The sequence below is a fragment of the Microbacterium lacus genome (assembly GCF_002812805.1).
Taxonomy (GTDB): domain Bacteria; phylum Actinomycetota; class Actinomycetes; order Actinomycetales; family Microbacteriaceae; genus Microbacterium; species Microbacterium lacus_A.
Genome location: NZ_NMUM01000005.1, coordinates 223,651 through 280,732, shown reverse-complemented (window position 1 = coordinate 280,732; position 57,082 = coordinate 223,651). Strand labels below are relative to the sequence as shown.

Below are 57,082 nucleotides of genomic sequence, written 5' to 3'. Positions count from 1 at the left end.
CATCACCGACGCCCTGCCCGTCTTCGAAGCAGGCAAGGATGTCTCGACTCGCGCCGCATCCGGAACGGTCATCAACGCCCTCGCGGCAGAGCTGCCCGAATTCTGGGGCGGTTCCGCAGACCTCGCCGAGTCGAACCTCACCACGATCAAGGATGCGAAGTCCTTCATCCCCGAGGAGTGGTCGACGCACGAGTGGAGCGGCAACCCGTACGGCCGGGTCATGCACTTCGGCATCCGCGAGCACGCGATGGGCTCGATCATCAACGGCATCGTGCTGCACGGACCCACGCGTCCGTTCGGCGGCACGTTCCTGATCTTCAGCGACTACATGCGCCCGCCGGTCCGCCTGGCGGCGCTCATGAACATCCCGAGCCTGTTCGTGTGGACGCACGACTCGATCGCCCTCGGCGAAGACGGTCCGACGCACCAGCCGATCGAGCAGCTCGCAACCCTGCGTGCCGTGCCGAACTTCACGCTCGTTCGTCCCGCAGACGCCAACGAGACTGCCGCGGCGTGGCTCGAACTGCTGCGTCGCCACGGCGGCCCGGCCGGTATCGCCCTGACCCGCCAGAACGTTCCGACGTTCGAGCGCGGCGATGGCGAGGCATCGGGTGACACGTTCGCCTCGACCGACGGTGTGGCGCGGGGCGCCTACATCCTCGCCGAGGCACCGAACGGCACGCCCGACGTGATCCTGATCGCGACGGGATCCGAGGTTCAGATCGCCGTCGCCGCCCGCGAGGCGCTCGCGACCGAGGGCATCAACGCCCGCGTCGTGTCGGCACCCTCGCTGGAGTGGTTCGACGAACAGGATGCGGCGTACCGTGCGCACGTCCTCCCGCCCGAGGTCACGGCACGTGTTTCGGTCGAGGCCGGTATCGCGCTGCCCTGGCGCAGCATCGTCGGCGACCGCGGTCGCTCGGTCTCGATCGAGCACTACGGCGCATCCGCCGATTACAAGACGTTGTACAAGAAGTTCGGCTTCACGGCCGAGGCTGTCATCCAGGCGGCACGCGAGACCATCGAGGAGAACTCATGACAACCCCCACCGCAGACCTCTCGGCAGCGGGCGTCAGCATCTGGCTCGACGACCTGTCGCGTCAGCGCATCACGACCGGCAACCTGCAGGAACTCATCGATACGCGGAACGTCGTCGGCGTGACGACGAACCCGACGATCTTCCAGGGTGCGATCTCGGCAGGCATCGGCTACGAAGAGGCGATCGACGCCCAGCGCGCGGCCGGCGCCACCGCCGATGAGACGATCTTCTCGCTCACGACGACCGACGTGCGCGACGCGTGCGACATCTTCCGCCCGATCTTCGACGCCACCAACGGCGTCGACGGCCGCGTGTCGATCGAGGTCTCGCCCGATCTCGCGCACGACACCGACGCGACCATCGCGCAGGCGAAAGAGCTGTCGGCCGCCGTCGACCGCCCGAACGCCCTCATCAAGATCCCGGCGACGAAGGCGGGCCTGCCCGCCATCACCGAGGTCATCGGATCGGGCATTTCGGTCAACGTCACGCTGATCTTCAGCCTCGAGCGGTACGCCGATGTCATCGACGCATACCTCGCAGGGCTCGAGAAGGCCCAGGCCGCCGGGATCGACCTCGCATCGATCGAGTCCGTCGCATCGTTCTTCGTCTCTCGCGTGGACACCGAGGTCGACAAGCGCCTCGGCGTCATCGGCACGGACGAGGCTCTCGCGCTCAAGTCGAAGGCCGGCATCGCCAACGCCCGTCTCGCGTTCGAGCTATACGAGAAGAAGTTCGCATCGGATCGCGCCGCGGCGCTGCTCGAGGCGGGCGCTCACGCCCAGCGTCCGCTCTGGGCATCGACCGGTGTCAAGGATCCGAACCTGCCCGACACGCTCTACGTGACCGAGCTTGTCGCTCCCGGCACCGTCAACACGATGCCCGAGAAGACGCTTCAGGCGACCTTCGACCACGGCGCCGTGACCGGCGACACCATCACGACCAACTACGCCGACGCACACGACGTCATCGACGGGCTCGCTGCGGTCGGCATCGACATCGACGACGTGACCCAGGTGCTCGAGGATGAGGGCGTCGAGAAGTTCATCGCCTCGTGGCACGACCTGCAAGAGACCGTCACGAAAGCCCTCGCCGGGGCACCGGAGTCGGCACGATGAGCTTCGAGATCCACGTCTCGGGGGCCCCGAAAGAGGCCGTCGAGCGGGTCGTCCCGACCCTCATCGCCGACCTCGTGGCATCGGGGATCACGAGCGGTGACGCGAGCCTCTGGGGCCCCACCGCCGAGGCCGAGGCATCCAAGCGTCTCGGATGGGTGCAGGCCGTGACGGTCTCGCGTCCGCTCGTCGCCGAGATCGAGGCGCTCCGAGAAGACATGCTCGCCCGTGGTGTCGACCGCTTCGTTCTCGCCGGCATGGGCGGATCGTCGCTCGCCCCTGAGGTCATCACGCAGACGTCGGGCGTCCCGCTCGTCATCCTCGACTCCACCGCCCCGGGTCAGGTGCTCGCGGCGCTCGACGGCGATTCCGAGACTGGAGGGCTCGACCGCACGGCGCTGATCGTGTCGTCGAAGTCGGGCGGCACCGTCGAGACGGACTCCGCGCGTCGCACCTTCGAGGCCGCCTTCCGCGACCTGGGAATCGACCCGGTCGAGCGCATCGTCGTCGTGACCGACCCCGGCTCCCCTCTCGATGTCTCTGCGCGCGCGGCGGGGTACCGCGTCTTCAACGCCGATCCCACGGTCGGAGGCCGCTACTCGGCCCTGACGGCGTTCGGGCTCGTGCCCTCGGGTCTGGCCGGTGTCGACATCGGCGAGCTGCTCGACGAGGCCGACGCCACACTCCTCGAGGTCGCGATCGACAGCCCCGAGAACCCCGCCCTCGTGCTTGCCGCCGCCATCGCGGGAACCAACCCGCGCCGCGACAAGATGGGCCTGATCAGCGACGGAACCCACATCGTGGGTCTGCCCGACTGGATCGAGCAGCTCGTCGCCGAGTCGACCGGCAAGCAGGGAACGGGCATCCTCCCCGTCGTGCTGTTGCCCGTGTCGCCCGAGCTCGACGAAGACCTGCCCGACCTGCAGATCGTCCGCCTGGTCGACGACGCGGAGCACTTCCACCTGTTCGAGCGTCACCCGGGAGAGGTCCTCGTCAGCGGTTCGCTCGGCGCGCAGTTCGTCGTGTGGGAGTACGCGACGGCGATCGCCGGCCGCCTGCTCGGCATCGACCCGTTCGACCAGCCTGACGTGGAGTCGGCAAAGATCGCCACGCGCGGTCTGCTCGAGGCACGTCCCGAGCCCACTCCCCCGGCGTTCGTCGTGGACGGCGTCGAGGTGCGCGTCAGCGACCCCGAGCTCGCCGCCTCCGGCACGATCGCCGGAGTCCTCGACGCACTGTGGTCGCGCTTGCCCGCGGACGGTTACGTCGCGGTTCAGGCCTACGTCGACCGCCTCGCGATCCCGCAGCTCTCAGGTCTGCGCGAACTCGTCGCGGCCGACTCCGGTCGTCCGACGACGTTCGGGTGGGGACCGCGATTCCTGCACTCCACGGGGCAGTTCCACAAGGGCGGGCCCGCCGTCGGCGTCTTCCTGCAGATCACCGAGCGCACGGATGTCGACCTCGAGATCCCGGGACTCCCGTTCACCTTCGGCCAGCTGATCGAGGCTCAGGCCTCGGGCGACGCATCCGTACTCGCAGACCACCAACGTCCCGTCGTGACGCTTACGCTCACCGATCCCACGGTCGAGGTCCTGGCGCTCTTCGAAGCCGCCCAGTAGAACCAGAGAGGCACACCCGTATGCCCATCGAGATCTCGCGCGGGCACAATCCGCTGCGCGACCCGGACGATCGTCGCCTCAACCGCATCGCGGGCCCGAGCGCGCTCGTCATCTTCGGAGTGACAGGCGACCTGTCGCGCAAGAAGCTCATGCCGGCGGTTTACGACCTTGCGAACCGCGGCCTCCTGCCCCCGGGGTTCGCGCTGGTCGGATTCGCGCGCCGGGACTGGGAGGACCAGGACTTCGCAAAGGTCGTCTACGACGCGGTCAAGCAGTACGCGCGCACACCTTTCCGCGAAGAGACCTGGCGCCAGCTTCTGCAGGGAATCCGATTCGTCTCGGGCGAGTTCGACGACGCAGAGGCCTTCAGCCGTCTGCGGGAGACGGTCGAACGCCTCGATGTCGAACGCGGCACGATGGGAAACCACGCCTACTACCTCTCGATCCCGCCGAAGGACTTCGCCATGGTGGCGAAGCAGCTCCGGGATTCGGGTCTTGTCAACGAGAACGCGGACGCGGACGACGCGTGGCGGCGTGTGGTGATCGAGAAGCCGTTCGGGCACGACCTCGCGTCGGCTCGGGCTCTGAACGCCGCGCTGGAAGTCGCCTTCCCGGCGGATTCGATCTTCCGCATCGACCACTACCTGGGTAAGGAGACGGTTCAGAACATCCTGGCGCTGCGTTTTGCGAACGAGCTGTTCGAGCCGCTCTGGAACAGCAACTACGTCGACCACGTTCAGATCACGATGGCTGAGGACATCGGCGTCGGGGGCCGCGCGGGCTACTACGACGGAATCGGTGCGGCACGCGACGTCATCCAGAACCATCTGCTGCAGCTGCTCGCGCTGACCGCCATGGAAGAGCCCATCTCTCTTTCGGCACACGACCTTCGCGCCGAGAAGGAGAAGGTCCTGGCCGCGGTGCAGCTTCCCGCGAACCTCGCCGAAGCGACGGCCCGAGGGCAGTACGCCGGCGGCTGGCAGGGTGGCGAGAAGGTCGCCGGGTTCCTCGAAGAGGATGGGATGGATGCGGCGTCGACGACCGAGACGTTCGCCGCCCTCAAACTCGAGATCGCCACGCGCCGGTGGTCGGGAGTCCCGTTCTACCTACGCACGGGGAAGCGGCTCGGCCGCCGCGTCACCGAGATCGCCGTCGTGTTCAAGAGGGCACCCCAGCACCTGTTCCTGCGCAGCCAGACCCTCGAGCTCGGACAGAATGCCCTCGTCATCCGCATTCAGCCGGACGAGGGCGTCACGATCCGCTTCGGCTCAAAGGTTCCGGGCGCCGGCACGCAGGTGCGCGACGTCACGATGGACTTCGGTTACGGACACGCCTTCACCGAGGCGAGCCCCGAAGCGTACGAACGTCTGATCCTCGATGTCCTTCTCGGCGAACCCCCGCTGTTCCCGAGGCACGAAGAAGTCGAACTCTCGTGGCGGATCCTCGACCCGGTCGAGGAATTCTGGGCCGCACAGGGCGGACCGCTCGAGCAGTACAGTCCCGGATCGTGGGGCCCGGCCTCTGCCGAGAAGCTGCTCGCCCGCGACGGACGAGTCTGGAGACGCCCATGATCATCGAAATGCCCGACACCACTGTCAGCCAGATCGCGAAGGCCCTCGTCAACGCGCGCGAGGAAGGCGGAGTGGTCGCGCTCGGCCGCGTGCTGACGCTCATCATCGCGACCCGGCACGGGCTCGAAGAAGATGCGATCGAGGCGGCGAACGACGCGTCGCGCGAGCACCCGATGCGCGTGATCGTCCTCCTGACGGACGACTCCGGAGAGCCGCGGGTGGACGCTCAGATCCGGGTCGGCGGCGACGCCGGCGCGAGCGAGGTCATCGTGCTGCGCGCCACCGGCGACGCGGCGTCGAACGAAGAGAGTCTCGTCACAGGTCTCTTGCTCCCCGACGCCCCTCTCGTGGTCTGGTGGCCCGATCAGCCGCCGCGAACCCCCTCCGAGTCGCCTTTGGGGCGAATGGCGCAACGCCGGATCACGGATGCATCGACCAGCCCCCGCGCCGCCGACCGCCTGTCCAACCTCGGTGAGAACCATGCGCCGGGCGACACGGATCTCGCGTGGACGCGCCTGACGCATTGGCGCGAGCAGCTCGCGGCCGTGCTGGACCAGCCGCCGTACACGCCGGTCACCTCGGCCATCGTCCGCGGTGCGAGCAGCTCGCCGTCGACGGCGCTCCTCGCCGCCTGGCTGCGTCTGAAGCTCGATGTCCCCGTGATGTGGGAGTACATGCCTCCCGAGGAATGGCAGGAGGGCATCAAGTCGGTGGCGCTCCAGCGCGAGAGCGGAGACATCCTGCTCGAGCGGTCCTCCCCTGCCATCGCGTGCCTGACGCAGGAAGGCCAGCCGCAGCACGACCTGGTGCTTCCGCGACGTACCCTGCGCGAATGCCTCGCGGAAGAGCTCCGTCGCCTCGATCCCGACCTGCTGTATGGTCGTGTGATCACCGAGGGCTGGGAGCTGTTGGACCCGCCCGTCAGCCGGGAGCCGCATGTCGACTGAGAACCTCACCGATCGTCGCGTCGTCGTCAGCGCTGACAGGGACACGGTAATGTCGGTCGTCGCGCGACGCATGGTCGAGAAGCTCACCGTCCTGAGTGTCGAGCGTCCCATCGTGCACGTGTCGCTCACGGGTGGACGTGCCGGTGTCGCCGTTCTTGCCGCGATCGCCGAGCAACCGGGCATGCGACTCGTGGACTGGTCGCGCGTGCATTTCTGGTGGAGCGACGAACGCTACGTACCCGAGTCCGACCCGGATCGGAACGCCCTGCAAGCACGTCAGGCGTTGCTCGGCCAGCTCGATGCGCCTGCCGAGAACATGCATGAGATTCTCGCGTCCGACCGCTCGGACTCCCCCGAGGCCGCCGCCGAAGCCTACGCGACAGAGCTTGCTCGCTTCTCGGCGTCGGATGACGCAGAAGCCGGCGCGTGGCCGAGCTTCGACATCTGTCTTCTCGGCGTCGGGCCGGACGCCCACATCGCGTCCCTTTTCCCCGACCGCCCGGAAATCGGAGTCACCGATCGGGCCGCCGTTGCCGTGCACGACTCACCCAAAGCGCCGCCGGTGCGGGTGACGCTGACGCGCCCCGTCCTCAACGCTTCGCAGCGCGTCTGGCTCGTCCTGACCGGGTCTGAGAAGGCCTCGGCGCTCGGACTGGCTCTCGCCGGCGCAAGCTACACGAGTGTGCCCGCCGCGGGGGCGAAGGGTCGGCACCGCACGCTGTTCTTCGTCGACGCCGATGCCGCCGCGGAAGTTCCCGCGGAACTCATCGACCCCGACTGAGAGATCTGAAGGGGTTCAGTCCAGGCCGCGACGCTCGCGCAGGGCACGAAGCGCATCGTCGAGAAGCGCGGCCGCCTCTTCGTCCGTACGACGCTCCTTCACATAGGCGAGGTGCGTCTTGTACGGCTCGGTCTTGGCCAGAGCCGGTGGGTTGGCCTTGTCACGGCCGGCCGGAAGACCAGAGTGCGGGCTGTCGATGGTGTCCGGAATCTCGTCCTCGGGCACTCCGGCGGCAAAGTAGCGAACCGTCTCATTTCCCAGGGCGTCCCAGTACGGAACGGCGACCCGCTCGGCGTGGTACCCGTGGTCCTGCTCACCCATGGGGCCAGCGCCCACTCGGGTGCCCCGGATCGCGTTGCCGCCTGTAGCCATGTCAGATCCCCTGGAACTTGGTGATGAGGCCGAGTGCGACGATCGCAACGAACCACGTCAAGGCGAGAACGATGGTGAATCGGTTGAGGTTCCGCTCCGCGAGGCCCGACGAGCCCAGGGACGATGTCATACCGCCGCCGAACATGTCGGACAGCCCGCCACCGCGCCCCTTGTGCAGAAGGATCAACAGCGTGAGCAAGAGGCTCGTGATGCCGAGGATCACCTGCATCACGAATTCGATTATCTCCACCGGAAAAGCCTTTCAGAGCACCCGTCGGGAGGGCGCAAGTTCGTAAAACAGCCAGTCGTCAAACAACGGCGTGCTCAAGTATAGGCGCGAGCCTAGACACCTACATGCTTCTGATAACGGATGATGGCCGCGAAGTCGTCGACCTTCAGGCTCGCGCCTCCGACGAGAGCCCCGTCGACATCGGGCTCACGCATGAAACCCGCGATGTTGCCGGCCGCGACCGAACCGCCATACAGAATGCGTGTTGCCGCTGCCGGGTCGGCTCCGAGAGTCTCGGCGACCACGGCGCGAAGCTTCTCGCAGACCTGCTGAGCCTGCTCGGGAGTAGCGGCCTGGCCCGAACCGATGGCCCACACCGGCTCGTACGCCACGACGACCTCGGAGCCGGTCGCGACATCCGTGAGGGCCGTCTTCAACTGCGCTACCGGGACGGCGCTCGCACCATGGGTCTCGAGATCCTCGGCGGTCTCGCCGACACAGATCACGGGGACAAGGCCGTGCTTGATGGCGGCTTTGACCTTGGCTGCGACCACGTCATCGCCCTCATCGTGGTACTGACGACGCTCGGAATGCCCGATCAGGACGTACTCGCAGTCGAGCTTCTTCAGGAACTGGCCCGAGATCTCACCGGTGTAGGCGCCCGAATCGTGGACCGAGAGGTCCTGCGCGCCGAGCGAGAACTCGATCTTGTCGGCCGAGATCAGCGTCTGCACACTTCGCAGGTCGGTGAAGGGCGGGAACACGGCGACCTCGACGGAGCTCGCGTCGTGCTTGGCGTCCTTCAGAGCCCAATCGAGCTTCTGCACCAGCGCAATGGCCTGCTGGTAGTCGAGGTTCATCTTCCAGTTGCCCGCGATCAGCGGCGTACGCCCCTGGCGCGAGCCGCCTTGTGTCACTGTTCCCATCCGAGGACCTCCAGTCCGGGGAGCTTTTTACCCTCGAGGAATTCCAGGCTGGCTCCGCCGCCCGTCGAGATGTGGCCGAACTGATCGTCCGAGAATCCGAGCTGACGCACGGCAGCAGCGGAATCCCCGCCACCGACCACGCTCAGACCGTCGACCTCGGTGAGGGCTTTGGCCACGGCCTTCGTTCCGGCGGCGAACGCCGGGATCTCGAAGACACCCATCGGGCCGTTCCAGAACACCGTCTTGCTCCCCCGAATGAGCTCGGCGAAACGAGCCGCGCTCTGAGGACCGATGTCGAGCCCCAGTCCGGAAGCACCGAACGCCGTGTCTTCGATCGCATCGGCAGCGGTCACGACGTGCTCGGCGTCCGCACCGAACTTCGACGCGACGACGATGTCCGTGGGGAGCACCAGCTCGACGCCCGTGTCCTTCGCGGTCTGCACGTAGTCGCGAACGGTGTCGAGTTGGTCCGCTTCGAGCAGACTCGAACCGACCTTCAATCCCTCCGCCGCGAGGAAGGTGAAGAGCATGCCGCCACCGACCAGAATGCGATCGACGCGCGGAAGAAGGTGCGAGATGACGCCGAGCTTGTCGCTGACCTTCGATCCGCCGAGCACCACCGTGTAGGGACGGTCGGGCTTCTCCGTCAACCGGTCGAGGACATCCAGTTCCGTCTGGATGAGCAGACCTGCTGCGGATGGCACGAGCTCGGCGAGTTCGTAGACGCTCGCCTGCTTGCGGTGGACGACACCGAACCCGTCCGAGACGAGGGCGTCGCCAAGTGCTGCCAGGCGTTCCGCGAACGCGCGACGCTCCGCCGCATCCTTCGCCGTCTCGCCCGGCTCGAAGCGCAGGTTCTCGAGAACCGCGACATCGCCGTCTTCCAGGGCCGCAACGGCCTCCCGCGCAGACTCCCCCACCGTGTCACGCGCGAACGCGACCGGCTTGGCGAGGAGTTCCGACAGGCGTTGCGCGACCGGCTCCAGGCTGTACTTCGGATCGGGCGTACCGTCGGGTCGACCGAGGTGCGAGCAGACGACGACGCGAGCGCCGCGCTGGATGAGGGCGTTCAGGGTCGGCAGCGACGCGCGCACGCGGCCATCGTCCGTGATCTTCCCGTCCCGCAGGGGGACGTTCAGATCACAGCGGACGATGACACGCGTGCCGGCGAGCGACCCCAGCGAATCGAGGGTGCGCAGGGGCATCGACAGACCTACAGACGCTCGCCGACGTACTCGGTGAGGTCGACGAGGCGGTTGGAGTAGCCCCACTCGTTGTCGTACCAGCTGGAGACCTTGACCAGGTTGCCGCTGACGTTGGTGAGCTCGGCGTCGAAGATCGACGAGTGCGGGTTGCCCTGGATGTCGCTGGAGACGATCGGGTCCTCGGTGTACTCGAGAATGCCCTTGAGACGGCCTTCGGCCGCGGCGGTCTTGTAAACCGCGTTGATCTGGTCGACCGTCAGTCCCTCCGTGGGCGTGACGATCGTCAGGTCGACGATCGATCCGGTGGGAACCGGAACGCGGTACGACGAGCCGCTCAGCTTGCCCTGAAGTTCCGGCAGGACGAGGCCGATGGCCTTGGCCGCACCGGTCGACGCGGGGACGATGTTGATCGCGGCGCCGCGCGCACGGCGCAGGTCGCTGTGGGGGCCGTCCTGCAGGTTCTGGTCAGCGGTGTAAGCGTGGGCCGTCATCATGAACCCGCGCTCAATACCGAAGGCGTCGTTGAACACCTTGGCGAGGGGCGCGAGGCAGTTGGTCGTGCACGACGCGTTCGAGATGATGACGTCGGTCTCGGGGTTGTAGGTCTCTTCGTTGACGCCCATGACGATGGTTGCGTCGTCACCCGTGGCGGGCGCCGAGATCAGAACCTTCTTCGCGCCGCCGGCGATGTGCTTCTTGGCGTCTTCGGCCTTCGTGAAGCGCCCCGTCGATTCGATGACGATGTCCACGCCGAGCTCGCCCCAGGGCAGGTTCGCGGGGTCGCGCTCTTCGAAGACACGGATCTTCTTGCCGCCGACGGTGATGGAGTCCGCGTCGTACGTGACGTCTTCGGTCAGAACTCCGCCGACCGAGTCGTACTTGAGCAGGTGAGCGAGGCTCTTGTTGTCGGTGAGGTCGTTCACCGCCACGATTTCCAGGTCAGCGCCCTGCGCGAGTGCCGCGCGAAGGTAGTTGCGTCCGATACGGCCGAAGCCGTTGATGCCGATCTTGACAGACACGGTGTCTCCCGATTCTCATGGCGCGGGGCGGCGCCTTTAGGTGCGCGGATACGCGCGTTTTCGGATGAAAGGAGGACGCCGGACCCTCGACTCAGCGAGGGCTCAGCGGCGTCCTCGCCTTCGTCACGACATTACCAGCAGACCCGCAGTCTTCTCACGGGCGGTCTCAAAGCGCGTCTGAACGTCTGCCCAATTGGCGATGTTCCAGAAAGCCTTCACGTAGTCGGCGCGGACGTTCTTGTAGTCCAGGTAGTACGCGTGCTCCCAGACGTCCAGGAGGAGAAGCGGAACCGTGCCCGCGGCGAACTGCGACTGCTGGTCGAAGAACTGCTGGATGATCAGGTTCTGACCGATCGAATCCCAGAACAGTCCGGCCCAGCCGGAGCCCTGCACGCCGAGCGCGGCGGCGGTGAAATGAGCCGTGAACTTGTCGAACGAACCGAAGTGGTCATCCATGGCGGCCGCGAGTTCGCCGGTGGGCTTGTCGCCACCGTTCGGCGAGAGGTTGGTCCAGAAGATCGAGTGGTTCGTGTGCCCGCCGAGGTTGAACGCGAGGTCCTTCTCGAGCTTGTTGACGAACGCGAAGTCGCCCTTGTCGCGGGCCTCGGCCAGTTGCTCGAGCGCCGTGTTGGCGCCCGTCACATAGGCCTGGTGATGCTTGTCGTGGTGCAGCTGCATGATCGAGGCACTGATGTGCGGCTCGAGTGCGGCGTAGTCGTAGGGAAGTTCGGGCAGCGTGTAAGTCGCCATAGTCGTATTTCCTCCTGTCGGTGCCACGCTTCGCGCGGCGCGGATGACGTTCTCATCCTAACGAGGGGCAACACAGAGGCCAGGGACTTGCTTCCCGATCCGGAACATGGATCGGATCGCTGTCGCGTCGCCTCTGCGTTCGATCAGGCGTCGACGTCGACGGGGATCCCCGCCTCGGTCCCGGGGATGCCCTCGTCCTCGGCACGCTTGTCGGCCATCGCGAGCAGGCGACGGATGCGGCCCGCGACAGCGTCCTTCGTGAGTGGCGGATCGGCATGGTGCCCAAGTTCGTCGAGACTCGCCTCGCGGTGTGCGAGGCGCAGCTCGCCGGCCTCCCGCAGGTGGTCGGGAATTCCGGGTCCGAGAATCTCAAGAGCTCGCTCGACGCGCGCGCACGCAGCCACGGCAGCTTGGGCCGAACGTCGCAGGTTGGCATCGTCGAAGTTCACGAGGCGGTTCACTCCCGCGCGAACCTCACGCCGCTGGCGCAACTGCTCCCACTCCGCCGCCGCGCGCACGGCACCCATGGCCTGCAGGATGGCACGAATGGCCTCTCCGTCACGCACGACGACGCGGTGCACACCCCGCACCTCGCGGGCCTTCGCCGCCACGCTCAGACGATGTGCGGCGCCGACGAGCGCCATCGCGGCTTCGGATGAGGGGCAGGTGACTTCCAGCGCCGCCGAGCGGCCGGGATCGGTCAGGGTGCCAGCGGCGAGGAAAGCTCCGCGCCAGATCGCGGCGAGGTCTTCGCGGGATCCCGTCGTGAGCTTGTTGGGCAGACCGCGTACGGGACGACGACGCTGATCGAGCAGGCCCGTCTGACGCGCGAGTGTCTCGCCGCCCTCGATGACCCGAACCACGAAATGGCCCTCCTGACGAGAGGAGGATGCTTGGACATGCCCGAGCTCGGGACGAACACCATAGAGCTCGACCAGGTCACGCGCTGTACGACGCGCGAGCACCTCGGAGTCCAGCTCCGCTTCGATCGCGATCCGGTTCGCGATGGAGTGCAGTCCGCCCGAGAAACGCAGCAAAGACGTCACTTCGGCGACGCGCGCCGTTGCCCGCGACTCACGGATGGTCACCAGTTCGGCCTTGACATCGGCGGTGAGTGGCAACCTGCGCTCCTCGGATCGGGTCGAACGTGAACCCGCCTAGCCTACTCGCGACCGAGATCCCGATGCTTCACTCGCACGGCGACCCCGGGCACGGAGGAGAGCCGAGCGGCCAACTGCTCCGCCATGGCGACCGAGCGGTGTTTGCCCCCGGTGCACCCCACGGCGACCGTGGAATGGCGCTTGTTCTCGCGCTGGTACCCGGCCAATACGGGCGCCAGGGACAACGCGTAGGCATCCAAGAATTCGGTCGCCCCCTCTTGTGCGAGCACGAAGTCTCTCACCCGTTCGTCCTGACCGGTGAGGTGGCGAAGATCTTCGTTCCAAAAGGGGTTGGGGAGAAATCTCATGTCCGCCACGAGGTCCGCGTCCGGCGGAACCCCGTACTTGAAGCCGAAGCTCTGCACGGTGATCGCGTGGCGCGCGGAACTCTCCTCCAGGAACAGCTCCGACACCGTGGTCGCGAGCTGGTGGATGTTGTAGGCGCTCGTGTCGATGATCAGATCCGCGCTCTCGCGGATGGGAGCGAGACGGCGACGCTCCCGATGGATCCCGTCGAGGATCGTGCCTTCGCCCTGCAACGGATGCGGCCGACGGACCGCTTCGAAACGGCGCACGAGAACTTCGTCGGACGCATCCAAGAACACGAGCCGGACCTGGCGGCCCTTGCGGAGTGCGCTCATCACGTCGGGGAGGTCCTCGAAGAGCCCTCTTCCGCGCACGTCCACAACCGCGGCGACACGGGGAAGCGCTCCGGCGGCGAGGCCCGTGATGTCGAGCAACGGCCGCAACATCTGCGGCGGCAGGTTATCGACCACGTACCAGTCGAGGTCTTCGAGCGCGTTGGCGACTGTCGACCTGCCCGCCCCCGACATGCCGGTGACCACCAGGACTTCCCCCGCGCTGCCGTCCGTATCCGTCATCGCTCCGCCCCGATTCGCCCTTCTTCTAGCCTACTGACTCGGCGAGGGGCGGGACGCTCGCGCCCTCGACGGCTGCTGACACCTCCGCGGCATCCTGCAGCCGCGACTGAATGGTCGCGGCGAGCTTCGGCCCGATGCCCTTCACTTCGGTGATCTCATCCGCACTGGCGCGCTTCAGAGCCGCGACGGAACCGAAGTGCCTCAACAGGACCCGAATACGTTCGGCGCCGAGTCCGGGGATCTCGGCGAGGACGCTCTGGATGTCTTTGCGGCGACGGGAACGCTGATGTGTGATCGCGAACCGGTGAGCTTCGTCTCGCAGCCGCTGCAACAGGTAGAGCGCCTCGCTCGTGCGCGGCAGGATGACCGGATACTCGTCGCCGGGAAGCCAGACCTCTTCCAACCGCTTCGCGATGCCGCACAGGGCGATCTCTTCATGCCCCGAGTCCGCGAGGGCTCGCGCCGCGGCCTCGACCTGTGGCCGACCGCCGTCTACCACGAGGAGCTGCGGCGGGTACGCGAAGCGGGGGCGTTTGCGCGGCGCGCCCTCCACCTCGGGCTCTTCGGGCCGGTCGAGGTAGGCCAGTCGACGCGTCAGAACCTGGTGGATGGAGTCCGTGTCATCCGTCGTCTCGGCGATCGAAAACGACCGGTACTGGTCTTTACGCGGCAGCCCATCCTCGAAAACGACCATCGACGCCACGACGTTGGACCCGCTGAGGTGCGACACGTCGAAGCACTCGATCCGCAGGGGCGCCACGGCGAGGCCCAGCGCCTCTTGCAGGTCTGTGAGCGCCTGGCTGCGGGCGATGTAATCGCTCGTGCGGCGCGTCTTGTGCAGCATGAGCGACTGTTGGGCGTTGAGGTTCGCCGTGCGCTGCAAGTCCGCCTTGCGTCCCCGCTGCGCGGTCTGCACCGTAACGGGTCGCCCGCGCTTGTCGCGCAGCCACTCCTCGAGCTCTGTCGCATCCGAGGGGAGCGTCGGCACGAAGACGCGGCGCGGGATGTCTGCTGCCGGGGCGTCGCCGTAGGCGCGCTGCAGGACCTGATCGACCAGATCGCCGCCCTCGATGTCGAGTTCTTTCTCGATCGTCGACGCACGCACGCCACGGATGCGTCCACCTCGGATGACGAAGTGCTGCACGGTCGCGGCAAGTTCGTCCTCGGCGATGCCGAACAGGTCCGCATCGACGTCCTCACCCAGCACGAGCGCGCTACGCGAGAGCACCGCGTCCACGGCCGCGAGCTTGTCTCGATAGCTCGCCGCGCTCTCGTAGTCCATCGCGGCCGACGCCTCGCGCATACGGGCAGACAGCTGCGTCCGGAACCTCTGATCGCCGCCGGACATGAACGCGACGAAGTCATCCACAATCGCCCGATGCTCGTCGATCGTCACCTTCATCGAGCACGGCCCGCCGCACTTGCCGATCTGACCGGGGAAGCAGGGACGCCCCGTCTGCATCGCTTTGCGATAACTCGAGTCGCTGCACGTGCGGATAGGGAAGACCTTGATCATCAGGTCGATCGTGTCGTGCACCGCCCAGATCTTCGGATACGGTCCGAAATACTTCGCCCCGGAGATCCGCCGGTTGCGGGTGACGACAACGCGCGGAGCCTCGTCTCCCAGCGTGATCGCCATGAAGGGGTAGGACTTGTCATCGCGGTAGCGCACGTTGAAGGGCGGATCGAATTCCTTGATCCACATGTACTCCAGCTGCAACGCTTCGACATCGCTTCCGACGACGGTCCACTCGACGGACGTCGCGGTCGTGACCATGCGGCGGGTTCGCTCGTGAAGGGTGTGCAACGGCGCGAAGTAGTTGCTCAGCCGCGACCGAAGATTCTTCGCCTTGCCGACATAGAGTACGCGCCCGGAAGCATCCCGAAACCGGTAAACGCCCGGATTGGTGGGGATCTCGCCCGCCCGGGGACGATACGGGAGCTGCGGGCGGGACGACGCGGCGGCCACGGCTACCCCGCCTTGCGCTGCTCGCGCTGTCCCAGCACCTCCGCCAAGAAGGCGCCGGTGAAGCTGTTCTCGTTGCGGGCCACCTGCTCGGGCGTGCCCGTCGCGACGATCTGACCGCCGCCGGAGCCACCCTCGGGCCCGAGGTCGATGACCCAGTCCGCGGATTTGATGACATCCAGGTTGTGCTCGATGACGATGACCGTGTTGCCCTTGTCCACGAGACCGCCCAGTACCTCGAGCAGGCGCCGGACATCCTCGAAGTGCAGGCCGGTGGTCGGCTCGTCGAGAACGTAGATGCTGCGTCCATTGCTGCGGCGCTGCAGTTCGGTGGCGAGCTTGACGCGCTGCGCCTCTCCCCCACTGAGTGTCGTGGCGGACTGGCCGAGACGGACGTATCCGAGCCCGACATCGACCAGTGTCTTGAGGTAGCGGTGGATCGCCTGGATCGGCTCGAAGAAGTCGGCCGCCTCTTCGATCGACATCTCCAGGACTTCGGCGATGTTCTTGCCCTTGTAATGCACGGCGAGGGTGTCGCGGTTGTAGCGCTTGCCGTGGCACACCTCGCAGTCCACATACACGTCGGGCAGGAAGTTCATCTCGATCTTGATCGTGCCGTCACCGGAGCACGCGTCGCAGCGTCCGCCCTTGACGTTGAAGCTGAAGCGACCGGGCTGGTATCCGCGCACCTTCGCCTCGGGGGTCTCGCTGAACAGCGTGCGAACGCGGTCGAAGACGCCCGTGTATGTCGCCGGGTTGGAGCGCGGCGTGCGGCCGATCGGGTTCTGGTCGACGTGCACGACCTTGTCGAGATCGTCCAAGCCCGTGACGCGTGTGTGCTTGCCGGGAACCGTGCGGGCGCCGTTCAGGCGTGACGCCAGCACCTGATACAGGATGTCGTTGACGAGCGACGACTTACCCGAGCCGCTCACGCCGGTGACGGCGGTGAGTACCCCGAGCGGGAAGTCCGCGCTCACGTTCCGCAGATTGTTCTCGCGCGCACCGACGACCGTGATCTTGCGATTCTTGTCGATCTTGCGGCGCTTGCGGGGCGTCGGGATCTCACGGCGCCCGGCGAGGTAATCGCCGGTGAGCGAATTCTCGTCGGTCAGGAGCGCCTCATACGGGCCGGAGTGGACAACCGTTCCGCCGTGCACGCCGGCCAGCGGCCCGATGTCGACGACCCAGTCCGCGGCCTGGATGGTCTCTTCGTCGTGTTCGACGACGATCAGCGTGTTGCCGAGGTCGCGCAGGGTCTCGAGCGTTCGAACCAGACGACGATTGTCGCGCTGGTGTAGCCCGATCGACGGCTCGTCGAGGACGTAAAGCACGCCGGTCAGGCCCGAGCCGATCTGCGTCGCGAGTCGGATGCGCTGAGCCTCACCACCGGAGAGCGAACCGGCCGAGCGACCGAGGTTCAGGTAGGTGAGTCCGACCTGCAAGAGGAAGTCCAAGCGCACACGGATCTCGCGCAGGACCTGCGCCGCGATCTTCGCTTCACGATTCGTGAGCTGCAGCGTCTGCATGAACTCGTAGGCATCGGACAGGCTCAGCCGTGTGACATCCGCGATCGAATGGCCGTGCACCTGTACGGCCAGCACCTCGGGCTTCAGGCGGGCGCCGTCACACACGGGGCACGGGACTTCGCGCAGGAACTCTCCCCAGCGGCCACGCTGCGTGTCGGACTCCGCCTGCAACCACTGGCGCTCGATGTAGGGCACGACGCCCTCGAACCCAGAGGCGTAGCGCATCTCGCGCCCGTAGCGGTTCTTCCACTTGACGGTGACCTTGTAGTCCTCGCCGCGCAGGACCGCCTCGCGGACCTCTTCCGGGAGCTTCCGCCATGGCGTATCGAGCGAGAAGTCCAGGTCGCGGGCGAGACCCTCGAGAAGGCGCTCGTAGTACTGGAAGAGTCCCTTGCCCTGAGTGGTCCAGGGGACGATGACACCTTCTCGGATCGACGCGGACTCGTCGCCGAGCAGCAGATCCACGTCCACCGCCATCCGGGTGCCGAGCCCCGAGCACTCTGGGCACGCGCCGAACGGCGCATTGAACGAAAACGTCCTCGGCTCGATCTCGGTGAGTTGCAAGGGGTGACCGTTGGGGCACGAGAGCTTTTCGGAGAAGCTCTGCCAGGCTTCGTCGCCCTCTTCGTCAACGAAGTTGACCTGCATCACTCCGCCCGCGAGCCCCAGCGCGGTCTCGACGGAATCCGTCACACGCCCGAGGATGTCGGGACCCGCCACCAAGCGGTCGACGACGACCGCGATGTCGTGCTTGTAGCTCTTCTTCAGCGCCGGCGGCTCGGACAGTTGGATCAAGTCACCGTCGACGATCGCGCGAGAGTACCCCTTCGCCCCAAGCTCGCGGAACAGGTCGACGAACTCGCCCTTCTTCTGGGTCACGATGGGAGCGACGATCTGGTAGCGCGTACCTTCGGGCAACTCGACGAGCTGGTCGGCAACCTGCTGAACCGTCTGTCGTTGGATGACCTCGCCGCACACCGGGCAATGCGGTACGCCGATGCGCGCCCAGAGGAGGCGCAGGTAGTCGTAGATCTCGGTGATCGTGCCGACCGTCGACCGCGGGTTGCGGTTGGTCGACTTCTGGTCGATGCTGACGGCCGGGCTGAGGCCCTCGATGAAGTCGACGTCGGGACGATCGACCTGACCCAGGAACTGGCGCGCGTAGGCGCTCAGCGACTCGACGTAACGACGCTGCCCCTCGGCGAAGATCGTGTCGAACGCGAGGCTCGACTTACCCGATCCGCTCAACCCCGTGAAGACCACCAGCGAATCACGCGGAATCTCGAGGTCGACGTTCTTGAGGTTATGAACCCGAGCGCCTCTGACGCTCAGTTTCGACGACGTAGCAACGGGGACGATAGGCACTCGTCAAGTGTAGGAGCGGCCACCGACACCGGCTTCGCGGTTCGCGGTGAGCGGATGTCTGAGCCCGAACGCGTGCGCACACCCGTCACTGAATTCAGGGCCTTCCGCCGCGGCCGGCGAACGGGCCGAGCGCGTCCCGCAACGCCGCAAGACGTTCCGCGTCGAGCCCAACGGACGCCATTACCTGCGTCGGCACCTCGAGGGCGCGCGTGCGGAGCGCCGTGCCCGCCGGGGTGAGCGCTATCCGCAGCATCCGCTCGTCGTCCGGTGATCGATCCCTGCTGACCAGGCCCTGCGACTGCAGGCGCTTGATCAGAGGCGACAGGCTCGCGGGCTCGAGGGCGAGTTCTTCGGCCAGCTCGCCGAGCGATCGAGGCGCGCTCTCCCACAGGGCGAGCATGACGAGATACTGCGGATGCGTCAGCCCGAGCGGCTCCAGGATGGGCCGGTAGATCGACACCACGTTGCGCGCCGCCGTGACGATCGCGAAGCACACCTGGTTGTCGAGGCGCAGCAGATCGTCGGGAGTTGGCATGCACCCAGTCTAGCGATTACTTAGTACACTAATTGTTATGACCCACAAGACCCCGCTCCGGCAACGCATTCGCGAAGCGGGCGGGCTGTACCAATGGTTCAACGCATCGCTCATCCGCGTCGCGGGCCCCGCGGCAGTCGGACCCTACGACGACGTCGCGCCCGAGCCGTCCGGTCCCGCCCCGTGCCCGATCTGCCACGCACCGATGGACAGTCACACCATCGATCGCTCCGGCCCGAAGCCGCTGCTGCACTGCCCGTAGCTGCGGGTCAGGCCGTAGCCGCGGCTCAGGCCATAACCGCGGGTCTGGCCGTAGCCGCGGGTCAGGCCGTAGCCGCGGGTCAGGCCGCGACCGCGGATCAGGCGTGCCCGGCGCGCTCCATCGCCCGCAGCTCGCGCTTGAGGTCTTGGACCTCGTCGCGCAGACGCGCCGCGAGTTCGAACTTCAGCTCCGACGCGGCTGCGAGCATCTGCGCGCTGAGGTCGCCGATCGTCGCCTCGAGCTGATCCGCGCCCTCGGCCGCGATCCCCTGGTGGCCCTTCGTGCTGAGCGATCGGGGGGTCGGCGCCTTGCCTTTCCCCCGCCCGGCCTCGCGCTTCGAGAGCATCTCGGCGGTGTCGGCACCTTCGCGCGCCAGCACCTCGGTGATGTCCGCGATGCGCTTGCGCAACGGGGTCGGATCGATTCCGTGCTCGAGGTTGTACGCGACCTGCTTCTCGCGGCGGCGGTCCGTCTCGTCGATCGCCTTGCGCATCGAGTCGGTGATCCGGTCGGCGTACATGTGCACCTCGCCGGACACGTTTCGAGCCGCGCGACCGATGGTCTGGATCAGGGATGTCCCGGACCGCAGGAACCCCTCTTTGTCGGCGTCGAGGATCGCCACGAGCGAGACCTCGGGCAAGTCGAGCCCCTCACGGAGCAGGTTGATGCCGACCAGGACGTCGTAGACACCGGCTCGCAACTCGGTCAACAACTCCACGCGACGGAGCGTGTCGACATCGGAGTGCAGGTAACGCACGCGCACGCCGTGCTCACCCAGGAAGTCCGTTAGCTCTTCCGACATCTTCTTCGTGAGGGTCGTCACCAGCACGCGCTCGTCGCGCTCGACGCGCAGCCGGATCTGCTCGAGCAGGTCATCGATCTGTCCCTTGGCGGGTTTGACGATGATCTGCGGATCGACGAGCCCCGTCGGACGGATGATCTGCTCGACGATGCCGTCCGCGATGCCCATCTCGTACCGACCCGGCGTCGCCGACAGGTACACCGTCTGGCCGACGCGGTTCTTGAACTCGTCCCACCGCAGGGGGCGATTGTCCATCGCGCTCGGGAGGCGGAAGCCATGGTCGACGAGGGTGCGCTTGCGTGAGGCATCCCCCTCGTACATCGCCCCGATCTGGGGAACGGTGACATGGGACTCGTCGATCACGACGAGAAAATCATCGGGGAAGAAGTCGAGCAGGCAGTGCGGTGCCTCTCCTGGCCCGCGGACGTCGATGTGCCGGGAGTAGTTCTCGATCCCGGAGCAGAAGCCGAGCTGCTGCATCATCTCGAGGTCGAACGTCGTGCGCATGCGCAACCGCTGGGCCTCCAGCAACTTGCCCTGACCCTCGAGCTCTTTCAGACGCTCCTCGAGCTCGGTCTCGATCGTGCCGATCGCGCGCTGCATGACGTCCGTTCCCGCGACATAGTGCGAAGCGGGAAAGATCGGGACGGCGTCCAGCTTCTCGAGGACATCGCCGGTCAGCGGATGCAGGCGGTACAGCGCCTCGATCTCGTCACCGAACAATTCGATGCGGATCGCATACTCCTCGTAGACCGGAATGATCTCGATCGTGTCACCCCGCACGCGGAAGTTGCCGCGCGAGAAGTCGACGTCATTGCGGTTGTACTGCATCGAGATGAACTTGCGGATCAGGGCATCGCGGTCGTAGCGCTCCCCCACCTGAAGCGCGACCATCGCGCGCAGATACTCCTCCGGGGCACCCAGACCATAGATGCAGGAGACCGTGGACACCACGACCACATCGCGCCGCGACAGCAGCGAGTTGGTCGTCGAGTGACGGAGCCGCTCGACCTCGGAGTTGATCGAGCTGTCTTTCTCGATGAACGTATCGGTCTGCGGAACGTACGCCTCGGGCTGGTAGTAGTCGTAGTACGAGACGAAATACTCGACGGCGTTGTTGGGCATGAGTTCGCGGAACTCGTTCGCCAACTGCGCGGCCAGGGTCTTGTTGTGCGCCAGGATCAGAGTCGGCCGCTGCACCTGCTCGATCAGCCACGCCGTTGTCGCCGACTTGCCCGTACCCGTTGCGCCGAGCAGCACGACGTCGGTCTCGCCCGCATTGATGCGCTGAGCGAGATCCGCGATGGCTGTGGGCTGGTCACCCGAGGGCTGGTACTCGCTGACGACCTCGAACGGCCGCACGCTGCGCGTGGTCTGCATGCTTCGAGCCTAAGCGGGGGCTCCGACACCGGCTCTGCTGTTCGCGCTCCGCGCACGCCGGAGAGGAGCGGCGGAATCAGGATGCGACGCTCAGCCGCTCCCAGAGGGCGTCCGTCTGCTCGAGTGTGTGCTCGATCGTGCCGGCCGTATCGATGACAACGTCGGCGATGGCGAGCCGCTCGTCGTCGGAGACCTGCGATGCGATGCGACGCGCGGCTTCGTCTGCTGTGAGGCCGCGCTCCGTGACCAAACGGGCGGCACGCACGTCCGCCGGTGCGTGCGCAACCACGACAAGGTCCCAGGGGTCGCCCGCCCGGGCTTCAGCAAGCAGTGGAACGTCGTAGACCACCACGCCGTCGGGATCCGCCTCGCGCGCCTCGGCGAAGCGTTCCTGGGATCGGATACGGACGGCGGGATGGACGATGCGGTTGAGTCGAGCGACAGCGGCATCGTCGCCGAACACGATGGCACCGAGCGCCGCGCGATCCAAAGATCCGTCAGACCGGATGACGTCGGTGCCGAACGTTTGTGCAATGTGCTCGAGCACTACGGATCCAGGAGCCTGAACCTCGCGCACGATGGCGTCGGCATCGACGATGACGGCACCGTGTTCGGCAAGACGACGGGCGATCGTCGACTTGCCCGCCGCGATGCCTCCCGTGAGTGCGATAAGGGGCATGGATCGAGCATGCCATGCCCGAAAGCGACGCGAGCACGCGACCCCGCAAACCTCAGGATCGGCTCAAGACGCGACCTGAAGACGACCCTGAGCGCGGACTGAGCCGCCCTTGAGACTCACCCCCTAACGTCATATCTGTCGCACCGAGCGGGTCGAAGATGAGGACCGCGAGCCGCGACAACGTACGAATAAACAGCACGAGAAAACGACGCGGGGGGCGTTGGATTCTCGGGCAGCAGTAAAGAGAAGAGCGAGAGCCGGGGGGATCTCGCTATTCGATACATCGGTGCCGGCGCCAGCCGTCCGACCACGTCGCTCGCGACCGCATGCCTCTGAGTCCTGACGGGTTCAGCACGCCATGCAACGACACACGTCTGGGGAGACGTCGAGCACAGGGACTGGACGGCGGCGGGCCCGTATGTACCAACTCGTCGCGCGCGAGACCACCCGAATCGGTCTCAGCCCGCGGCATCCACCCCTCGACAGTTAGGACACGAATGCCTGGGGAAGCATTCAGAAGAGTCTTCTGGGATATCATCACCGAAGTCAGCGCACCTTCCGTCACGCGTGCCTGGCCAGGAGGGGTGTTGGTGTCGAACTCGGGCGTCGCGGTGGTCATCGAGGACGACACGGACATACGCGTGCTGATCTCGCAGGTCCTCGAGCAGGCCGGATTTGTGGTGCACGCGGCATCCTCTGGCATGGACGGGATCGAGCTGGTTCGAGAGCACCAACCGGTCGTGACGACCCTCGATGTCAGCATGCCCGGAATCGACGGCTTCGAGACGGCCAAGCGGATTCGCGAGGTCAGCGACACCTACATCGTCATGCTCACCGCCCGTGCCGACGAGATCGACACGTTGCAGGGACTCCAGGCCGGGGCTGATGACTACGTCACGAAGCCTTTCCGCCCGCGAGAGCTCCGAGCCCGCATCGAGGCCATGATGCGGCGACCGCGCACCGCGGCACCGGCCACGGTCACCCCCATCGAGTCAGCGCCCTCCGCGGTGGCCGCGGCAGCAGCGGCGAACAGCACACCGACCGCTGCGTCGCAACAGGATGACTCCGACGGATGGTACGAGCACCGCGGTCTTCGCCTTCATCCCGAGATGCGCATCGCCATGGTCGACGGTGCAGAAGTCGAATTGACGCGCAGCGAGTTCGACATCATGGCGGACCTCCTCTCGGCCGGCCGCCGTGTCGTCGGCAAGGACGACCTCGCACTCATGCTCCGTGGCGAACGATACGCGGGCGGGAGCGGCTTCGTGAGCGAACACGATGTGCGCGCGATCGAGGTACACGTCGCGAACCTCCGGCGCAAGCTCGGCGAATCTGCGGCGAAGCCGCGCTGGATCGAGACGATCCGCGGCGTCGGCTACCGCCTGACATCTGCCTGATCACTATCGGCGCCTGAACTTGTTCGGCGCCTGAACTCGTTCGGCGTCTGAACTCGTTCCGTGCGGGCTCGGACTCAGACGGCGCCGGCGATCATCACGGAAGCATCCGGACTCGAAGCCGAGCGCACGGCCGCGTCGTTCGCCGCTGTCAACAGCGCCTCCGAGTCGTAGCCCGCGATGTCGCTGACAGCGATGCCCACACCGAGAACGGGAACCACCGACGTTCCGATCGACCCGAAGTCGTCCAGCAGACGACGGTGTATCCGGCTTGCGACGCGGCGCGCGTCCCCAATCGAGGACGGTTGCAGAGCGATGACGATGCCCGTCGATCCCGCGTGGCCGACGATCGCCGAGGTGGGCGCGTAGCGACGCGTACCGACCCGCCACGCGTGCGCGATGTCCTGCGCCTCGACGGTGCCGAAGGCGGTCGCGATCTGGGGCAGATCAACGAGTCGGACCGAGATCACAGCGATCCGCTCGCTGAATGCCGCGGCCCGGTGTGTCAGGTCGCCGAACAGCTTGGCGAACGACTCGTCGTCGTACAGCCCGTCGGAATCCAGGAGCAGGGTCGTGCTGTCGCCGCGCCCGCGCAGGCGTGCCTGCCCGGACCGAAGCACCGACATCGACACGACGGCCACGATCGTCAGGATGATGGTGAGGAACGACGTCGTGATCGATCCGAACCACGTCAGGAAGAATTCATCCGTCGGGCCTAGCAGCGCGAAGACGATGGAGCGTGCGACGTAGTACAGGCTCTGCGCGCCGAGCACGAGCGTCAGCGCGACCGTGGAGGCACTGCGCCCCATCGCCGCACGACGCGACTCGACCGCACCCAAGCCCGCCAGGACGGCGAGAGCGATGAACATCACGAGCGCTCCCGCCCAGTCCCCGCCGTCCGGTCCTGCGACGAGGGTCGCGATGAACGCCGCAGCGGCAGACCCCGCGACGATCCATGCGGAGACTTTCAACGAGCGACCGTTGTAACTGCGGGACCCCACCCATAGGCAGCCTGTTCCCACGACGAACGACGCGTTACCGATCGCGATGGCGAGTCCCGCCTCGCCCGAGGCGACCCAAGCCAGGTAGCAGAGGGTCGTCAGGATGGCCGCGATGAAGGCGAGCGACCAGATCCGACCGGCGCCCGTGTCGCGTCGCAGCACGGTGTCGAGGACGAACTGCACCCCCGCGACGACCACGACGACCGCCGTGCAGATCGAGATCGAGAACATGTCGAAGACCATCAGGCTTCTCCCCGCGGGTCGGTGGCGGGCAGTCGGACGATGAACGTCGCTCCCTCGCCGGCTCGTGTCTGGACGGTGATCTCGCCGCCGGAGGCGCGCACGATGTCTCGCGTGATGGCGAGCCCCAGCCCGCTTCCGTGCGTCGTCGTCTTGCGGACGGCATCCGCGCGGAAGAAGCGCTCGAACAGACGCGGCAGCTCCTGCTCGCTGATACCCGGGCCGTCGTCGCGGACGATGATCCAGGCGTGCAGGCCGTCGGAAGTGAGACCCACCTCGATGTGACCACCGTCGTCGTTGTACTTCACCGCGTTCGAGAGCAGATTGTCCATCACCTGACGGATACGGTGCGGATCCGCATACGCCATCGCGGGTTCGACGCCGGAAGCATCGATCGTGATGCGTCGCTCCCCCGCCGGAGGAATGACCGCCTCGATCGACGCCATCACCACCTCCGCCAGATCCGACATCTGCGGTGTGACGGTGAGGTCCACGCCCTGTCGGGACGCTGCGGACACGGTGAGGATGTCGGACACCAGTTCGAGCAGACGGGTCGCGTTGCGCTCGGCGACCTCGAGGCTTCGTCGTGCCGTCGGCGCGAGGGAATCTTCGTCCAGGGCGAGGTCGAGGTATCCGATGATGGACGTCAACGGCGTGCGCAGCTCGTGCGATACGGATGCCACGAGGTCTTCGCGCGCACGAAGGGCGAGCTCTTCCGTCGTCACGTCGCGAGAGATCACGATGGTGCCGGCATCCTGACCGTTGACGTCCTGGATGCGACGAGCGGTCATGCTCAGCGCGCGACGGGAGTCGTCACCCGGTTCGCCGTACCAGACCAGCTCGTTCTCGAAGAGCTCGCCTGCGCGAGCGCGGGCCAGGGGCATCTCGTCGGCGAGCATCCGGGTGACGCCATCCGCGCCGAAAGCGGCGGCTTCTGCACCCTTGGACCTCGCGCGTTGAAGCCGAGCGTGCGCCTCGTTCGTGACGGCGAGCGAACCGTCCGGTGAGATACGGATCACACCGAAGTCGACCGCGTCCAGAGCATCCGTGACGATGTCTTCCTGGCGCCGCGCTCGCTCGACCGAACGCTCCAGGTTGCGGGTCTGTTTGTCGAGCAGCTCGCGCTGAGCCCACGAGCGACGTGATGCCAGGTACGCGATGGTTGCGACAGCTGCGACCGAGACCGGCAACAACAGAGTCGTCGCGGTCAGCACATTGCTCGGGCTGATCGCGAGCAGGACCCAGAAGAGTGCCGAGACGCTGGTCACCGCGAGCACGGTTCCGATGAGTCCGTACATGTAGGCGATCCACATCGCCGGGAACGCCCACAGCAGCCCCAGTCCGGACTCGGGCGAGGCGTAACGCAGGATCGCGATCGCGACGATGTCCGCTGCGGGGATGACCGCGGCCACTATCGGGGGGAACCGGTTCCAGGGCACGACGAGAGCGGCGCCGGTCGCGGCGAACACGACGACCATACCCAGCACCAAGGCATCGATATCGCCAGCTTGGCCAAAGGCGATGATCACCAGCGCACCGAGCAGAACGATGCTGGCGAGCAGAACCTGATTCTGCAGCACCGTGCGTTCGCGAACACTGTCGTGTATACGCGACCGACGCGCTAGTGCGGCGTCGGAGGTCATTGCTGAAACTTACCGCGCCGGGGGCCGCCGAAGTGCGAGCCACGCAGACCGCTACCCCCGCTTCGGCGCAACGAAATCCCTCGAATCTGGCGTGACCGACGCGTCCTGCATTTCGTACTGGGCCACCAGCTCGCGTTCCCGGGCATGCGGGGGAAGGAAGAACGCCACCAGGCACGCGCCGAGTGCGATCGCGATGGCGCCGACGAGGTAGGCCGCGAGAGCGCCCGAGACCAGGCTGTGACTCGCCGCGGCGAGAATCTCCGTCTTGTACTGCGGGTACTGATCGGCGACGTGCAGCGCCGAGGCGAAGGATGCCTGGAGCGCCCGCGTGACGCTGTCGCTGATCTGCGAGGCCTCGGAACTCGCGGCGATCGAACGCGCGAAAGCAGCCGCGAAGCCGCTCGCCAGAATCGCGCCGAGCAGGGCCTGCATGATGGAGCCGCCGAGGTCGCGTTGCAGATCGGAGGTCGCAGAGGCCATGCCCACGCGACGGACGGGCGTGCTCTCGGTCAGAGCGCGTGAGGCGGGCGTCATCGCGAACGCCGCTCCCGCACCGATCACGAGGAATCCGAAGCCGATCAGCGGGTACGGCGTCTGTTCACGCCAGAAGAGCATGGTCACAAATCCGACGAACACGAGCGCGTAACCGACGAGCATCGTCACCCGAGAGCCGTGCGAGGTGACCAGGCGCGCCGAGATCGGGGCGATCGCCAGCAGTCCGAGGGCCGCGGGAACGACCGCGAGCCCGGCCGCGAGGGTGTTGTATCCGAGGATGTTCTGCAGAAACTGCTGACCGACGAACATCGCCCCCATGAGCGAGCCGAACACGATGGTCCCGGCGGCGGCCGGCACCCAGAAGAGGCGCCGCCGCGCGACGCGCAGATCGTAGAGCGGATGCTTCGTCACGGCCTGACGCCACCCGAACAGCACCAGCAGAACCAGTGCCGCGACGAGCAGGACCGCGCCGGTGAGCACCTGACCGGGCGCGAAGACCATGCTGATGCCGAGCACCAGCGCGGCGATGGCGAGAGTTGCGAGCACCCCGCCGCGATGGTCGACCGGGTCGCTGGATTCCTTCACGTGAGCGGGCACGAGGATGACGACGAGTACGAGCGCCACGGCCGCGAACGGCAGAGCGAGCAGGAAAGCCGACCCCCACCAGAAGATCTGCAGGAGAAGACCCGCGAGCACCGAGCCGACGACCGTGGCCATGGCGCTGACGCTCGACCAGAGGGCGATGGCGCCGGTGCGTTTCGGACCGTTGGCCCACAGCGCCGTGATGAGCGAAAGTGTCGTCGGGTACGCCATCCCCGCGGCGATCCCCGTGAAGATGCGGGCGACGATCAGGAGCTCGACAGAGGGCGCGAAGGCCGAGAAGAGACTCGCCACGAGCGTGAGCGCAAGCCCCAGCATCAGCAGCTGTTTCCGGCCGTAGCGGTCCGCCAAGGCCCCCAGGTAGAGCACGGACATCGCGAGCCCGAGCGAACACCCGAGCGCCACGAGATTCAGGGATGTCTGACCGGCACCGAACGCGTCACCGATGTCCGGCAGCGCGATGTTCGCTGCCGCGAGGTTGATGTTGCATACCAGCGCCGCCAGAATCAGCGCGGCGAGCACCAACGGTGCGCGCCGGGGGGTGTCCGCATCCGGAGAAGCGGGGGCGGACGGCGGTACGGCATCGGTCATGGCATCACGTTATCGCCCGCCCGCTCCCGTCATTGCGCAGACCGGTCGCGTATACAGGTTGCATGAGTGCACAATCAGCCCCCGCATCCGATTCCCGTCCTCTCGCTCTTGTGACGGGCGCCTCGGGCGGCATCGGCGGTGCGATCGTGCGGGACCTCACACGCACGCACCGTGTGATCGCCGTCGGACGGGACGTCGATGCGCTGACGCGGCTGGCCTCCGAGACCGGAACCGAAACACAGGTCGTGGAATTGACCGATGCCGCGGCGGTCGAGCGGCTGGCGGCCCGACTGGATCGTCTCGATGTTCTCGTGCACGCCGCCGCAATCGCCGACGTTCGGTCGGTCGAACAGGCGACGGAGGACGACTGGGAACGACAGCTGCGTATCAACGTCATATCGCCCGCGCTGCTCACTCGGGCGACGCTGCCGCTCATTCGTCGCGCCCAGGGCACGGTCATCTTCATCGGGTCGGGATCGGGCACGCGACCATCGGCCGGCAGCGCGATCTACACCGCCTCGAAGTTCGCCCTCCGCGCGATCGCCGATGTGCTGCGCCTGGACGAGCAAGAGCACCGCGTCCGCGTCGTGACGGTCGCGCCGGGACCGACGGATACCGCCATGCAGCGCACCATGGTGGCAGAGGCCGGCGGCACGTACGACCCCGAGGTTTACATCCGGCCGGAGTCTGTCGCCCGCGAAGTGCGGCACGTCGTGGACGCACCGGCCGATGTGCAGATCACGGATGTCGCGGTGCGGCCCCGCGTCGAGGTGCGCCGGGGCTGAAGCGAACGCCGCAGGCGTTTCGACTCGGCCCTTGGGGCCTCGCTCAACGACCACAGGGGCCGAGGCCCGAAGGCCCCGACCCCTGTCGGTTGTTGCGAAATCGCGGCTTAGCGGCCGGCGAGCTTCTCGCGAAGAGCCGCGAGCGACTCGTCGTCAGCAAGCGTACCTGCTCCGGCCGACTCGCTCGAGAACGACGACGACGCGGATGCCTCGGGCGCCGCAGCCTCGGCCTCGGCGGCCTTGGCGACGAGAGCCTTGTGGTGCTCCCAGCGAGCCTGGGCAGCGGCGTACTCCTGCTCCCATGCTTCGCGGGCGGCGTCGAAGCCTTCCTTCCACGCCTGCGTCTCGACGTCGAAGCCCTCGGGGTACTTGTACTCGCCGTTCTCGTCGTACTCGGTCGCCATACCGTACAGAGCCGGGTCGAACTCGGTACCGAACGGGTCGATCGAGTCGTTGGCCTGCTTGAGCGAGAGCGAGATGCGGCGACGCTCGAGGTCGATGTCGATGACCTTGACGAATACCTCTTCGCCGACCGAGACAACCTGCTCGGCGAGCTCGACGTGCTTGCCCGACAGCTCAGAGATGTGCACGAGGCCCTCGATGCCGTCCGCGACGCGAACGAACGCACCGAACGGAACGAGCTTGGTGACCTTACCCGGCGCGACCTGACCGATCGCGTGGGTGCGGGCGAATACCTGCCACGGGTCTTCCTGCGTCGCCTTGAGCGACAGAGAGACGCGCTCACGGTCGAGATCGACCTCGAGGATCTCTACGGTGACCTCCTGGCCGACCTCGACAACCTCGCTGGCGTGCTCGATGTGCTTCCACGACAGCTCCGAGACGTGCACGAGGCCGTCCACGCCACCGAGGTCGACGAACGCACCGAAGTTGACGATCGACGAGACGACGCCCTTGCGGACCTGACCCTTGTGCAGCGCGTTGAGGAAGTTCGTGCGCGACTCCGATTGCGTCTGCTCGAGCAGCGCGCGGCGGCTCAGAACGACGTTGTTGCGGTTCTTGTCGAGCTCGAGGATCTTCGCTTCGATCTCCTGGCCGAGGAACGGCGTGAGGTCACGGACGCGACGCAGGTCGATGAGCGAGGCGGGCAGGAAGCCGCGGAGTCCGATGTCGACGATCAGACCGCCCTTGACGACCTCGATCACCTGACCGGTGACGACACCGTCGTTCTCCTTGATCTTCTCAACGTCGCCCCAGGCACGCTCGTACTGAGCGCGCTTCTTGGACAGGATGAGGCGTCCCTCTTTGTCCTCTTTCTGGAGAACAAGAGCCTCGACAGCGTCGCCGAGCTTGACGACCTCATTGGGGTCGACGTCGTGCTTGATGGAAAGTTCGCGCGAGGGGATGACACCCTCGGTCTTGTACCCGACGTCGAGGAGGACCTCGTCGCGGTCGATCTTCACGACGGTGCCTTCGATGAGGTCTCCGTCGTTGAAGAACTTGAGGGTCTTCTCGACCGCGGCCAGGAAGTCTTCAGCAGATCCGATGTCGTTGATCGCGACCTGCTTGGGAGCCGTGGCGGTCGTTGCGGTAGTCATGTAGTGGGTTGTCCTTGTTGGTTGTATGGTCGGGCTCCGACCCTGATCCCAACGCCATATGGACGAACGGATGCCCGGGGCCGGGCGAAGCGGATTTCTTGTTGCCGCGCATGCGCGGCGAGAACGTCACAGAAGTGACAGTCAAGGGTATCAGAACGCCGCCGTCGCCCGCAGTGTGCCCGCTCTTCGTCTAGAGACGTATCCCGGGCCAGCCGAGATTGCCGGTGCCGAGCAGCAGCACGAAGACTCCCACGAGCAGGAGGACCACCGACATCACGGCTCCGGAATCGCGCTCGATCCAATCCTGGAATCGTTCCATCCGGGCGCGCACACCTCCGCGCGCAACGGAGAACAGCACCGTGATGCCCGCGACGGTGGACACGGAGGCGGCCACGAAGACCGCCAACATGATCACCAGGACCCAGAGGGGCGGGTCCTCGTGGCGGACGCGTGTTGCCGCGGCGGCGGTGAGCAGAAGCGCCTCGGGATGGATGGCGAAGCTGGCCCCGAGCGCGACGGTCAGCGTCGGCGTGAGGTTGCGTACACCGCGCACCAGAGGCGACGAGCGCGGCGGCGAGGTGCGACGCCGCACGATCTGGATGATTCCGAGCACCACCATGAGCACACCGGCGACGATCTCGAGCCAGCCGATCAACGTCTCGTCGCCGAACTTCGGCAGGCGCACGGCGTGCAGCACACCCGCGAACAGTCCGACGATCACGAGCAGAGCGGCCGCGTAACCGATCGTGATGAGCCATCCCGGACGTGAAGCACCGGCGGAGAGGACGACGATGATCGTTGTGACGATCGGAATCGTCGTGAAGGCCACGGTCAAACCGAGCGCGATGAGCACCAGCCATTCGGCCACCGTCGCGCTCCTTCCCGGGTCTCAGGGTCACGTCGAGAGACAGGCCCTCGGCAAGTGTGCCAGGACGACGGCGGATCAGGCGCGCTCGACGTCCACCCAGGCCATCATGTCCTGACGCACGCGCCTCGGATCGACACCTGCACGGGGGGCCAACTCGGCGATGTACTCGGCGACGAGCGCCGTGGCTGCAGCTCGCGTGATGCGCGCCGTTCCGGCGTATCGAGTCCGCAGCACCGAAACGACCCAGGCGACGTGCTCGGGCCGGATCGTCACGCCGCGTCCCAATGCGCCCGCCACAGCGGCTCGTGCTCGTTCGTCGAGGCTACGGCGTGTGAATCCCGCAAGCACCTGTGGATCGAGGCGCCCCGTCGCCAAGAGCGCCGTGATCGTGTCGCTCAGTTCAGACCAGGTCACGAGCGGGAGGGCGGGATCGACCGCGCGCAGTGCTCGAATGGATGCGGGGGCACGTGCGTCTTCGACGCGCTCCGCGTGTCGGGGATGGTTCACGGCACGGAGTCGAACGGGGCGAATCAGGTCGTCGCCGACTTCCTCATCCACCGCTTCCTCATCCACCGCTTCCTCATCCACGGTGTCGATCACGTCTTCGTCGTGAGGAGCATCCGCCTCGTCCTCTTGAGCAGCGGCAGCAGACTCGTCCGGCGCGGGCGACTCGTCCTCCGACGCAGCATCGTCCGCCACGTACTCGGCGAGCACGCGTGCGGCGAAGAGAGCGAGGGGGACGGTGGCGAGTTCGCGAACGATCGATGCCTCGTCATCGGCCCCGACGGTCTGCAGCAGGCGCGCGGCTGTGTCCAGGGCGCGGTACGTCTCTGCCGCATCGAACGGACGGATGCGCGCCCAGGCATCCCACACCGCCTGCAGCTCGCGTGCGTAGCCGGCGAGGGCGTTCGCCGTCGCTTCTTCACCGGAGAAAGCCGGCGCTCCAGCGAGCACGCCGAGCATGCTCACCAGGTCACGATCGACGATAGGTCCGGCGTCGATGCCGCGCGCGCTGGCGTGATCGGCGAGCATGCGATCGAGGTAAGGCCCCACGCCCACCACGACGAGCTCGAGGGCATCGCCCACCAACGCTCTGTTCTCAGTCCCCACTGCGGTCCCTGCCTTCGGCGGCCCCGGTCTCCGCCCCGCGGCGAAAGTCTCCGACGAGGTGGCTTTGGGTGTGAGTGTAGCGAGGCTCAGCGCGACGCGCCGAGACATGGCACGCACATCTTTGCCGCCGGCACTCGCCGCAGACGTCCCTCGACGATCTGCTCGCCGCAGCGTGCGCACCGACCGTAGGTTCCCGCTTCGAGTCGTTCTCGCGCGTGCTCCAGCTCGATGAGCTCGGCCAGGTACTCACCGCGCAGTCCCTCGGCCCGCGACCACTCCGTGATCAGCGTCGACCCTTCCGGGTCGTGCTCGTCGTCCGTCCACTCTGCGCGTGCACCACGGATGCCGATCAGTTGCGAGTCGACGAGGTTCAGCCGCGCGGTGATCTCGTCGCGTCGAGCGCTGATGAAGGCGGCGTAGTCGGGTCGCTCACCCTCGGCCGGTGCCGCGGCCCCCGTTGTCATCCCTCCACGATAGGTCGGTGGACGACGACGAGGGCCGCCGGTCGCAGCTGGGCGACGTATCAGCCGCGGAGCGCGCGGAGCCCGTCGATGAGCGGCGTGGTCGGGCGACCGATCAGCCGCGCCAGCGTTCCGTCCGTGCCCGAGAGCACGCCACCGGCGATCGCCTGGTCGAGCCCGACGACGAAGCCCACCGTTCCCGAGTCCGCGCCTGCGGCCTCGAGCCCCGCTGCAAGCTGCTCGCTCGTCAGGCGCTGGTACGTGACCTCGCGACCGAGAACGACCGATGCCGCCGCGGCCAGGTCGTCGAAGGTCCATGCGACATCGCCGGCGAACTCGTAGACGTTTCCGACATGTCCCTCTTCGACGAGCGCCACGGCGGCGCCCGCCGCGTAGTCGACCCGACTCGCGCTCGCGATGCGCGCATCCCCCACGGAGGACGCGATCACCCCGGACTCGGCCGCACGCTCCAGGTCGCCCGCGTAGTTCTCGGTGTACCAGTTGTTGCGGACGATCACGGCGGGGAGCCCCGACGCCGTGATGGCCTCTTCCGTGGCGCGGTGGTCGGCTCCCAGCGCCCAGTCGAACGTCGTGGCCTGCGGGGCGCTCGTGTAGACGATTCGCTCCACCCCTGCCGCGGTCGCCGCTTCGATGACGTTGAGGTGACCCGCAACTCTCGCGCCAGGAGCGGAACCCGAGATGAGCAGGATCCGATCGATCCCCTCGAGGGCCGCCGCGACGGTGCCGGGCCGGTCGTAATCGAGTTCGACCGTACGGACGCCTCGCGCCGCAAGATCCTGGATCCGCTCCGGATTACGGGCTCCCGCGACGATCTCCGCGGAGTCCACTCCGCGAGTGAGCAAGGACTCGACGGCGAGTCGGCCGAGATGTCCGCTGGCGGCGGTGACGAGATAGGTCATGTGATTCCCTTTCATGCGACGGATGTCTCCTGTGCCAACATCTCCCATCGCAGCGCGCATTCCATTCATGGGGTACCCACCTTTCGGTAAGGTACCTACATGAGCGTAAGTCTTGCGGACATCCGCACTTCAAGCGGCGACGCCGTATTCACGGACGGGTGCCCCACGCGCACCGTGCTTGACCATGTGATGAGCAAATGGGGCGTCCTCGTGCTGCTCGCACTGAGCGAGGGGACCCGGCGGTGGGGAGTCCTGCGGCGCGAGGTCGAGGGGATCAGCGAGAAGATGCTCGCCTCGACCCTGCGCACGCTGGAGGCCGACGGACTCGTGAACCGGCAGTCCTACCCCGAGGTCCCACCGCGCGTCGAGTACGCGCTCACGGATCTCGGCCGAGACATGATGGAGCGCATGCTGCCGCTCATGGACTGGATCGCCGTCCACGCGCCCGCGATGCTGTCGCGAGCCGAGTGAGTCGGATCAGCCCTTGACGGCGTCGGCGATCGGGGTAGAACCCGCGTTGAACTCGATCGTCTGACCGACCGTTGACGGGTCCGCGAGGACGGCGGCGATGACCGCCGCGACGTCCGCTCGCGCGACCGTCCGCGACTCGCCGCCGACGTCGATGCGTCCCGTCGGCGGGTCGAGCGTCAAACCGCTCGGGCCGAGGATGGTCCAATCCAGCCCCGTCTGCTGCAGATGTTCGTCGGCGGCGGCCTTCGCCTCGGCGTAGGCGAAGAACGAGTTGTCCGCGGGTACCCCGTGATCGGGCCCGGCACCGAAGTACGACACCATGACGTAGCGCTTCGCCCCGGCTGCGTCCGCCGCATCCATCGAACGGATGGCGGCGTCGCGATCGATCGCGTACGTCCGCTCGGGGTCTCCCCCGCCGGCGCCCGCCGCCCAGACGATACCGTCGTGGCCGGCGAACAGCGCGGCGAGTTCTGCGCGGTCGAGGCTCTCGACATCGGCGACGACGGCGGTCGCGCCATCCCCCTCGACATCGGCTGTGTGCTCAGCGTTGCGGATGACGGCCGAAACCCCATCTCCGCGTGCGGCCAACAGCGGGGTGAGCAGGCGGGCCACCTTGCCGTGACCGCCGATGATCAGAATCCGGGACATGCGAGCCTCCTCGATCGTTCGGAACGATCCAGCCTATGCGCGCCCCGCACCCAGGGGGCCGGTACCGGCATACCGTGGGGGGATGCGCGTGTCATCCGCCATCCGTGCCCCGCACCGAGCACCCGTTCTGCAGGTCGCCAAGTCAGCTGTTGCAACGGTCTCGGCGTGGCTGATCGCGGACTGGATCGTTCAGGGTCCGCCCCCCGTCTTCGCCGCGATCGCCGCCCTGCTGGTGGTGCAGCCGAGCCTGAACCAGTCGTTCAGCAAGGCCATCGAGCGGAGCGTCGGGGTGATCGTCGGCGTCGTCATCGCGTCGGCGCTCGGGATCGCCTTCGGCGAGTACACCTGGGTCATCCTCGTTTCGATCGTCGTCGCGCTGATCGTCGCCTGGCTGGCCCGCGCGACCTCGGGAACCGCAAACCAGGTGGCGATCAGCGCGCTCCTCGTCCTCTCTCTCGGCGCCGCGACTCCGGGATACGCGCTGGACCGCGTGCTCGAGACGATCATCGGTGCCGCGATCGGAATCATCGTCAACGTCATCCTGGTCCCGCCCGTCGCGGTCGCTCCCGCCCATCGCGCCGTGGATGCGCTTGGCGAAGAAGTGGCCGCATCCCTCGAGCGTCTGGCATCGGCCCTTGAACATCCGCGTTCACGAGCGGATCTCGAAGAGCTCCTGCTGACCGCCCGGCTGATGCGGCCGATGCGCGACGCGGCCGAGAACGCGATCGCGGCGGGGCGCGAATCCCTGACCCTGAACCCCCGGGCGCGCCGTCACCGCGAAGAGCTGGCGAGCCTCGGTTCGGTGCTCGATCGCCTCGGACCCATGGTCACTCAGGTCATCGGGATGACCCGCGCCTTCTATGACCACTATGACCCGACGATCGCCGACGAGCCCACCGTCCGGGCGATAGCCGACCAGTTGCGGCGGGCCGCACATGACGTCCGCCTCGACCTCAGGGGTGTTGACACCGCCCCGACGGAAACGATCGATACGGGCGACGCCACGGGCCCGGCGCTCACCGCTCCTTTGGCGATCCCCACCCCGTCGCCGGATCACTGGATACTGATCGGTTCGCTGCTCGAGGATCTGCAGCGCATACACGCGACGCTCTCACGCGCCGTGTAGCGCCCCGGCGGAATCTTCGAGGTGGGCATCCATCTCGGAGACGATCTTTGCGACGGCGACGCGACCGGCACGGTTGGCGCCGATCGTCGAGGCCGAGGGGCCGTACCCGATCATGAACAGGCGCGGTTCGTCGGTCGCGCGACTGTCGGCAACGCGGATGCCGCCGCCCGGAACGCGGATCCGCAGCGGTGCGAGGTGGTCGAGAGCGGCACGAAAGCCGGTCGCCCACAGGATCGCGTCGGCCGCGACGAACGACCCGTCCGGCATGCGCACCCCGTGCTCTTCCATCGACACGAACATCGGATGCCGCACCAGCACACCGCGCGCCTCGGCCGCCCGCGCCCAGGGTGTCCAATGCATCCCGGTCACAGAGATCACACTCCCCGGCGCGAGCCCCTGGCGCACGCGTTCGTCGACACCGGCGATCGCCGCGACGCGCGCGGGGATGTCGAAGTCGTCGTCGATCCATTCCGGCTCGCGGCGCGTGACCCAGAACGTGTCGGCGACGTGTGAGAGCTCGTCGAGCAGTTGGATCGCAGACACCCCTGCCCCGACGATCACGACCCGTTGACCTGCGAACTCATCAGCCGACACGTAGTCGGCAACGTGGAGCTGGCGTCCGCGGAAGCGCTCCTGGCCGGGGTAGTGCGGCCAGAACGGTTTGGTCCATGTGCCCGTGGCGTTGATCACGTAGCGCGCAGAATAGGTCGCCCGTTCCGTCCGCACCCGCAACCGCCCGTGCGGATCGTCGTCTTCGCGCTCGATCGCCCGAACGGGCTCGGGGCGATGCACGCGCAGGTCGAAGCGCCGCTCGTACTCGGCGAAATAGTCGGGCAGGATGTGTCGGCTCGCGGCCGTCGGATCCGCGGGCGGCACGGCAAACCCGGGCAACTCGTGGATCCCGTTGACCGTCCCCATTCGGAGCGACTGCCAGCGATGCTGCCAAGCACCCCCGGGTCCGTCGTTCGCATCGAGGACGACGAACGTACGCGCGTCCGGTGACGCATCCGACGCGGAGGTGTCGAGCGGGACGAATCCGCGGCGCCTCAGGTGGTAAGCAGCCGACAAACCGGCCTGACCCGCACCGATCACGACGACGTCGACGGCCAGCGCTTCCACGCCCATGCGAACCTCGGCCGGCCGCGCGCTATTCCAGCGTCAGTTGAGGGCGCGCGTCGACGACGGGATGAGCCCGTCGGCGTAGAGGTCGATCGCAACGTCCTGCAGGGCCGTCAGGGCGACCCGCTGCGTCATCGGACCGTACGAGATTCGCGCCACCCCGAGCGCCTCGTACTCGGCGGCCGAGAGTGAGCCCGGCAGCCCGATCACGCTCAGCTTGCCCGTGCCGAGGCCTGCCACGAGCTCGCGGGTCGTCTCGGCATCGAGGATTCCGGGTACGAAGACGAGGCTCGCGCCCGCGTCCAGGTAGGCCCGCCCACGCTCGATCGCGTCGGCGATCGATGCTTCACGGGGACGATCTCCCGCGCGGACGAAGGCGTCGGTGCGCGCGTTCAGGACGAAGGGAACACCCTCGGACTCGCCCGCGGCGATGATGGCGCGCACGTTCGCGACGGACTCGTCGAGCGGACGCAGCCGGTCTTCGACGTTCGCGCCGACGACACCCACGCCGATGGCGCGTCGCGTGGTTTCGCCCGCGTTGCCGTAGCCCGCGTCAAGGTCAGAACTGACGGGCAGATCCGTCGCGGCGACGATGCGCCCCACCATGTCGAGCATGACGTCCAGGGGGATGTTCTCGCCGTCCTCGTAACCGAAGGTCGCCGCGATCGAGTGCCCCGCAGTGGCGAGGGCCTTCGTCTCGGGCAACGCCGCGACCGCCCGCGCCGATACGACATCCCACACGTTCACGACCCGGAGGATCTCCGGTGCGGTGTGCAACTGCTCGAGGGACTGGGCCTTTTCTACCTGGTTACTCATGCTTCCACGCTAACGCGGGCCCGCGGGTGACGGGCCGAGCACCCCGCGGTCGCTGAGCCTCACGCGCGGTGGCTGAGCCTCACGCGCGGTCGCTGAGCCTGTCGAAGCGACCAGCCGGGCCTACCACCCGTTCGAGCCCGGCACACCCTTGAAAGGACCGGCTATGGCCGCCGTGATCCATCCGCCGTAGAAGCCTCCCGGTTGCGGGACGACGCGCTCGCCCGCAACGGTGCAGGCATCCATCTCACCCGCATACAGTGCGACGCGGTCGGACAGAACCTCGAACCCGGCCGAGGGATTCGGGTAGTTCCAGGCCGCACGGGGCACGACGCGTTCGCCGCCACACACATCCAGGTATCGCGCCGCTCCCTTCCATTCACAGAACGACGATCCCGCGGCCGGTACGAGGGCCCCCTCGGTGAAGTCCACGATCGGCACGTAATAGACGGGCGGATGACTCGTCTCGAGCACGCGCACGACATCGCTGGTGTCGAGAATCCGGACACCGCCGAGGACGATCGTCACCGCCGCGTCGACCCGCTCGACTCGGGGTGGGCGCGGGTAGTCCCACACCGATTCCTGTCCGGGGGCAACGGGGTCGGGTGTGGGACGGCGCATCCGTCAACGCTAACGGCCCCCGCACATGCGAGGGCGCTTAGTGTGGCGACCATGCCTGTCGACTTCACCGCCACGACCGTCCTGATCACGGGCGCGAGCTCGGGCATCGGTGCCGCGTTCGCCGACGCTCTCGCCGCGCGCGGTGCGAACCTCGTCCTCGTGGCCCGCCGCGAGGACCGCTTGAACGAACTTGCGGCCGAGCTCGGCGCGCGGCATGGGATCACGGCGACGCCGATCGCGATGAACCTTGCTCGTGACGAAGCGGCCGCCGAGTTGCACGACGAACTGGAACGCCGCGGCATCCTGGTCGACAGTCTGATCAACAACGCCGGTTTCGGGATGCGCGGTGACTTCGTGGACGCCGATCACTCGCGGGTCGCCGAGATGATCCAGCTGAACGTCTCGACCCTCGTCGCCCTCACACACGCCTTCCTCCCGCGGCTCGTCGCCGCCGGGCGCGGCGTGCTCGTCAATATCTCGAGCGTCGTCGCCTATCAGCCGACCCCGCATATGGCGGCGTATGGGGCCTCGAAGGCTTTCGTGCTGAGCTTCACCGAGGCGATCGCGTACGAGACCCGCGCCTCGGGCCTGCGCGTCCTCGCCGTGAGCCCGGGCGCCACGGCAACCGAGTTCTTCGAGATTGCGGACGCTGAAGACATGGCGAAGGGCCGCGTGCAATCCCCCGCGCAGGTCGTCACGACCGCGCTGCGCGCACTCGATCGTCGCCGCACGCCGCCGAGCATCGTCTCGGGCGGCACGAACGCGGTCGCCGCGACGCTTGCGGGCGTGTTGCCTCGTGGTCTCGTCCTCGACGCCAGCGGACGCCTGCTCGCCTGAGCTCAACAAGCGGGTCAGGTCAGCAGCGGCGCCAGGCGCTCCGCGGTCGGCGCGAGCAAACGGATGACCCCGGATGGCTCCTCCACTCGATGGGCGGGGCCCGAGAAGCCCAACGCGCCGGCGAGCGCCCCAGCGGCATCGCGGATGGGCAGCGCGAGACATCCGAATCCCGGCACCAGCTCGCCGATCTGGCGCGTGACTCCGAACCTGCGGATGTCAGCTGCCGCGGCAACAAGGTCCGCCGATTCTGCGCGCGCCGCCGCGACCCCACCCTCGGCCAGCAGCAGACGTCCGAGCGCGAACCGGCCGGGATCGCGAGCGAGTCGCACGGGATCTCTGAACGGGAAGTCCGGGTCCGGATCGACCAGACTCACCCGCCCCTCGGGGTACAGCACGACGTGCACTCCCCCGCGAACGTGGTCGCGGGCGGCGGTGAGCAGATCCCGCGCCGCCGACGGCAGCCGCACGGGCGCCGCCACAGAAGCGAGATGAACGACCTTGGCGCCGAGCGCGAAGCCGGAGAGATCGGGGGTGCGCACGAGAAAGCCGTCCTGAACGAGCAGATTCACGAGGCGGTACGTCGTTGCTTTGGGCAGTCCCAGCGCGTCCGAGATCTCGCGGGCCGTCGCCCCCGCACCGAGCTCGGCGACCGCCTCGAGCAACGTCAACGCACTGTGGATCGCGCGGGGTTGGCGGGCCGACAGATCGTCCGTCGGGTGGGGGTCCGAGCGAATGCGCGATTCAGGCATCCGTCGGTCTCCGCGCGACCCCGCCCAGTACTTCCGAGGCGACCGGTTCGTCGTAGGCGCCGATTCCGGCGAGGGATGCCTCGCCCCGACGTCTGCGCCAGGCCACGACGAGAGTCGCGACTGCCGCCACCATAAGCGCCAGCGGTGCGCCGGGGTTTCCGCGTACACCCTCGAAGACCAGATACGCGACGAGCCCCGCCGCGAGGAGGAGGGCCGAGGCGAAAGCGGCCAATCCGGCCCGGAAGGTCAGCTCTCCGATTCTGCGCAAGAAGACGGGGGCCGCGACGCACACGAGGACGTAGGCGCCGATGTAGCCCGCCGCAGAGACGGCGATGACCGCTTCCATCGCGTCCCAGAGCCCGACGCCCGCGAGCACGGCCGCTATCGGAGCGATCGCGACAACCGGCACCGCGACGGCGATCGCTCCGATCGGCGTACGAAAACGCCGGTGCACGCCGCCGAGAGCACGCGGTGCGATCCCGTCTCGCCCGAGCGCGAACAATACGCGGGTCAGCGCGGTCGTCGAGGCGATCGCGCACGCGAGGAAGGATGCGGCGATGCCCAGGTCGATCAGCACACCCAGCTGCGCGACCCCGTAGGCGCTGGCGAGGGCGTTGACCGGCGAATCACTGCCCGCCAATTCCCGGCCGAGAGCATGGAACCCGGCGACCTGCGTGTACGCGGCCAGCAGGTACAACCCTCCCGCCAGCAGCACCGTCGTCACGATCGCCCGCGGGATGTTGCGCAGCGGCGCGCGCGCCTCGACGCCGAGTGTCGCAGCGCTCTCGAAGCCGACGAAGGCGGTCAACGCGAGCACCGCGCCCGCGGCGAAGCCCGCGATCGAAAAGCCCTCGGTCGGAACCAGGGCCGAGACATCCAGGGGTCCGATCTGCACCAGGAGCACGACGAGGAGCACCAGGATGATGACGACCGAAACGAGTTCGACGACGAGGGCGACCCGCGACGAGACGCGGATGCCCCGCACGAGAACGAGAGCCAGCACCGTGGCCTCCGCCGCGAGCACGGCCGCGACGTCCCACATTCCACCGAAACCCGGCCACAGCCCCCGGAGCAGCATCGTCAGGTAGTGCGCGCCGCCCAGCAGGGCAAAAACGGAGATGAACGCGTAGCCGATGACAATGGCGGCGCCCGCGGCGAGCGCCGCCCCCGAGCCGAGCCCTTTCGAGACGAAGGTGTACAGCGACCCGGCCGCGGCCATCCGCTTCGTGAACTGGTTGATCGTCGAGGCGACCATCAGGGCGACAAGACCCGCCGCGAGCATCGCGGGGACGGTGGCGACGCCGGCCACCCCCGCGACCAGCACCACCACCGTCGTCGCGGCCGCGGACGGTGCAACGGCGGCAACCGACTGCGCCAACACATCGGCGAACGAGACACTTCGCCGGTCGAGGCCGTCGAGAGGAGACCGCGCACCGAAGTCGCGGACGGGAGCGGGACGCGCAATCGCCCGATCGAGTGCCGTCACGTCATCTCCTTCCCGCTGCGGCTCACGGTACGCACGGCCGGTTGCCACAGCGCGTCCCGCGTGTTTCGACCGTGTGTCACCGAATGAGACGCCGCCGGGCGGGCGTCCCACACCGCAACGGAGAGGTTTCACACGGTCGAGACGGCCAGGCAATCGGCCGCCGCCAAGCTCGGGTCAATCCGCGCACCTCACGACAGATCCCCCCACAGATCGGACACCCCATGACCAAACTCGAGTCCCCCGGAGTCGAGGCATCCGCCAAGCGCACCCTGAAGGGTTCGCTCGGCGTGACCGCCATCGTCTTCATGGTCGTCGCAGCGGCCTCTCCGTTGACCGTCATCGGCGGCGCGGCTCCGCTCGGCATCCTGATCGGCAACGGAGTCGGATTCCCGGCCCTCTACGCGATCAGTGCCGTCGTACTCGTGCTGTTCTCGGTCGGCCTCGCAGCGATGACGCGGCACGTGCCCAAGCCCGGTGCCTTCTTCACGTACGTCGGGTACGGCCTCGGTCGCTCCACGGGCCTGGCGAGCGCCTGGATCGCGATGCTGACGTACACGACCATCCAGGTGTCGGTGTACGGATACATCGGGTACATCCTCTCCGTCACGATCCAGTCCCTCGGCGGGCCGCTGCTGCCCTGGTGGCTGTTCTCGCTCGGTGTCATCGCGCTCGTCGGAATCCTCGGGTACCGTCACATCGACCTCTCGAGCAAGGTTCTCGGCGTCCTGCTCATCGCCGAGGTCGGCATCGTGCTGATCCTGGTCGCGGCCGTCATGTTCACCGGTGGTGAAGACGGCCTGAGCCTCGCGCCCTTCGAGCCCGCCAACGTCGTCAGCGGCTCGCCCGGAGTCGGCCTGATGTTCGCGATCGCCGCCTTCATCGGCTTCGAGGCCACGGCGATCTTCCGCGACGAAGCGAAAGACCCGAACAAGACGATCCCCCGGGCCACCTACGCGGCTGTCATCGGTATCGGCGTCTTCTACACACTCGCGTCGTGGGCACTCATCATGGCGTGGGGACCGGATGGCGTCGTCGACGTCGTCGCCGAAGACCCGGGCACCTTCATCATCACCACGATGGCGCGCTACCTCGGCGTCGCGGGCGAGATCGGCGTGAACATCCTGCTGATCACGGCGATGTTCGCCTGCGTCCTGTCCTTCCACAACGTCGTCACGCGCTACCAGCACTCCATGGCGAACGCCGGCGTGCTGCCCGACCGCCTCGGCTCGGTGCACGCCAAGCACCTCTCGCCCCACGTGTCCTCGCTCGTGCAGACTGTCACCGCGGTCGTGCTGATCGCGGTCTTCGCGGCGCTGAACCTCGACCCGGTCCTGCAGGTATTCACCTGGTTCGCCGGCGTCGCCACCCTCGCGATCGCGATCCTGATGGCGCTCACCTCGGTCGCGGTGATCGCGTACTTCGCGAAGACCCGCAAGGACCGTCGCCCGTGGAACACGATCATCGCCCCCGCGCTCGGGCTGCTGGGGCTCATCGCCTCAGCCATCTTGATCGCCGCGTACTTCCCGATCATGGTCGGCGACGTGGATGCCGAGGGCACCCCGGTATTCGGGGCCGTGAGCTGGTTCCTGCTCGCCCTGATCGTGATCTTCCCGGTCCTCGGCTACGTGCAGGCGTGGTGGATCAAGAAGAGCCGCCCGGCCGCCTACGCCAAGCTGACCGACTCGATCGCCGGCTGACCCCCGACCACAACCCCGGTCGTTGAGCTTGTCGAAGCGACCCGCCCCACCCAGGAGACACTCATGAGCATCACCGACATCCAGACATCCGCCGCCTACGTCGCACCCGAGGCCCCCGCCCACCCGCTGTCGTCGCTCTCTGTCGTCGAGATCGAGGCCGTCCGCACGGTCGTGCTGGGATGGCCGGACTTCACGACCACGATGCGCTTCGCCTACGTCGGGCTCGAAGAGCCCACCAAGGGCGAGGTGCTGGGCTGGGACGCCGGCGACGCGCCGCTGCCCGACCGTCGCGCGCGGGTACAGCTGCTCGACATGGCGACGGGACGCTCGACCGACTCGATCGTGTCGATCACGACGGGCGAGACGCTCTCGAGCACGGTCCTGGACGGCTCGAAGGGACAGCTGCCGATCCTCGACGCCGAATTCGAGGACGTCGGACTGATCCTCGCCGAGGACGAGGGATGGCTCGCCGCCCTCGCCGCGCGCGGGCTCTCGATCGACCAGGTCGTCGCCGTCCCGCTCTCGGCCGGCCACTACGGGTACGTCGCGGAAGAGGGACGCCGCATCGTCCGGTCTTTCGTCTTCCGTATGGACCACCCGTCCGACCACCCCTGGGCGCACCCGGTCGACGGTCTCACCGCCTACATCGACACGGCCGACCGCCGCGTGATCGAGATCATCGACACCCCCGGCCTCGCGGTGCCCGAGACGCACGGCAACTTCGACGACCCCGAGCTGCAGGGGCCGCCGCTCGAGGGTCTGAAACCGATCGTCATCACGCAGCCCGAGGGGCCGAGCTTCTCGGTCGACGGCGAACACGTCTCGTGGGGCAACTGGAAGCTGCGGATCGGCTTCGACATGCGCGAGGGCCTGATCCTGCGCGAACTCTCGTTCGCCGACAAGGGCGTGGACCGTCCGGTCATGTACCGCGGATCGATCAACGAGATGCTCGTGCCGTACGCCGACCCGCACCCGAACCGTTTCTGGCAGAACTACTTCGACACCGGCGAGTACATGTTCGGCCGCTACACGAACTCGCTCGCGCTCGGCTGCGACTGCGTCGGCGAGATCCAGTACTTCGACGCCGTGCTGCCCGACGAGCTCGGGATGCCCCGAACGATCGACAACGGCATCTGCATGCACGAGGAGGACTTCGGCACCCTCTGGAAGCACACCGACATCTTCACCGGATCGCACGAGGTACGCCGCTCTCGGCGCCTCGTGATCTCGTTCTTCACGACGGTCGGCAACTACGACTACGGCTTCTACTGGTACCTCTACCTCGACGGCACGATCGAGTGCGAGGCCAAGCTCACCGGCATCCTGTTCACGTCGTCGTTCCCGGGTGATGCAGAGGACGGCACGGCCTACCCGTTCGCGTCGCAGGTCGCTCCGGGGCTCGGTGCCCCCTACCACCAGCACCTGTTCTCGGCGCGCCTCGATATGACGGTCGACGGCCTGTCGAACGTCGTCAACGAGATCGACGCCGTGCGCCTGCCCGTGTCGGAGACCAACCCGGCGGGCAATGCCTTCACCAAGAAGGTCACGCCCATCATGTCCGAGGCCGTTTCGGGCCGCGTCGCCGACGGTGCCGTGAACCGGGTGTGGCAGATCGCGTCCACCGAGAAGACGACCGAACTCGGCCAACCGACGTCGTACGTGCTCTTCCCGACCGAGACGCCGACGCTGATGGCGGATGGCTCGTCCTCGATCGCCCGGCGCGCCGAATTCGCCACGAAGAACCTGTTCGTGACGAAGTACGACCCGGCCGAACGGTACGCGGCCGGCGACTTCGTCAACCAGAACCCCGGCGGCGACGGAGTGACGGCCTACATCGCGGGCGACGAGCCGCTCGTCGGCGAGGACGTCGTGCTGTGGCACACGTTCGGGCTCACGCACTTCCCGCGCAACGAGGACTGGCCCGTCATGCCGATGGACTACGCCAAGTTCACGCTCAAGCCGTACAACTTCTTCGAGCGGAACCCGACTCTGAACGTCCCGGCGCCCGCCATGTCGGATCACTGCTCGGCGGGAACGGGTCACGCGCACGAGTCCCACTCGGCGCACGACGCGGGTCACGCGCACGAGTCTGCCGCCCACGGCGCGCACGACGACCACGCGTCGCACGGCCACTCGTCGCACGGCCACTGAACCCCGCGCGTGGGTGAGATCCTGCACCTCGGCGCACTCGCGCCGGCGGCGATCGGGGCGTGCTGCATCGCCGCCGATCGCCGCCGGGCACGGGCGCCCGAGCTCGCCGCATCCGTCCTCATGCTCGTCGCGATGCTCGACGTCGTGCTGTGGGGCGTCGTAGCGCCAGCCGCGTGGGCGGCGGTCCTGATCGTCGCGGCGATCGGGTTGGCCGCCCTCCGCGGCCGGGCAGCGCGTGTCCGAGCTGGCGCGAGTGTGCCCGTTCCCGCCGCGAGAGTGCCCGTTCCCGCCGCGAGAGTGCCCGTTCCCGCCGCGAGAGTGCCCTCCACGATCATGACGGTGCACGCAACGCTCGGCCTGGTCGTGATGGCCACGCTCGTGCTCGCGATGATTCCGGATGCCTCGGCCCCGGTCGCAGCGGCCGCGCACCACTCGACGGGGGCCCCGTTCGGACTGGTGGCCGCGGCATCCGCTCTGCTTTTCGGTCTCGTTTCGGTGATCGCCGCCGGGACGCCACATGATGGCGAGGCCCGCGCCTCCGTGCTCGAACGCGGCCAGCTCATCGCGATGGGAGCCTCCACGGCGGCGATGGGCGTGGCACTCCTCGCCTGAGCGCGTCTCCCCGCGAGACAAAAGATCCCAGCTGGCGCATGATCGACGCATGACGCGCAACTGGACACCCCTCGCCATCGCCTACCTCGCGCTCGCGATCGCGGGGTTGATCGGCACCTGGATCTTCAATGCGCTCGCGATCATCCAGCTGCGCGACTTCATCGGCGACCTCGTCTCGAGCGGGCCGGCGGTCTCGTCGATCACCGTCGACCTGCTCGTCGTGGCCGTCGCCGGGTCCGTCTTCATCATCATGGAGGCGCGCAGGCTCGGGATGCGTCGCGCCTGGCTGTACATCGTCCTGTCCGGGGTGACCGCGTTCGCGTTTACCTTCCCGCTGTTCCTCGCGATGAGACAGCGGCGTCTGACCGCCCGAGTGCTCGAGGCCTGATCGGCGCAGCGGATGCGAATCGTTAGGCTCGTGTGGTGACCGACAATTCCGCCGACTCTGGCAAATCCGCCGAATCCGGCAAGCCCGCCAAGAAACCCCGCACTCCCCCGACGACGTCCCGGATGATCCTCTGGGTGGTCGGTGGAGCGGTCGGCATCTACTGGCTCGGTTCCGGAATCATCGGCCTGATGTCCGGCGGCAGCTGAGGCCCCTAGAAGGCGACCGTTGTCGGATCCAACGCCACGACGCGGTCATCCCCGTCCGCCGGGTCACCCCGTCCGTCGGTGTTGTTCGTGACGATCCAGAGTTCGCCGTTGGGGCCCTCCAGCACCGAGCGCAGACGCCCGTACGTCCCCGCGAGATGCACGGTCGACGCGCTCAGGTCGTCGAGCGGCACGACCCGCAGCGAACGGCCGCGCAGGTTCGCGATGTAGATCGAGTCGTCGATCACCGCGAGTCCGCTGGGACTCGCGGCATCCGTAGGCCACTCCTGAACAGGATCCACGAAGCCCCGATCCGCGCCGCCCGCTCCCTCGACGTCCGGCCATCCGTAGTTCGCCCCCGGCTCGATCAGGTTCAGCTCATCGACGGTGTCCTGCCCGAACTCGCTGGCGAACATCCGCCCGTCGGCCGCCCATCCCAGTCCTTGAACGTTGCGGTGTCCGAGACTGTAGACCGGCGACCCGGCGAACGGGTTGTCGGTGGGAACTCCCCCGTCGGGATCGAGGCGCAGGATCTTGCCCGCGAGGCTGTCCGGGTCTTGTGCCGATCGGGGCACTCCGGCATCCCCGGTCGTGATGTAGAGAGCGCCGTCCGGTCCGAAGGCGATCCGGCCGCCGTTGTGGACCCCGGCCTTCGGGAGCCCGTCGATGACGACATCTGGGGTGCCGAGGCTCAGCGAACCGGGCTCGCCCTGCAGCGCAAACCGCTGTACGCGGTTCCCGTCCTCCGCGGTCGAGTACGCGTACAGCGCGCTCTCGTCGGGAGCCATGGCGAGACCCAACAGGCCGCCCTCGCCTCCGCTCACGACGCCTTCGATCACGCCGATTTCCCGGATGTCTCCGCCGGGAGTGAACTCGAGAATCCGAGCCGAATCTCGTTCCGAAACGAGCGCAGAGTCGCCGATGAGCGCGACCGACCAGGGCGCCGCAAGCCCCGTGACGACGTCTCGTGGGCCCGCCGGCTCGGCGGCGGTAGCACTCGGCGTAGCCGCGACCGAGGGGGTCGACCGTGCGGGCGGTCCGGCAACACATCCGGCGAGCGCAAGTGTGCTCATCGTGACGAAAGCAACAGCGATCATCCCGCGACGCAGAGGCCGCATCGATCGCGTATCGGTGATCGTGGTCACGGGCTTCGGCACCTCCGGTCGCATTCCTCCACGCTAACCCGGGAGTACGCCCGCGCGGCCTGACTGCCAGACTGAGGACGTGACCCAGCGCCTGATGTTGCTCGACACCGCCTCGCTGTATTTTCGCGCCTTCTACGGCGTGCCCGATACGGTCAAGGCGCCCGACGGAACGCCCGTAAACGCCGTCCGCGGGCTGCTCGACATGATCGGCAAGCTCGTCACGACGTATCGGCCGACGCATCTGATCGCGTGCTGGGATGATGACTGGCGTCCGCAGTGGCGAGTTGATCTCATCCCGAGCTACAAAGCGCATCGCGTCGTTCAGATCGTCCCGGGCGGCGCCGATGTCGAAGAAGTGCCCGACCCGCTCGAGGCTCAGATACCACTCATCCGCCGCGCACTCGGAGCCCTCAACATCCCGATCGTCGGCCGCGCCGACCACGAGGCCGACGACATCATCGGTTCCCTCGCGACCCAGGCGACCATGCCCGTAGACATCGTGACCGGTGACCGCGACCTCTTCCAGCTCGTCGACGATGCATCCGACGTCCGGGTGATCTATACCGCACGCGGCATGAGCAACCTCGAGGTCGTGACCGACGCCATCGTCGTCAAAAAGTACGGCGTTCTTCCGGAGCAGTACGCCGATTTCGCGGTCATGAAAGGGGATGCCTCGGATGGGTTGCCCGGGGTCCCCGGCGTCGGCGAGAAGACAGCGGCGACGCTGATCGCCGCGCACGGCGACCTCGCGGGAATCCTCGCCGCGGCGGAAGCGGGTGAGGGAATGTCGGCCGGTGTCCGGGCCAAGCTCCTCGCAGCGCTTCCCTACCTGGCCGTGGCTCCGCAGGTCGTCGGAGTGGTGCGCGACCTCGATCTGGACGACGATCTGCCCGAATCAGGCGGCGAACTGACGTCCCCGACCGAGGAGCAACGCACCGAGACACTCGCGCTCGCCGAAAAATGGGCACTGGGAACCGCGATGGACCGCGCGCTCGCGGCGATCACCGCGATCACCGATTCAGGAAGCGCGCCCACTCGGTAGCCGCGACATCGCGGCGAGCATCAGAACCCCGTACGCGATCGACAACACGAGAAGCAGCACGAGCGCGCCCGTCCACCCGTCATTGACCTCGTGCAGAGCACCCATGACCGGCGCCGCAAGAGCCGCGACGGTGTAGCCCGCGCCCTGAACGAAAGCGGACATCCCGGCTGCCTCGGCATCCGAGCGCGCGACCGCGACGAGTGTCGAGAAGATCACGACGAAACCTCCGGCATGCGCGATCGCGCCGAGGGACGCCCACAGGATGAACTGCGCGGGCGCGACCGGCATCCCGACGGTCAGAGCCAGCCAGCAGGCGCAGATCACGAGCGCGGGCACGATCGGCGCGAAGCGTCGCGCCAACAGGGGAACGACGAACGCGCCGGCGATTGCCACGCCCTGGAACACGGATGCCAGAGTGCCGGCCGTCGTCCGATCAACCCCGAGTTCGTCGCCCAGAATCGTCGGCAGCCACGTCGTCAGGCCGTAGTAGATGGCTGCCTGGCAGGCGAACGTGAAGGCCAGCAGCCACACGATCGGACGACGGAGGATGCCGCTTCGGCGCCCTCCTGGCACGGGGAGTGGTCCCGTCAACGTCTCGATATCGGAAGCGCGACCCTGGGTCCGATTGGCGGCGCCAGCCCAAGGTTCTCCCGAATAGCCGGCGTCCGCGCCGCGAGCCCGCCGCAGGTGCACCGCCCAGAGCAGGATTCCGGAGACGGTCACCACGATCCAAGCGAGGAGCGCCAGCGGCCAGCCGAGCACGCCCGCCAGCGGCGCCGTCGCCAGAGCAGTCAGCAGCGATCCGGCGTTCAACATCGCGACGTACGCCGCCGTTACAGCACTCACCTGCGTGGGCGGCACATCGCGACGGATGATGACGGGCACCACGACGTTTCCGACCGTAATCGCGGCGCCGATGACGAGCGACCCGGCCAGCATCCACCCGAAACCCGGAATCGCACGCACGAGCGTCCCCAGCATCACTCCGACGAGGGTCAGCAGTAGGGCGAGTTCCGCGCCCGCCCGGCGGATGACGAGGGCCGCGACGGGTGTCAACAGGGCGAACATCAGGACAGGCACCGTCGTGAGCAGCCCCGCGCTCGCCGCGCCGATCCCGAGATCGTCCTGGATGTCGCGCAGCACAGGTGTCGGGGCGATGATCGGCCCCCGCAGGCTCAGCGCCGCGACCAGGATTCCGACGACGACGAGCCACGGAAAAGCGCGCCGGGCAGATGAGGCGGCGGGCCCCGTCATCGAATCAGACCTGTCACCGACTCAGTCTAGGCAGCGCGGCCCGGGCATCTAACGTGCCCGTCCCGTCCACTCGCGGAGGCGCGCGAGGGGCCACGTCGTGACGATGCGCTCGGCCGGAACCCCCGCCGCCTCGGCACGTGCGGCACCGTAATCGAGCAGCGACAGTTGACCGGGCGCATGAGCGTCCGAGTCGATCGAGAACAGGCATCCGATTTCCAGCGCGAGTGCCAACAGGTCATCGGGCGGATCCTGGCGCTCAGGACGGGAGTTGATCTCGACGGCAACGCCGCTCGCGGCGCACGCCTCGAACACCGCACGGGCATCGAATGTCGAGGGCGGTCGGGTTCCTCGTGCGCCCTCGACGAGCCGCCCGGTGACGTGGCCAAGCACGTCGACGCGAGGATCGGATGCCGCCGCCACCAGTCGTCGAGTCATCGCCGGCGACTCCATCCGCAGCTTCGAATGAGCCGAAGCGACCACGATGTCGAGCTCGTCGAGCAGCGCGGGCTCTTGGTCGAGTGCGCCATCGTCGAAGATGTCGACTTCGATGCCCGACAAGAGCGTGAACCCCTCGCCCGACATCCCGGCGACAACTGCCAGCTGTTCGCGCAGTCGTCCGGGTGAGAGGCCGTTCGCCACACGCAGTCGGGGTGAGTGATCGGTCAACGCCAGGTACTCGTGCCCCAGGTCGCGCGCGGCCTGCACCATCAGATCGATCGAAGCCAAACCATCCGACCAGTCGCTGTGCGCATGCAGATCACCCTTCAGCGCGGCGCGCACCTCTCCCACGGTGGGGACGTCGTAGCGGGAGCGCAACTCGAGAAGATAGTCCGGGACCTGGCCAGCCATGGCCTGACCGATGACGGCGAGAGACGAATCGCCGATGCCCGCGATCCGCCGCAGACGCGTCGGATCCCGCAGGATCTCATCCGAAAGATCCGCCGCAGCCTCCGCGGCAGAACGAAAAGCCTTGGAGCGGTATCGCGATGCTCGCTCTCGCTCGAGCAGCGTCGCGATCTCGTTGAGGGCGGCTACGGGATCCACGCGATCACCCTACGCCGAGCCCCCGACACCCCCGAAGGCCTCAGCTGAGTTCGCGCGAAACCTCGCCCCAGCGCGCGAGCAGATCCCGGGCCGCACCCGAATCGATAGCGGATGCCGCGCGTTCCCGCTCCTCGGCGAGTCTCTCGACGATCGGGCGCTGAACCTGAGCCGAGTCGTGCGATAGGCGGTACGACACCAGACCGGCTGCCGCGTTGAGGAGGACGATGTCGCGAACGGGGCCCTCCTCCCCCGCAAGGACTCGGTGCACGACCTCCGCGTTGTGCGCAGGGTCGCCACCTTTCAAGTCCGCGATCGCCGCACGCGGGATGCCGAGATCGCGCGGATCGAGATCGTGTTCGTGGATATCTCCCCGGCTGACCTCCCAGATGCGGCTGTGGCCCGTCGTGGTGAGTTCGTCCAGCCCGTCATCGCCGCGGAAGACGAGAGCAGTCGCTCCGCGGGTCTGGAACACACCCGTGATGAGGGGCACGCGATCCAACTGCGCGACGCCGACGGCGTTCGCCTCGGCCCGCGCCGGGTTGCAGAGCGGACCCAAGATGTTGAACACGGTCGGCACGCCGAGTTCGGCTCGCGTCGGTCCCGCGTGCCGAAAGCCGGGGTGGAATGCCGAGGCGAAGACGAAGGTGATCCCGGCTCGCCGCAGGGTTTCGGCGACGGCCTCGGGCGCGAGGGTCAGCGACACACCCAGCGCGCCGAGCACATCCGACGAACCGGAGGAAGAGCTCGCGGCGCGGTTGCCGTGCTTGATGACCGGGACTCCGGATGCGGCAGCCACGATCGATGCCATCGTCGAAACGTTAACGGTTCCGAAACGATCTCCACCCGTGCCCACGATGTCGAGGGCGTCCGAATTGATCTCGAGAGGCATCGCCGCGTCGAGAACCGCGTCGCGGAACCCGACGACCTCGTCGACCGTCTCGCCCTTTGCTCGGAGGGCGACGAGAAACCCCGCGAGCTGCGAGGGGCTCGCCTCGCCCGCCATCACCCGTCCCATGGCCCAGGTGGCCTCCGACACACTGAGGTCACGTCCGGCCAGCAGCGCCGAGATGAGGTCGGGCCAAGTCGTCGCATCCGTCATGACTGCGATCCTAACGATGGGCCGCGCTGACCATTCACACAGCCCGCGCCACGTGCTTTCTTAGGAGATCCTAAGTCTCGATCGGGGCTATCGAAAGGGTGCGCGTGCGATCCTTCGCCCTCACGATCGGACATAATGGACCTGTGACCACCTCTGCGACATATGCCCCGGCAGTGAGGACGATCAAACGTCCGGATCCTGTCGCCGTTGGCACGATCGTGTGGCTCGGTAGCGAGGTCATGTTCTTCGCCGGGCTCTTCGCGATCTACTTCACCCTTCGGAACACCTCTCCCGAGCTGTGGGCCGAAGAGTCCTCATTGCTGAACGTGCCGTTCGCGCTCGGCAACACGATCATCCTGGTGCTGTCCTCCGTGACATGCCAGATGGGTGTGTTCGCCGCTGAGCGCAACCAGCCGTACACGGTGGAGAAGAACACGTTCTGGCAGCGCTGGGGAATGGTCGAGTGGTTCTTCCTCACCTTCGCCCTCGGCGCCATCTTCGTGTCGGGCCAGGTGTGGGAATACGCGCAGCTCGTCGCGGAGGGGATGCCGATCGAGGCGAACTCTTACGCGTCGGCGTTCTACCTCACCACCGGCTTCCACGCCCTGCACGTGACGGGTGGGCTCGTCGCCTTCCTGCTCGTGATCGGCCGCGCCTACGCGGTCAAAAATTTCGGCCACAAAGAGGCCACGAGCGCGATCGTCGTGTCGTACTACTGGCACTTCGTCGACGTCGTGTGGGTCGCCCTGTTCCTCGTGATCTACTTCCTGAAATAGAGCGGAGCCACACCCGAATGCCTCGTGAGAAGAAGCGTCGTTCCGGTCGGCGCAGCCCGCTGGCCGCTGCCGGCCTGATCGGACTGGGTCTCGTTCTGACCGGCGGGCTGTACGCCGGTGCATCCGCCGCCATGGCGTCGACGACCGATACGGCCGCCACACAAACGCTCACCGTCGAAGACGGCAAGAAGCTGTTCCAAGCCAACTGCGCCACCTGCCACGGTCTTGACCTGCAGGGTACGGAAAACGGACCGAGCCTGTATGGCGTCGGCGCCATGGCCGTCGACTTCCAGGTCGCCACGGGTCGTATGCCGCTGCAGATGCAGGGACCGCAGGCCCCGCAGAAGCCGGTTCAGTTCACCGAAGACCAGATCGCCGCAATGTCCGCGTACGTCCAGTCGGTTGCCCCCGGGCCCGAGATCGCTACCGGGCGTGTCCTGGATGGCGAGGGCGATGTCGCACACGGCGCCGAGCTTTTCCGCGTCAACTGCGCCATGTGCCACAACGTTGCCGCAGCCGGTGGCGCGCTGACCGAGGGCAAGTACGCGCCCTCGCTCGACGGTGTCGACCCGCGCCACATCTACGCGGCCATGGTCACCGGCCCCCAGAACATGCCGGTGTTCAACGACATGAACCTCTCGCCCGATGACAAGCGCGACATCATCTCGGCTCTGCTGTGGATGGAAGACAACGCGGGTGCCGGCGGACTGACGCTCGGCTCGCTGGGTCCGGTTTCTGAGGGCCTGTTCATCTGGATCTTCGGGATCGGCGGACTCGTCGCGCTGACCGTGTGGATCACCGCGAAGTCCAACTGACTCGCGCACGCATCGAGAACTTTTAGCACGAGGAGCAGCATGGCAAACGAGATCGAGGCAGCGGAGCACGATCGGGGGCCCCAACCTCCGGCGGGGCTCGCGGTTGCCGTGAGCGATCCCGTACGCAACCCGGGCCTCCCGCCGCACCGCGCGCGCGTGACGGACCAGGATCCCGCGAAGATGCGGCAAGCCGTACGCACCGTCTACTCGCTGTTCTATCTGTCGATCGCCGGCAGCATCTGGGCCGTCGCGGCCTACATGCTGTTTCCGATCGAGGACGGCACGGTCGTCGCGATCCGCAACAACAACCTCTTCATCGGCATCGGCATCGCGCTCGCTTTGCTGGCCATCGGCATCGGGGCCATCCACTGGTCCAAGGCCGTCATGTCCGATACGGAGCACATCGAGGCGCGCCATCTGACGCGTGGCAAGGAATCGACGCGCGCGGCGGCCGTCCAGGCACTCACGGTCGCGAACGAGGAGTCCGGATTCGGACGCCGCACGATGATTCGCAACTCCCTCATCGGCGCCCTGATCGCCTCGGTCGCACCGGGCATCGTCCTCTTCCGCGGACTGGCACCCGAGGGCGAGAACCCCGTCGAGCTCCTGAGCCACACGATGTGGGAACCGGGCATGCGCCTTGCCCGCGACCCCTCCGGCGTTCCCATCAAGGCTTCCGATGTCACGCTCGGCTCTGCTTTCCACGTGATCCCCGAGCCGCTCGCAGAGCTGGGGCACGACGAGGGCTACCTCGAAGAGAAGGCCAAGGCGATCGTGCTGCTGATGCGCATGGAGCCCGAAGAGCTCACCGAGACCGCCGAGCGCGCGTCGTGGTCGTACGACGGCATCGTCGCGTACTCGAAGGTCTGCACACACGTCGGATGCCCCGTCGCGCTGTACGAACAGCACACTCACCACCTGCTCTGCCCCTGCCACCAGTCGCAGTTCGATGTGGCCAACGGCGCCGCGGTCATCTTCGGACCGGCCGCCCGTCCTCTGCCGCAGCTGCCGATCGCGGTGGACGACGAGGGCTACCTCATCGCACAGAGCGACTTCCATGAACCCGTCGGCCCGAGCTTCTGGGAGCGCCATTGAGTACCTCAACCGCAACTGAGGAAAAGAAGGCCCCCCTCGGCGGACGTTTCGTCGGCGGAGCGGCCAACTACATCGACGAGCGCACGAGCGCGTCGGGACTGGTCAAAGAGCTCAGCCGAAAGATCTTCCCCGACCACTGGTCGTTCATGCTCGGTGAGATTGCCCTCTGGAGCTTCGTCGTCGTCCTCCTGTCGGGGACTTTCCTGACGTTCTTCTTCGACGCATCGATGGTCGAGACGCACTACACCGGGGCCTGGGCTCCGATGCGGGGCATCCCCATGTCCGCGGCGATGGAATCCACGCTGGCCATCTCGTTCGACCTGCGTGGCGGTCTGCTCGTCCGCCAGATCCACCACTGGGCCGCGCTGGTCTTCGTGGCCGGTATCGGCGTGCACATGCTCCGCGTGTTCTTCACGGGCGCATTCCGCAAGCCGCGCGAGCTGAACTGGGTCGTCGGATTCATCCTCTTCATCCTGGCTATGGCCGAGGGCTTCACGGGATACTCCCTCCCGGATGACCTGCTCTCGGGCAACGGTCTGCGCATCATCGACGGCATGATCAAGGGCATCCCCCTGATCGGCACGTGGACGTCGTTCCTGCTGTTCGGCGGCGAGTTCCCCGGAACCGCGATCGTCGGACGCCTATACGTGCTGCACATCTTGATCTTGCCGGCGCTCGTGGTGGCCTTGATCGCCGTCCACCTGCTCTTGATGATCATCAACAAGCACACGCAGTTCGCGGGCCCGGGTCGCACGAACGAGAACGTTGTCGGTTACCCGATGGTCCCCGTCTACATGTCGAAGATGGGTGGGTTCTTCTTCATCACGTTCGGTGTGATCGTCTTGATCGCGTCGTTCGTGCAGATCAACCCGATCTGGAACTACGGTCCCTACGACCCCTCCCCCGTTTCCGCCGGTACCCAGCCCGACTGGTACATCGGATTCGCGGACGGCGGTCTGCGCCTCGTTCCCCCGCACCTCGAGTCGGTCTTCTTGGGCCACACCTGGTCGTGGAACATCATCCTGCCGCTGGCCGTGATCGGGATCTTCATCCTGCTCGTCCTGATCTACCCCTTCATCGAGGCGTGGGTCACGGGCGACAAGCGCGAGCACCACATCGCCCAGCGTCCCCGCAACGCGGCGACACGCACGGCGATCGGTGCGGCCGGCGTGACGTTCTACGCGGTCCTGTGGGCCGCGGCATCGTCCGACATCATCGCCACCCACTTCTGGGTCTCGATGGAAGGCGTCATCCACACCCTCCAGGCTCTGCTGATCGTCGGCCCGATCATCGCCTACTTCGTCACGAAGCGCATCTGCATCGCGCTTCAGCGTAAGGACCGCGAGATCGCGCTACACGGCTACGAGTCGGGTCGCATCGTGCGGTTGCCCGGCGGCGAGTTCATCGAGGTGCACCAGCCCGTCGACGAGTACGAGCGCTGGAAGCTCACCTCGCACGAGACGTTCGAGCCGTTGGTCGTGCGCCCGAATTCGCGCGGACAGATTCCCTGGCACGAGAACATGCGCTCCGCGGTCTCGCGGTGGTTCTTCGAGGACCGCTTCGCGCCCCTCACGCAGTCCGAGATTGACGCGGCGGTTGCGCACCAGCACCACGCGCTCGGCCACATCGAGGACGAAGAGATGGCGGAGATCCAGGGCGCTCACGAGCGCGCCGGACACCCGGATGCGCCTCTGCACCCCGACACCACGGGGAACGTGCCCGAGACCGCGGTTCGTCCGACGACGATCGTGGCACCCGACGAGCCCGAAGACGACGGCAAGAAAAAGTAGGACGAGAGTCCGAATCACGGATGCCCCGGCACCGCCCTTCGCGGGTGTGCCGGGGCATTCGCGCTTTCGACACTCTTGCCGCCGCTTCGGCGGACTTCCTGCGTCAGTTGGCAGCTGCGCGTCTCACTCCGCCGCTGTGCTCGCCGTACGGTCGAGGGATGACCGACGCGATCACGTACTTCTCCGCTCGACTTGCCCATGAGACGGACCCTTCCGATGTGTACGCCGCCCAGCGTGCCGGTGAAGATGTGGTCCTCGTCGATGTCCGCGGGGACGAGGCCTGGGCCCAGGGCCGGATCGTCGGCGCCGTA

The 57,082-nt window shown here is 67.2% G+C and carries 55 protein-coding genes (2 of these 55 running past the window's edge); 23 read left to right on the top strand and 32 right to left on the bottom strand.

Annotated features, from left to right (window positions below; translation table 11 throughout):
- The 6 genes in view from tkt to pgl are tightly spaced (at most 20 nt apart) and all read left to right on the top strand, a layout consistent with a single transcriptional unit that may run on beyond the window.
- Positions 1-1,039, top strand: the end of a protein-coding gene (gene tkt / locus CGU34_RS01955; RefSeq protein WP_100813094.1) for a transketolase. The gene continues 1,058 nt to the left of window position 1, outside the view; the window shows 1,039 of its 2,097 coding nt (coding positions 1,059-2,097); the start codon falls outside the window, past its left edge; it ends in the stop codon at positions 1,037-1,039.
- Positions 1,036-2,154 carry a transaldolase gene (gene tal, locus CGU34_RS01950; protein WP_100813093.1) on the top strand — a complete coding sequence of 373 codons (1,119 nt, stop codon included), beginning with the start codon at positions 1,036-1,038 and terminating at the stop codon, positions 2,152-2,154. The genes tkt and tal overlap by 4 nt, the downstream gene beginning before the upstream one ends.
- A complete protein-coding gene (locus CGU34_RS01945; protein ID WP_100813092.1) occupies positions 2,151-3,770 on the top strand; it encodes a glucose-6-phosphate isomerase in 1,620 nt (539 codons plus the stop codon). The genes tal and CGU34_RS01945 overlap by 4 nt, the downstream gene beginning before the upstream one ends.
- Before the next feature lie 20 nt (positions 3,771-3,790).
- On the top strand, positions 3,791-5,341 hold the full coding sequence (gene zwf, locus CGU34_RS01940) for a glucose-6-phosphate dehydrogenase (RefSeq protein WP_036295906.1): 1,551 nt from the start codon (positions 3,791-3,793) through the stop codon (positions 5,339-5,341).
- Positions 5,338-6,288: a glucose-6-phosphate dehydrogenase assembly protein OpcA gene (locus tag CGU34_RS01935; protein WP_100813091.1), complete on the top strand. Its 951-nt coding sequence runs from the start codon at positions 5,338-5,340 to the stop codon at positions 6,286-6,288. Before zwf ends, CGU34_RS01935 begins: the two co-directional genes overlap by 4 nt.
- The gene (pgl, locus tag CGU34_RS01930; RefSeq protein WP_036295902.1) at positions 6,278-7,069 is read left to right on the top strand and encodes a 6-phosphogluconolactonase; all 792 of its coding nucleotides are present in this window, start codon (positions 6,278-6,280) and stop codon (positions 7,067-7,069) included. Before CGU34_RS01935 ends, pgl begins: the two co-directional genes overlap by 11 nt.
- Before the next feature lie 15 nt (positions 7,070-7,084).
- Here the strand turns inward: pgl and CGU34_RS01925 are convergent, their stop codons facing one another.
- The 11 genes from CGU34_RS01925 to CGU34_RS01875 form a co-directional block, all read right to left on the bottom strand.
- Positions 7,085-7,441, bottom strand: coding sequence for an RNA polymerase-binding protein RbpA (locus tag CGU34_RS01925; protein ID WP_036295899.1), 357 nt, complete (start codon positions 7,439-7,441; stop codon positions 7,085-7,087).
- A gap of 1 nt (position 7,442) precedes the next feature.
- Positions 7,443-7,691: a preprotein translocase subunit SecG gene (secG, locus tag CGU34_RS01920; protein ID WP_036295896.1), complete on the bottom strand. Its 249-nt coding sequence runs from the start codon at positions 7,689-7,691 to the stop codon at positions 7,443-7,445.
- Between the two features lie 92 nt (positions 7,692-7,783).
- Positions 7,784-8,596 carry a triose-phosphate isomerase gene (gene tpiA, locus CGU34_RS01915; RefSeq protein WP_051513035.1) on the bottom strand — a complete coding sequence of 271 codons (813 nt, stop codon included), beginning with the start codon at positions 8,594-8,596 and terminating at the stop codon, positions 7,784-7,786.
- The gene (locus tag CGU34_RS01910) at positions 8,584-9,801 is read right to left on the bottom strand and encodes a phosphoglycerate kinase (protein ID WP_036295890.1); all 1,218 of its coding nucleotides are present in this window, start codon (positions 9,799-9,801) and stop codon (positions 8,584-8,586) included. The genes tpiA and CGU34_RS01910 overlap by 13 nt, the downstream gene beginning before the upstream one ends.
- 8 nt (positions 9,802-9,809) lie before the next feature.
- Positions 9,810-10,820: a type I glyceraldehyde-3-phosphate dehydrogenase gene (gene gap / locus CGU34_RS01905; RefSeq protein WP_100813090.1), complete on the bottom strand. Its 1,011-nt coding sequence runs from the start codon at positions 10,818-10,820 to the stop codon at positions 9,810-9,812.
- Between the two features lie 123 nt (positions 10,821-10,943).
- Positions 10,944-11,570, bottom strand: a complete 627-nt coding sequence (locus CGU34_RS01900; protein WP_036295884.1) for a superoxide dismutase — start codon at positions 11,568-11,570, stop codon at positions 10,944-10,946.
- 143 nt (positions 11,571-11,713) lie between these two features.
- The gene (whiA, locus tag CGU34_RS01895; RefSeq protein ID WP_036295881.1) at positions 11,714-12,691 is read right to left on the bottom strand and encodes a DNA-binding protein WhiA; all 978 of its coding nucleotides are present in this window, start codon (positions 12,689-12,691) and stop codon (positions 11,714-11,716) included.
- Between the two features lie 41 nt (positions 12,692-12,732).
- Entirely contained in the window at positions 12,733-13,611 is an 879-nt protein-coding gene (gene rapZ / locus CGU34_RS01890; RefSeq protein WP_036295878.1) for an RNase adapter RapZ, read from the bottom strand.
- A 25-nt stretch (positions 13,612-13,636) separates the two neighbouring features.
- A complete protein-coding gene (gene uvrC / locus CGU34_RS01885) occupies positions 13,637-15,580 on the bottom strand; it encodes an excinuclease ABC subunit UvrC (RefSeq protein WP_081766153.1) in 1,944 nt (647 codons plus the stop codon).
- A 2-nt stretch (positions 15,581-15,582) separates the two neighbouring features.
- Positions 15,583-18,468, bottom strand: coding sequence for an excinuclease ABC subunit UvrA (uvrA, locus tag CGU34_RS01880; RefSeq protein WP_036295875.1), 2,886 nt, complete (start codon positions 18,466-18,468; stop codon positions 15,583-15,585).
- Between the two features lie 94 nt (positions 18,469-18,562).
- Positions 18,563-19,003, bottom strand: a complete 441-nt coding sequence (locus CGU34_RS01875; protein ID WP_036295873.1) for a MarR family winged helix-turn-helix transcriptional regulator — start codon at positions 19,001-19,003, stop codon at positions 18,563-18,565.
- A 37-nt stretch (positions 19,004-19,040) separates the two neighbouring features.
- Between CGU34_RS01875 and CGU34_RS01870 the strand changes: the two genes are divergently transcribed.
- Positions 19,041-19,265 (top strand): hypothetical protein, encoded by a 225-nt coding sequence (locus tag CGU34_RS01870; protein WP_036295871.1) that lies wholly within the window; start codon positions 19,041-19,043, stop codon positions 19,263-19,265.
- A gap of 97 nt (positions 19,266-19,362) precedes the next feature.
- Here CGU34_RS01870 and uvrB read toward each other — a convergent pair whose 3' ends face one another.
- Together uvrB and coaE are read right to left on the bottom strand one after the other, a co-directional pair.
- Positions 19,363-21,447, bottom strand: a complete 2,085-nt coding sequence (uvrB, locus tag CGU34_RS01865) for an excinuclease ABC subunit UvrB (protein ID WP_036297335.1) — start codon at positions 21,445-21,447, stop codon at positions 19,363-19,365.
- Positions 21,448-21,523: 76 nt separating this feature from the next.
- Complete coding sequence (coaE, locus tag CGU34_RS01860; RefSeq protein ID WP_036297337.1) at positions 21,524-22,126, bottom strand: dephospho-CoA kinase; 603 nt, start codon at positions 22,124-22,126, stop codon at positions 21,524-21,526.
- A gap of 590 nt (positions 22,127-22,716) precedes the next feature.
- Here coaE and CGU34_RS01855 point away from each other — a divergent pair.
- Entirely contained in the window at positions 22,717-23,523 is an 807-nt protein-coding gene (locus tag CGU34_RS01855) for a response regulator transcription factor (protein ID WP_232711489.1), read from the top strand.
- A 74-nt stretch (positions 23,524-23,597) separates the two neighbouring features.
- Here CGU34_RS01855 and CGU34_RS01850 read toward each other — a convergent pair whose 3' ends face one another.
- The 3 genes from CGU34_RS01850 to CGU34_RS01840 are packed head-to-tail and all read right to left on the bottom strand — an operon-like array spanning position 23,598 to position 28,090.
- Positions 23,598-24,764 (bottom strand): hypothetical protein, encoded by a 1,167-nt coding sequence (locus CGU34_RS01850; RefSeq protein ID WP_036297339.1) that lies wholly within the window; start codon positions 24,762-24,764, stop codon positions 23,598-23,600.
- Positions 24,764-26,404 carry an ATP-binding protein gene (locus tag CGU34_RS01845; RefSeq protein WP_232711488.1) on the bottom strand — a complete coding sequence of 547 codons (1,641 nt, stop codon included), beginning with the start codon at positions 26,402-26,404 and terminating at the stop codon, positions 24,764-24,766. Before CGU34_RS01845 ends, CGU34_RS01850 begins: the two co-directional genes overlap by 1 nt.
- Before the next feature lie 51 nt (positions 26,405-26,455).
- Complete coding sequence (locus CGU34_RS01840) at positions 26,456-28,090, bottom strand: MFS transporter (protein ID WP_100813088.1); 1,635 nt, start codon at positions 28,088-28,090, stop codon at positions 26,456-26,458.
- A gap of 62 nt (positions 28,091-28,152) precedes the next feature.
- Here CGU34_RS01840 and CGU34_RS01835 point away from each other — a divergent pair, with 62 nt between their 5' ends.
- A complete protein-coding gene (locus CGU34_RS01835; protein WP_051513232.1) occupies positions 28,153-28,875 on the top strand; it encodes an SDR family oxidoreductase in 723 nt (240 codons plus the stop codon).
- 107 nt (positions 28,876-28,982) lie between these two features.
- Here CGU34_RS01835 and rpsA read toward each other — a convergent pair whose 3' ends face one another.
- The 5 genes from rpsA to CGU34_RS01810 form a co-directional block, all read right to left on the bottom strand.
- Positions 28,983-30,431: a 30S ribosomal protein S1 gene (gene rpsA / locus CGU34_RS01830; protein ID WP_036297343.1), complete on the bottom strand. Its 1,449-nt coding sequence runs from the start codon at positions 30,429-30,431 to the stop codon at positions 28,983-28,985.
- Positions 30,432-30,621: 190 nt separating this feature from the next.
- A complete protein-coding gene (locus CGU34_RS01825; protein WP_100813087.1) occupies positions 30,622-31,299 on the bottom strand; it encodes a GAP family protein in 678 nt (225 codons plus the stop codon).
- A 75-nt stretch (positions 31,300-31,374) separates the two neighbouring features.
- Positions 31,375-32,385 (bottom strand): hypothetical protein, encoded by a 1,011-nt coding sequence (locus tag CGU34_RS01820; protein WP_100813086.1) that lies wholly within the window; start codon positions 32,383-32,385, stop codon positions 31,375-31,377.
- A gap of 110 nt (positions 32,386-32,495) precedes the next feature.
- On the bottom strand, positions 32,496-32,873 hold the full coding sequence (locus tag CGU34_RS01815) for a TraR/DksA family transcriptional regulator (RefSeq protein ID WP_100813085.1): 378 nt from the start codon (positions 32,871-32,873) through the stop codon (positions 32,496-32,498).
- A gap of 59 nt (positions 32,874-32,932) precedes the next feature.
- Complete coding sequence (locus CGU34_RS01810) at positions 32,933-33,790, bottom strand: SDR family oxidoreductase (protein ID WP_100813084.1); 858 nt, start codon at positions 33,788-33,790, stop codon at positions 32,933-32,935.
- A 99-nt stretch (positions 33,791-33,889) separates the two neighbouring features.
- Between CGU34_RS01810 and CGU34_RS01805 the strand changes: the two genes are divergently transcribed.
- Positions 33,890-34,261: a winged helix-turn-helix transcriptional regulator gene (locus CGU34_RS01805; RefSeq protein WP_036299852.1), complete on the top strand. Its 372-nt coding sequence runs from the start codon at positions 33,890-33,892 to the stop codon at positions 34,259-34,261.
- Positions 34,262-34,267: 6 nt separating this feature from the next.
- On the opposite strand, the gene CGU34_RS01800 is transcribed toward CGU34_RS01805, so the two are convergent.
- Positions 34,268-34,909, bottom strand: a complete 642-nt coding sequence (locus CGU34_RS01800; RefSeq protein ID WP_036299851.1) for an SDR family oxidoreductase — start codon at positions 34,907-34,909, stop codon at positions 34,268-34,270.
- Between the two features lie 82 nt (positions 34,910-34,991).
- Here CGU34_RS01800 and CGU34_RS01795 point away from each other — a divergent pair, with 82 nt between their 5' ends.
- The gene (locus CGU34_RS01795) at positions 34,992-36,035 is read left to right on the top strand and encodes an FUSC family protein (RefSeq protein ID WP_036299850.1); all 1,044 of its coding nucleotides are present in this window, start codon (positions 34,992-34,994) and stop codon (positions 36,033-36,035) included.
- On the opposite strand, the gene CGU34_RS01790 is transcribed toward CGU34_RS01795, so the two are convergent.
- The 3 genes from CGU34_RS01790 to CGU34_RS01780 all read right to left on the bottom strand — a co-directional run bounded on the left by CGU34_RS01790 (position 36,021) and on the right by CGU34_RS01780 (position 38,588).
- Entirely contained in the window at positions 36,021-37,160 is a 1,140-nt protein-coding gene (locus CGU34_RS01790; protein ID WP_100813083.1) for an NAD(P)-binding domain-containing protein, read from the bottom strand. The genes CGU34_RS01795 and CGU34_RS01790 overlap by 15 nt on opposite strands.
- A 33-nt stretch (positions 37,161-37,193) precedes the next feature.
- Positions 37,194-37,970: an isocitrate lyase/PEP mutase family protein gene (locus CGU34_RS01785; protein ID WP_100813082.1), complete on the bottom strand. Its 777-nt coding sequence runs from the start codon at positions 37,968-37,970 to the stop codon at positions 37,194-37,196.
- 120 nt (positions 37,971-38,090) lie between these two features.
- The gene (locus tag CGU34_RS01780; protein WP_100813081.1) at positions 38,091-38,588 is read right to left on the bottom strand and encodes a DUF427 domain-containing protein; all 498 of its coding nucleotides are present in this window, start codon (positions 38,586-38,588) and stop codon (positions 38,091-38,093) included.
- 51 nt (positions 38,589-38,639) lie between these two features.
- Between CGU34_RS01780 and CGU34_RS01775 the strand changes: the two genes are divergently transcribed.
- Positions 38,640-39,425, top strand: coding sequence for an SDR family NAD(P)-dependent oxidoreductase (locus CGU34_RS01775; protein WP_036298550.1), 786 nt, complete (start codon positions 38,640-38,642; stop codon positions 39,423-39,425).
- A gap of 14 nt (positions 39,426-39,439) precedes the next feature.
- Here CGU34_RS01775 and CGU34_RS01770 read toward each other — a convergent pair whose 3' ends face one another.
- Positions 39,440-40,174: a helix-turn-helix domain-containing protein gene (locus CGU34_RS01770; RefSeq protein WP_100813080.1), complete on the bottom strand. Its 735-nt coding sequence runs from the start codon at positions 40,172-40,174 to the stop codon at positions 39,440-39,442.
- Positions 40,167-41,660, bottom strand: a complete 1,494-nt coding sequence (locus tag CGU34_RS01765; RefSeq protein ID WP_100813209.1) for an APC family permease — start codon at positions 41,658-41,660, stop codon at positions 40,167-40,169. The genes CGU34_RS01770 and CGU34_RS01765 overlap by 8 nt, the downstream gene beginning before the upstream one ends.
- Before the next feature lie 221 nt (positions 41,661-41,881).
- Between CGU34_RS01765 and CGU34_RS01760 the strand changes: the two genes are divergently transcribed.
- Together CGU34_RS01760 and CGU34_RS01755 are read left to right on the top strand one after the other, a co-directional pair.
- Positions 41,882-43,357, top strand: a complete 1,476-nt coding sequence (locus CGU34_RS01760) for an APC family permease (RefSeq protein WP_100813079.1) — start codon at positions 41,882-41,884, stop codon at positions 43,355-43,357.
- Between the two features lie 63 nt (positions 43,358-43,420).
- The gene (locus CGU34_RS01755) at positions 43,421-45,508 is read left to right on the top strand and encodes a primary-amine oxidase (protein WP_100813078.1); all 2,088 of its coding nucleotides are present in this window, start codon (positions 43,421-43,423) and stop codon (positions 45,506-45,508) included.
- On the opposite strand, the gene CGU34_RS17635 is transcribed toward CGU34_RS01755, so the two are convergent.
- The gene (locus CGU34_RS17635; RefSeq protein WP_369122017.1) at positions 45,433-45,843 is read right to left on the bottom strand and encodes a hypothetical protein; all 411 of its coding nucleotides are present in this window, start codon (positions 45,841-45,843) and stop codon (positions 45,433-45,435) included. The two genes, CGU34_RS01755 and CGU34_RS17635, sit on opposite strands and share 76 nt — an antisense overlap.
- On the opposite strand from CGU34_RS17635, the gene CGU34_RS17630 reads away from it, so the two are divergent.
- Genes CGU34_RS17630 through CGU34_RS17085 form a run of 3 tightly spaced genes read left to right on the top strand, consistent with a single transcriptional unit; the run spans position 45,842 to position 46,714 of the window.
- Positions 45,842-46,120, top strand: a complete 279-nt coding sequence (locus CGU34_RS17630) for a hypothetical protein (protein WP_157811190.1) — start codon at positions 45,842-45,844, stop codon at positions 46,118-46,120. The two genes, CGU34_RS17635 and CGU34_RS17630, sit on opposite strands and share 2 nt — an antisense overlap.
- Positions 46,121-46,169: 49 nt before the next feature.
- Positions 46,170-46,508, top strand: a complete 339-nt coding sequence (locus tag CGU34_RS01745) for a DUF2834 domain-containing protein (RefSeq protein WP_100813076.1) — start codon at positions 46,170-46,172, stop codon at positions 46,506-46,508.
- 35 nt (positions 46,509-46,543) lie between these two features.
- Complete coding sequence (locus CGU34_RS17085; RefSeq protein WP_198517647.1) at positions 46,544-46,714, top strand: hypothetical protein; 171 nt, start codon at positions 46,544-46,546, stop codon at positions 46,712-46,714.
- Between the two features lie 5 nt (positions 46,715-46,719).
- Here CGU34_RS17085 and CGU34_RS01740 read toward each other — a convergent pair whose 3' ends face one another.
- A complete protein-coding gene (locus CGU34_RS01740) occupies positions 46,720-47,880 on the bottom strand; it encodes a PQQ-dependent sugar dehydrogenase (protein WP_232711487.1) in 1,161 nt (386 codons plus the stop codon).
- A 55-nt stretch (positions 47,881-47,935) separates the two neighbouring features.
- On the opposite strand from CGU34_RS01740, the gene CGU34_RS01735 reads away from it, so the two are divergent.
- Entirely contained in the window at positions 47,936-48,898 is a 963-nt protein-coding gene (locus tag CGU34_RS01735; RefSeq protein ID WP_100813075.1) for a 5'-3' exonuclease, read from the top strand.
- Here CGU34_RS01735 and CGU34_RS01730 read toward each other — a convergent pair.
- The 3 genes from CGU34_RS01730 to trpD are packed head-to-tail and all read right to left on the bottom strand — an operon-like array spanning position 48,875 to position 52,295.
- Entirely contained in the window at positions 48,875-50,152 is a 1,278-nt protein-coding gene (locus CGU34_RS01730; protein ID WP_036297114.1) for an MFS transporter, read from the bottom strand. The genes CGU34_RS01735 and CGU34_RS01730 overlap by 24 nt on opposite strands.
- A 48-nt stretch (positions 50,153-50,200) precedes the next feature.
- Positions 50,201-51,196 (bottom strand): PHP domain-containing protein, encoded by a 996-nt coding sequence (locus CGU34_RS01725; RefSeq protein ID WP_036297115.1) that lies wholly within the window; start codon positions 51,194-51,196, stop codon positions 50,201-50,203.
- 40 nt (positions 51,197-51,236) lie between these two features.
- Positions 51,237-52,295 carry an anthranilate phosphoribosyltransferase gene (gene trpD / locus CGU34_RS01720; RefSeq protein WP_036297117.1) on the bottom strand — a complete coding sequence of 353 codons (1,059 nt, stop codon included), beginning with the start codon at positions 52,293-52,295 and terminating at the stop codon, positions 51,237-51,239.
- Positions 52,296-52,438: 143 nt separating this feature from the next.
- On the opposite strand from trpD, the gene ctaE reads away from it, so the two are divergent.
- The 5 genes from ctaE to CGU34_RS01695 form a co-directional block, all read left to right on the top strand.
- Entirely contained in the window at positions 52,439-53,071 is a 633-nt protein-coding gene (gene ctaE, locus CGU34_RS01715; protein ID WP_100813208.1) for an aa3-type cytochrome oxidase subunit III, read from the top strand.
- Positions 53,072-53,088: 17 nt separating this feature from the next.
- A complete protein-coding gene (gene qcrC / locus CGU34_RS01710; RefSeq protein WP_036297118.1) occupies positions 53,089-53,886 on the top strand; it encodes a cytochrome bc1 complex diheme cytochrome c subunit in 798 nt (265 codons plus the stop codon).
- 39 nt (positions 53,887-53,925) lie between these two features.
- Positions 53,926-54,981: a cytochrome bc1 complex Rieske iron-sulfur subunit gene (gene qcrA / locus CGU34_RS01705; protein ID WP_036297120.1), complete on the top strand. Its 1,056-nt coding sequence runs from the start codon at positions 53,926-53,928 to the stop codon at positions 54,979-54,981.
- Positions 54,978-56,771, top strand: coding sequence for a cytochrome bc1 complex cytochrome b subunit (qcrB, locus tag CGU34_RS01700; protein WP_036297122.1), 1,794 nt, complete (start codon positions 54,978-54,980; stop codon positions 56,769-56,771). Before qcrA ends, qcrB begins: the two co-directional genes overlap by 4 nt.
- 158 nt (positions 56,772-56,929) lie before the next feature.
- Positions 56,930-57,082, top strand: partial view of a rhodanese-like domain-containing protein gene (locus CGU34_RS01695; protein WP_036297124.1) — the 5' end (the start) only. 255 nt of this gene lie beyond the right edge of the window; only the first 153 of its 408 coding nucleotides appear in the window; it begins with the start codon at positions 56,930-56,932; its stop codon lies beyond the right edge, outside the window.

Bases quoted from the DNA above. Each gene is read 5' to 3' on its own strand.
- tal (WP_100813093.1), top strand. From the start codon at position 1,036: ATGACAACCCCCACCGCAGACCTCTCGGCAGCGGGCGTCAGCATCTGG.
- CGU34_RS01945 (WP_100813092.1), top strand. From the start codon at position 2,151: ATGAGCTTCGAGATCCACGTCTCGGGGGCCCCGAAAGAGGCCGTCGAG.
- zwf (WP_036295906.1), top strand. From the start codon at position 3,791: ATGCCCATCGAGATCTCGCGCGGGCACAATCCGCTGCGCGACCCGGAC.
- CGU34_RS01935 (WP_100813091.1), top strand. From the start codon at position 5,338: ATGATCATCGAAATGCCCGACACCACTGTCAGCCAGATCGCGAAGGCC.
- pgl (WP_036295902.1), top strand. From the start codon at position 6,278: ATGTCGACTGAGAACCTCACCGATCGTCGCGTCGTCGTCAGCGCTGAC.
- CGU34_RS01925 (WP_036295899.1), bottom strand. From the start codon at position 7,441: ATGGCTACAGGCGGCAACGCGATCCGGGGCACCCGAGTGGGCGCTGGC.
- tpiA (WP_051513035.1), bottom strand. From the start codon at position 8,596: ATGGGAACAGTGACACAAGGCGGCTCGCGCCAGGGGCGTACGCCGCTG.
- CGU34_RS01910 (WP_036295890.1), bottom strand. From the start codon at position 9,801: ATGCCCCTGCGCACCCTCGATTCGCTGGGGTCGCTCGCCGGCACGCGT.
- CGU34_RS01900 (WP_036295884.1), bottom strand. From the start codon at position 11,570: ATGGCGACTTACACGCTGCCCGAACTTCCCTACGACTACGCCGCACTC.
- rapZ (WP_036295878.1), bottom strand. From the start codon at position 13,611: ATGACGGATACGGACGGCAGCGCGGGGGAAGTCCTGGTGGTCACCGGC.
- CGU34_RS01875 (WP_036295873.1), bottom strand. From the start codon at position 19,003: ATGCCAACTCCCGACGATCTGCTGCGCCTCGACAACCAGGTGTGCTTC.
- CGU34_RS01870 (WP_036295871.1), top strand. From the start codon at position 19,041: ATGACCCACAAGACCCCGCTCCGGCAACGCATTCGCGAAGCGGGCGGG.
- uvrB (WP_036297335.1), bottom strand. From the start codon at position 21,447: ATGCAGACCACGCGCAGCGTGCGGCCGTTCGAGGTCGTCAGCGAGTAC.
- coaE (WP_036297337.1), bottom strand. From the start codon at position 22,126: ATGCCCCTTATCGCACTCACGGGAGGCATCGCGGCGGGCAAGTCGACG.
- CGU34_RS01850 (WP_036297339.1), bottom strand. From the start codon at position 24,764: ATGGTCTTCGACATGTTCTCGATCTCGATCTGCACGGCGGTCGTCGTG.
- CGU34_RS01845 (WP_232711488.1), bottom strand. From the start codon at position 26,404: ATGACCTCCGACGCCGCACTAGCGCGTCGGTCGCGTATACACGACAGT.
- CGU34_RS01840 (WP_100813088.1), bottom strand. From the start codon at position 28,090: ATGACCGATGCCGTACCGCCGTCCGCCCCCGCTTCTCCGGATGCGGAC.
- CGU34_RS01835 (WP_051513232.1), top strand. From the start codon at position 28,153: ATGAGTGCACAATCAGCCCCCGCATCCGATTCCCGTCCTCTCGCTCTT.
- rpsA (WP_036297343.1), bottom strand. From the start codon at position 30,431: ATGACTACCGCAACGACCGCCACGGCTCCCAAGCAGGTCGCGATCAAC.
- CGU34_RS01815 (WP_100813085.1), bottom strand. From the start codon at position 32,873: ATGACAACGGGGGCCGCGGCACCGGCCGAGGGTGAGCGACCCGACTAC.
- CGU34_RS01810 (WP_100813084.1), bottom strand. From the start codon at position 33,790: ATGACCTATCTCGTCACCGCCGCCAGCGGACATCTCGGCCGACTCGCC.
- CGU34_RS01805 (WP_036299852.1), top strand. From the start codon at position 33,890: ATGAGCGTAAGTCTTGCGGACATCCGCACTTCAAGCGGCGACGCCGTA.
- CGU34_RS01800 (WP_036299851.1), bottom strand. From the start codon at position 34,909: ATGTCCCGGATTCTGATCATCGGCGGTCACGGCAAGGTGGCCCGCCTG.
- CGU34_RS01795 (WP_036299850.1), top strand. From the start codon at position 34,992: ATGCGCGTGTCATCCGCCATCCGTGCCCCGCACCGAGCACCCGTTCTG.
- CGU34_RS01790 (WP_100813083.1), bottom strand. From the start codon at position 37,160: ATGGGCGTGGAAGCGCTGGCCGTCGACGTCGTCGTGATCGGTGCGGGT.
- CGU34_RS01785 (WP_100813082.1), bottom strand. From the start codon at position 37,970: ATGAGTAACCAGGTAGAAAAGGCCCAGTCCCTCGAGCAGTTGCACACC.
- CGU34_RS01780 (WP_100813081.1), bottom strand. From the start codon at position 38,588: ATGCGCCGTCCCACACCCGACCCCGTTGCCCCCGGACAGGAATCGGTG.
- CGU34_RS01775 (WP_036298550.1), top strand. From the start codon at position 38,640: ATGCCTGTCGACTTCACCGCCACGACCGTCCTGATCACGGGCGCGAGC.
- CGU34_RS01770 (WP_100813080.1), bottom strand. From the start codon at position 40,174: ATGCCTGAATCGCGCATTCGCTCGGACCCCCACCCGACGGACGATCTG.
- CGU34_RS01760 (WP_100813079.1), top strand. From the start codon at position 41,882: ATGACCAAACTCGAGTCCCCCGGAGTCGAGGCATCCGCCAAGCGCACC.
- CGU34_RS01755 (WP_100813078.1), top strand. From the start codon at position 43,421: ATGAGCATCACCGACATCCAGACATCCGCCGCCTACGTCGCACCCGAG.
- CGU34_RS17630 (WP_157811190.1), top strand. From the start codon at position 45,842: ATGACGGTGCACGCAACGCTCGGCCTGGTCGTGATGGCCACGCTCGTG.
- CGU34_RS17635 (WP_369122017.1), bottom strand. From the start codon at position 45,843: ATGATCGTGGAGGGCACTCTCGCGGCGGGAACGGGCACTCTCGCGGCG.
- CGU34_RS01745 (WP_100813076.1), top strand. From the start codon at position 46,170: ATGACGCGCAACTGGACACCCCTCGCCATCGCCTACCTCGCGCTCGCG.
- CGU34_RS01740 (WP_232711487.1), bottom strand. From the start codon at position 47,880: ATGCGACCGGAGGTGCCGAAGCCCGTGACCACGATCACCGATACGCGA.
- CGU34_RS01730 (WP_036297114.1), bottom strand. From the start codon at position 50,152: ATGACGGGGCCCGCCGCCTCATCTGCCCGGCGCGCTTTTCCGTGGCTC.
- trpD (WP_036297117.1), bottom strand. From the start codon at position 52,295: ATGACGGATGCGACGACTTGGCCCGACCTCATCTCGGCGCTGCTGGCC.
- qcrC (WP_036297118.1), top strand. From the start codon at position 53,089: ATGCCTCGTGAGAAGAAGCGTCGTTCCGGTCGGCGCAGCCCGCTGGCC.
- qcrA (WP_036297120.1), top strand. From the start codon at position 53,926: ATGGCAAACGAGATCGAGGCAGCGGAGCACGATCGGGGGCCCCAACCT.